39 protein-coding genes and 1 pseudogene are annotated in these 57,481 nt (G+C 70.4%); 22 read left to right on the top strand and 18 right to left on the bottom strand.

The genetic code is table 11. From position 1 onward, the window contains the following. On the bottom strand, window positions 1-1,945 hold a 1,945-nt coding region (locus ABT025_RS26190; RefSeq protein ID WP_350999221.1), incomplete at its 3' end, for a pectate lyase-like domain-containing protein. A 488-nt stretch (window positions 1,946-2,433) separates the two neighbouring features. Between ABT025_RS26190 and ABT025_RS26185 the strand changes: the two genes are divergently transcribed. Next, on the top strand, window positions 2,434-3,852 hold the full coding sequence (locus ABT025_RS26185; RefSeq protein WP_350999218.1) for an NsdA family TPR-like regulatory protein: 1,419 nt from the start codon (window positions 2,434-2,436) through the stop codon (window positions 3,850-3,852). 57 nt (window positions 3,853-3,909) lie between these two features. On the opposite strand, the gene ABT025_RS26180 is transcribed toward ABT025_RS26185, so the two are convergent. Further along, on the bottom strand, window positions 3,910-7,392 hold the full coding sequence (locus tag ABT025_RS26180; RefSeq protein WP_350999230.1) for a M28 family peptidase: 3,483 nt from the start codon (window positions 7,390-7,392) through the stop codon (window positions 3,910-3,912). 545 nt (window positions 7,393-7,937) lie between these two features. Here ABT025_RS26180 and ABT025_RS26175 point away from each other — a divergent pair. Both ABT025_RS26175 and ABT025_RS26170 read left to right on the top strand, forming a co-directional pair. Next, window positions 7,938-8,891 (top strand): aldo/keto reductase, encoded by a 954-nt coding sequence (locus ABT025_RS26175; protein WP_350999215.1) that lies wholly within the window; start codon window positions 7,938-7,940, stop codon window positions 8,889-8,891. Window positions 8,892-8,991: 100 nt separating this feature from the next. Continuing rightward, a complete protein-coding gene (locus ABT025_RS26170) occupies window positions 8,992-9,984 on the top strand; it encodes an aldo/keto reductase (protein WP_350999213.1) in 993 nt (330 codons plus the stop codon). A 10-nt stretch (window positions 9,985-9,994) separates the two neighbouring features. Here ABT025_RS26170 and ABT025_RS26165 read toward each other — a convergent pair whose 3' ends face one another. The 5 genes from ABT025_RS26165 to ABT025_RS26145 all read right to left on the bottom strand — a co-directional run bounded on the left by ABT025_RS26165 (window position 9,995) and on the right by ABT025_RS26145 (window position 14,849). Further along, window positions 9,995-11,182, bottom strand: coding sequence for a serine/threonine-protein kinase (locus tag ABT025_RS26165; RefSeq protein ID WP_502972029.1), 1,188 nt, complete (start codon window positions 11,180-11,182; stop codon window positions 9,995-9,997). 226 nt (window positions 11,183-11,408) lie between these two features. Beyond that, the gene (locus ABT025_RS26160; RefSeq protein WP_350999203.1) at window positions 11,409-12,134 is read right to left on the bottom strand and encodes an HAD family hydrolase; all 726 of its coding nucleotides are present in this window, start codon (window positions 12,132-12,134) and stop codon (window positions 11,409-11,411) included. A gap of 25 nt (window positions 12,135-12,159) precedes the next feature. Then, complete coding sequence (locus ABT025_RS26155; RefSeq protein WP_350999200.1) at window positions 12,160-12,645, bottom strand: Lrp/AsnC family transcriptional regulator; 486 nt, start codon at window positions 12,643-12,645, stop codon at window positions 12,160-12,162. 126 nt (window positions 12,646-12,771) lie between these two features. Further along, window positions 12,772-13,362, bottom strand: a complete 591-nt coding sequence (locus tag ABT025_RS26150) for a lytic polysaccharide monooxygenase auxiliary activity family 9 protein (RefSeq protein ID WP_350999198.1) — start codon at window positions 13,360-13,362, stop codon at window positions 12,772-12,774. Window positions 13,363-13,997: 635 nt separating this feature from the next. Further along, entirely contained in the window at window positions 13,998-14,849 is an 852-nt protein-coding gene (locus ABT025_RS26145) for an alpha/beta fold hydrolase (RefSeq protein WP_350999195.1), read from the bottom strand. A 113-nt stretch (window positions 14,850-14,962) separates the two neighbouring features. Here ABT025_RS26145 and ABT025_RS26140 point away from each other — a divergent pair, with 113 nt between their 5' ends. Then, window positions 14,963-15,361 (top strand): winged helix-turn-helix transcriptional regulator, encoded by a 399-nt coding sequence (locus ABT025_RS26140; RefSeq protein WP_350999192.1) that lies wholly within the window; start codon window positions 14,963-14,965, stop codon window positions 15,359-15,361. Window positions 15,362-15,941: 580 nt separating this feature from the next. Here the strand turns inward: ABT025_RS26140 and ABT025_RS26135 are convergent. From ABT025_RS26135 to ABT025_RS26125, 3 genes are all read right to left on the bottom strand, one after another. Continuing rightward, the gene (locus ABT025_RS26135; protein WP_350999190.1) at window positions 15,942-16,397 is read right to left on the bottom strand and encodes a tellurite resistance TerB family protein; all 456 of its coding nucleotides are present in this window, start codon (window positions 16,395-16,397) and stop codon (window positions 15,942-15,944) included. A gap of 61 nt (window positions 16,398-16,458) precedes the next feature. Further along, on the bottom strand, window positions 16,459-17,040 hold the full coding sequence (locus tag ABT025_RS26130) for a TerD family protein (protein WP_350999187.1): 582 nt from the start codon (window positions 17,038-17,040) through the stop codon (window positions 16,459-16,461). A gap of 45 nt (window positions 17,041-17,085) precedes the next feature. After that, the gene (locus ABT025_RS26125; protein ID WP_350999185.1) at window positions 17,086-17,661 is read right to left on the bottom strand and encodes a TerD family protein; all 576 of its coding nucleotides are present in this window, start codon (window positions 17,659-17,661) and stop codon (window positions 17,086-17,088) included. 214 nt (window positions 17,662-17,875) lie between these two features. Here ABT025_RS26125 and ABT025_RS26120 point away from each other — a divergent pair, with 214 nt between their 5' ends. The 4 genes from ABT025_RS26120 (at window position 17,876) to ABT025_RS26105 (ending at window position 22,374) form a co-directional block, all read left to right on the top strand. Next, a complete protein-coding gene (locus tag ABT025_RS26120; protein WP_350999183.1) occupies window positions 17,876-18,295 on the top strand; it encodes a BlaI/MecI/CopY family transcriptional regulator in 420 nt (139 codons plus the stop codon). Window positions 18,296-18,299: 4 nt separating this feature from the next. Next, complete coding sequence (locus tag ABT025_RS26115; protein ID WP_350999228.1) at window positions 18,300-19,229, top strand: M56 family metallopeptidase; 930 nt, start codon at window positions 18,300-18,302, stop codon at window positions 19,227-19,229. A gap of 246 nt (window positions 19,230-19,475) precedes the next feature. After that, window positions 19,476-20,987 carry an FUSC family protein gene (locus ABT025_RS26110; protein ID WP_350999180.1) on the top strand — a complete coding sequence of 504 codons (1,512 nt, stop codon included), beginning with the start codon at window positions 19,476-19,478 and terminating at the stop codon, window positions 20,985-20,987. A 316-nt stretch (window positions 20,988-21,303) separates the two neighbouring features. After that, window positions 21,304-22,374, top strand: a complete 1,071-nt coding sequence (locus ABT025_RS26105; protein ID WP_350999177.1) for a lactonase family protein — start codon at window positions 21,304-21,306, stop codon at window positions 22,372-22,374. Window positions 22,375-22,496: 122 nt separating this feature from the next. Here the strand turns inward: ABT025_RS26105 and ABT025_RS26100 are convergent, their stop codons facing one another. Next, complete coding sequence (locus ABT025_RS26100; protein ID WP_350999175.1) at window positions 22,497-23,420, bottom strand: sirohydrochlorin chelatase; 924 nt, start codon at window positions 23,418-23,420, stop codon at window positions 22,497-22,499. Window positions 23,421-23,500: 80 nt separating this feature from the next. Continuing rightward, complete coding sequence (locus ABT025_RS26095; RefSeq protein WP_350999172.1) at window positions 23,501-24,562, bottom strand: N-acetylglucosamine kinase; 1,062 nt, start codon at window positions 24,560-24,562, stop codon at window positions 23,501-23,503. Window positions 24,563-24,718: 156 nt separating this feature from the next. Here ABT025_RS26095 and ABT025_RS26090 point away from each other — a divergent pair, with 156 nt between their 5' ends. Next, the gene (locus ABT025_RS26090) at window positions 24,719-25,396 is read left to right on the top strand and encodes a uracil-DNA glycosylase (RefSeq protein WP_350999170.1); all 678 of its coding nucleotides are present in this window, start codon (window positions 24,719-24,721) and stop codon (window positions 25,394-25,396) included. A 126-nt stretch (window positions 25,397-25,522) separates the two neighbouring features. On the opposite strand, the gene ABT025_RS26085 is transcribed toward ABT025_RS26090, so the two are convergent. From ABT025_RS26085 to ABT025_RS26075, 3 genes are all read right to left on the bottom strand, one after another. After that, complete coding sequence (locus ABT025_RS26085) at window positions 25,523-26,611, bottom strand: WD40/YVTN/BNR-like repeat-containing protein (protein WP_350999168.1); 1,089 nt, start codon at window positions 26,609-26,611, stop codon at window positions 25,523-25,525. 158 nt (window positions 26,612-26,769) lie between these two features. Next, the gene (locus ABT025_RS26080) at window positions 26,770-27,285 is read right to left on the bottom strand and encodes a GNAT family N-acetyltransferase (protein WP_350999165.1); all 516 of its coding nucleotides are present in this window, start codon (window positions 27,283-27,285) and stop codon (window positions 26,770-26,772) included. Window positions 27,286-27,331: 46 nt separating this feature from the next. Then, complete coding sequence (locus ABT025_RS26075; RefSeq protein WP_350999162.1) at window positions 27,332-28,396, bottom strand: LacI family DNA-binding transcriptional regulator; 1,065 nt, start codon at window positions 28,394-28,396, stop codon at window positions 27,332-27,334. Between the two features lie 214 nt (window positions 28,397-28,610). Here ABT025_RS26075 and ABT025_RS26070 point away from each other — a divergent pair, with 214 nt between their 5' ends. The 11 genes from ABT025_RS26070 (at window position 28,611) to ABT025_RS26020 (ending at window position 46,969) form a co-directional block, all read left to right on the top strand. Beyond that, a complete protein-coding gene (locus ABT025_RS26070) occupies window positions 28,611-29,861 on the top strand; it encodes an extracellular solute-binding protein (RefSeq protein WP_350999226.1) in 1,251 nt (416 codons plus the stop codon). Window positions 29,862-29,863: 2 nt separating this feature from the next. Beyond that, the gene (locus ABT025_RS26065; RefSeq protein ID WP_350999159.1) at window positions 29,864-30,793 is read left to right on the top strand and encodes a carbohydrate ABC transporter permease; all 930 of its coding nucleotides are present in this window, start codon (window positions 29,864-29,866) and stop codon (window positions 30,791-30,793) included. Window positions 30,794-30,797: 4 nt separating this feature from the next. Continuing rightward, the gene (locus tag ABT025_RS26060; protein WP_350999157.1) at window positions 30,798-31,691 is read left to right on the top strand and encodes a carbohydrate ABC transporter permease; all 894 of its coding nucleotides are present in this window, start codon (window positions 30,798-30,800) and stop codon (window positions 31,689-31,691) included. Between the two features lie 51 nt (window positions 31,692-31,742). After that, entirely contained in the window at window positions 31,743-34,169 is a 2,427-nt protein-coding gene (locus ABT025_RS26055) for a beta-xylosidase/alpha-l-arabinosidase (RefSeq protein WP_350999154.1), read from the top strand. A gap of 173 nt (window positions 34,170-34,342) precedes the next feature. After that, window positions 34,343-35,440 (top strand): endo-1,4-beta-xylanase, encoded by a 1,098-nt coding sequence (locus ABT025_RS26050; RefSeq protein WP_350999151.1) that lies wholly within the window; start codon window positions 34,343-34,345, stop codon window positions 35,438-35,440. 98 nt (window positions 35,441-35,538) lie between these two features. Next, window positions 35,539-38,721, top strand: a complete 3,183-nt coding sequence (locus ABT025_RS26045) for a glycosyl hydrolase 115 family protein (RefSeq protein ID WP_350999149.1) — start codon at window positions 35,539-35,541, stop codon at window positions 38,719-38,721. A gap of 36 nt (window positions 38,722-38,757) precedes the next feature. Continuing rightward, window positions 38,758-39,153: a hypothetical protein gene (locus tag ABT025_RS26040; RefSeq protein ID WP_350999146.1), complete on the top strand. Its 396-nt coding sequence runs from the start codon at window positions 38,758-38,760 to the stop codon at window positions 39,151-39,153. A gap of 103 nt (window positions 39,154-39,256) precedes the next feature. Continuing rightward, entirely contained in the window at window positions 39,257-39,529 is a 273-nt protein-coding gene (locus tag ABT025_RS26035) for a DUF1876 domain-containing protein (RefSeq protein ID WP_350999143.1), read from the top strand. Window positions 39,530-39,652: 123 nt separating this feature from the next. Further along, on the top strand, window positions 39,653-40,750 hold the full coding sequence (locus ABT025_RS26030; RefSeq protein WP_350999140.1) for an NADH:flavin oxidoreductase/NADH oxidase: 1,098 nt from the start codon (window positions 39,653-39,655) through the stop codon (window positions 40,748-40,750). A gap of 268 nt (window positions 40,751-41,018) precedes the next feature. Further along, the gene (locus ABT025_RS26025; protein WP_350999133.1) at window positions 41,019-43,457 is read left to right on the top strand and encodes a GH92 family glycosyl hydrolase; all 2,439 of its coding nucleotides are present in this window, start codon (window positions 41,019-41,021) and stop codon (window positions 43,455-43,457) included. Window positions 43,458-43,675: 218 nt separating this feature from the next. Continuing rightward, window positions 43,676-46,969, top strand: a complete 3,294-nt coding sequence (locus ABT025_RS26020; protein ID WP_350999130.1) for a LamG-like jellyroll fold domain-containing protein — start codon at window positions 43,676-43,678, stop codon at window positions 46,967-46,969. Between the two features lie 338 nt (window positions 46,970-47,307). Here ABT025_RS26020 and ABT025_RS26015 read toward each other — a convergent pair whose 3' ends face one another. After that, entirely contained in the window at window positions 47,308-48,405 is a 1,098-nt protein-coding gene (locus ABT025_RS26015) for a MerR family transcriptional regulator (RefSeq protein ID WP_350999223.1), read from the bottom strand. A gap of 461 nt (window positions 48,406-48,866) precedes the next feature. On the opposite strand from ABT025_RS26015, the gene rph reads away from it, so the two are divergent. Together rph and ABT025_RS26005 are read left to right on the top strand one after the other, a co-directional pair. Then, on the top strand, window positions 48,867-51,473 hold the full coding sequence (rph, locus tag ABT025_RS26010; RefSeq protein WP_350999127.1) for a rifamycin-inactivating phosphotransferase: 2,607 nt from the start codon (window positions 48,867-48,869) through the stop codon (window positions 51,471-51,473). A gap of 152 nt (window positions 51,474-51,625) precedes the next feature. Beyond that, window positions 51,626-52,156 carry a GNAT family N-acetyltransferase gene (locus ABT025_RS26005; RefSeq protein ID WP_350999124.1) on the top strand — a complete coding sequence of 177 codons (531 nt, stop codon included), beginning with the start codon at window positions 51,626-51,628 and terminating at the stop codon, window positions 52,154-52,156. A 67-nt stretch (window positions 52,157-52,223) separates the two neighbouring features. Here the strand turns inward: ABT025_RS26005 and ABT025_RS26000 are convergent. Together ABT025_RS26000 and ABT025_RS25995 are read right to left on the bottom strand one after the other, a co-directional pair. Beyond that, window positions 52,224-54,570 (bottom strand): annotated as a pseudogene (locus ABT025_RS26000) (AbfB domain-containing protein). Between the two features lie 96 nt (window positions 54,571-54,666). Continuing rightward, entirely contained in the window at window positions 54,667-56,973 is a 2,307-nt protein-coding gene (locus tag ABT025_RS25995) for a beta-L-arabinofuranosidase domain-containing protein (protein ID WP_350999121.1), read from the bottom strand. Between the last annotated feature and the right edge of the window lie 508 nt (window positions 56,974-57,481).

Here is a 57,481-nt window from a genome sequence, read left to right as displayed (position 1 = left end):
CGACCTTGTAGGCCGCGTACCCCTTGGTGCTGCCGTTCTGGACGGCGGCCTGGTTGGGGGCGTCGTACGCCTTCTCGTTCTGGAAGAAGATCGTCCTGCCCCTCTCGCCGGACCAGCGCACGTCGTACTTGTTGAAGTGCTCGACGAACAAGCCGGTCGCCAGGACGTCGTCCCCGTTGACCTGGAGGCCGTAGTCGGAGCGGTTGGTCTCCCAGCCCACCCCGTCGCCGTGGTCGGCGCGCCACAGCCAGGTGTGGTCGATGATCGTGTCGTCGTTGTTGATGATCATGCCGGTGGTGGCCTTGCCTGCGCCCGCGCCGCCGACCCGGACGAACACGTCCTGGACGGTGGTCGGGTTCGCCGCGTGGTCGGCCGAGGCACCGTCGGGCCCGACCTGGACCAGCACCTGCGAGTTCTGCTGACCGGCGTCGACGAGCAGGCCGGCGAGCTTCACACCGTCCACGTCACCGACCTTGATGGCGGTGACCCCGTTGTCCGGGATGATCGTCGCGAGACCGAGACCCAGCACGACCGTGTTGGCGCGGTCGATGTTGATCGTCTGGTCCACGTGGTAGATCCCGGGCGTGAACAGCAGGTGCAGGCCCTGCTGCACGGCCGCGTTGATGGTGGCGGCGGAGGCGCCGGGCTTGACCACGTAGAACTGGCTCAGCGGGATGGACTCGCCCTGCGGGGTGCCGTTCCACGAGACACCGCGTGCGTTGGTGCGCTTGGCGGGGACGAAGACCTTGTAGTCGTTGCCGTCCAGGTAGAGGAAGGGCTTCTCGCGGGAGACCGGGGTGTTGTCGAGGGTGGTGTACGGAGGGTTCGGGAAGCTCTGGGCGGGTGCGCCCTCGACGCCGGAGAACGTCATGTTCCAGACGCCGTTGCCCCAGCTGCCGATGGAGCTGTCCCGGGTGTACCACTGCTGCTGCGAGTACGGCGCGACCTGGCCGTCGATCTTGCTGTCGGCGATGTATCCGCCGCTCGCCCAGCCGTAGCCGTTCGGTGCGAGGTTGAGTCCGCCCTTGACGTGCATCCGCCGGAACGGGGCGGCCTGTGAGACGGCCCAGCGGTCGGTGCCGCTGACCGGGTTGAGCGCGAGGTTCTCCGCCGAACGCCAGAAGTTCTGCGTGGCGTTGCCGTTGAACCACCCGGCGTCGACGGTCACGTCACCGTTGAACGTGGTGTCGTCGGGCTTGAGGCCGAGACCGGCGATCGAGGTGTAGAACCCGATCTGCGCGTTGATGTTGTTGTACGTGCCCGGCTTGAACATCAGCGCGTAGCGGCCGGTGCCGAACTGGGCCGACTCCTGCTGCTTGAAGATCTCGTCGACCTTGGCCTGGATGCCCGGTGTCGACGGGTCGAAGACCAGGACGTTCGGGCCGAGGTCGCCACCGCCGGGGATCTGCGGGCCGCCTCCGCCGCCGGTGGTGCCGAACACCTGGAACTCCCAGAGGGAGTAGCCGTACTGGGTGGCTCGGGTGGTGCCGGTCAGCCGGACGTAGCGGGCGGTGCCGGAGACGTTCAGGGTCTCGGTGCCGCCGGGGCCCGTCGTGGTCGAGTAGGCGGTGCTCCAGGTGCTGTCGTCCGTGGAGAACTCGATCCGGTAGCTCTTGGCGTAGGCGGCCTCCCACTTCAGCGCGATCTGGCTGACCGAGGCGGCGGAGCCCAGGTCTACCTTGATCCACTGAGGATCGGAGAACGCGCTCGACCAGCGGGTTCCGTTGTCGCCGTCGACGGCGGCGGTGGCGGGGTTGCCGGCGTTCTCCTGGCTGGAGGTGGTCACGGCCTTGCCCTGGGAGAGCAGCGAGGGCGCCGCGCTCGCGGAGGTGGACGGCATGAAGGCCAGCAGCGAGACGACGAGGCCGGTGACGGCGGCCAGCACGCCGGTCCGTCTTCTTCCGGTCGATGGCGCGTGTCTGTGGAACAAGGGGGGTGCGTACATGGGGACATGTCTCCTGAGTCGCGGTACGGGTGCACGACACGAAGCCGGAGAGCGCTCTCTCCGGCCGATGGGGATACTTCTCCCTTGCGTCCCCACGCGTCAATAGGTGTGCAACACCCGCTTGAAACGGCGTTGTTGAGAACAAGAACTGGCGACTGATATCTCACGATTGACCTCATTGCCTACGCCTTGCTGCCTTCTCTGCCCGGGGCTTGACTGCTCGTCGGTTCAGAGGGTGATGCTCTGGTCAGGGGGTGCGGGGGAGGGGCGGTGTGTCGTTGCCACCGCAACCGGGTCGGCTGCGGAAAGCCTGTGTGAAGGATCGGTGGACGCGTGCACCGGTAACCGCTGCGCCTGTTACCGGACATCTTGTCGACGCGTGGAGGACAGCGGGCGCGGCTGCTCGCTATCCTCCGGGGCATGAGCCGTGAGCATGGTGCGCGTGGCGTCCTTGACCAGGCGCGACGGGGTTCCGGGTGAGCGAGGGCATGGGTCCCGTTCCGGCGGACGCCCGTACCGCCGAGGCGTGGCGGTCGTTCGGTGCCCGGCTGCGTCAGTGGCGCAGACGGGCGGGACTCACCCAGGCCCAGGTGGGCGCCCGGGTCGGCTACGACCACACTGCCATCAGCAAACTGGAGCACGGCAGCCGCAGGACGTCGCTGCCGCTGGCCCGCCGGCTCGACGAACTGCTCTCGGCCGAGGGGGAGTTACTGGCTGCCTGTGAGGCGGCGGAGGAACGTGGGCGAGCGGGCGGCCGGCGCGGCGGTCCTGCCGCCGTACGGCGGGGGCCGTTGCCCGGGGAGCCCGTGGGGGGAGCGCTTCCGGCGATGCTTCCGCCGGGGACCGTCCTTCCTGCGAGCCTGCCCGCCTACGGACTCGCCTGCCCGGTGCACGGCAGGGACGGCTGCTCGGTCCCCGCGCTCACGGATGTCATCGCCCTGCACGCGGCCTTCTGCGCGCCGGGCCCGGAGACGCAGTCCCGCCCTGCCCTGGACAGCGACACGGTGCACGCGCTGACGGCCCTGCTCGCGGTCTGTCTGCGCGCCGACGAGGAACGCGCCTGGCCGGGAGCGACCGCCGTCGTCGAGCGCACCCTGCACGCGATGCTCCGCTGGATGGCGCTTCCCGAGGCGTCGTACCAGCGTCAACTGGCCCCGCTTGCAGCCGAGTACGCGCAGTCGGCCGGATGTCTGCGGCTGCTGTGGGGCCGCAACGGGACCGCGATGGCCTGGCTCGACCGCTCGCTGCTGTGGGCCGCCATGGCCGGTCACGTCGGGACGCAGGTCGCGGCGCTCAGCGACATGAGCACCCTGGCACGGCTGGAGGGCGACGGCCCGTCGGCGCTTGCCTACGGCGGGGCCATCGGGCAGGCCGCAGAGGGCCGGCACTGGGCGGGCGCCCTGAGCGACCTGTACCAGGCACGCGGTCACGCCGTCCGGGGCGACGCCGCCCGGACCCTGAGGCACATCGACCGGGCCCGCTCGCAGATGGACCGGGCCGGCGAACACGACGAGACGGAGGCGCCCTGGCTCTCCGTCGCGTCCGTACGCCTGCGCGTGGAGTCCGGTGCGGCCGGCGCACTGCGCGACCTCGCAGCGGCCACCGGTGACCGTCGTTTCGCGCTCCGCGCCGTCGGGGCGGCCCGCACGGCGCTCGGCCTGCTGCCACCCGGCATGCACTCGGCGCGGATGCTGTTCCTGGCCCGGATGGCCGACGCCCACGCGTGCGCCGGTGACCCGGCGGCGGCGCACGCGGTGGCAGGCCCGGTCCTGGACACCACCGAGGTGAATCCGTCGACGCTGCTCGGCCAGGAACTGCGCGGACTCCACGCCAGGCTGGCGGCCCGCCCCGCCGGCAGTCAGGAGACCGACGACTTCGTCAGCAGACTGGCGGCGGTGGTCCGCTGACACGCGGGGGCGGGGCGTGTGGAACACGCCCCGCCCCCTTGTTCCCCCGACGGTGGATCAGCTCACGTCCAGTGCCACGTCGTCCAGGACGAAGCTGGTCTGCAGGTAGGCGTCCTCCTTGCTGGTGAACCCCAGCGTGACCGTCTGCCCCGCGGCTGAGCCGACGTCGAAGGACTGCTGGACGTAGCCGCTGCTCGCGTCGAGATTCGAGTACGTGGCCAGCGTCCGGGAACCCAGCTTCACGGTGAACGTGTCGTAGGCGGTCGCATCGCCCGCCGACTCGGCGGTGTCGGTGCGCAGGTAGAACGACAGCCGGTACGTCGCGCAGCCCGCCGGAACCGTCACCGACTGTGTGGCGGTGTCGCTGTGGGTGCTGCCCCAGCCGCCGAACCAGGCCTGGTAGGCGCCGCTGTGTGCGGGCTTCTCGGAGGTCCTGTTGTTGATGACCCCGTCCGACTGGGTCCACGGCGTCGTGCCGTTCTCGAAGCCGCCGTTGGCGACGACCTGCCGCGCCTGGCAGATACCGCCGCCCCCGACGACCAGCGAGAACGTGGTGGTGTGGGTGGCGGTGCCCGTCCCGGTCACGGTGAGGGTGTAGGTACCAGCGGTGACCTGCGCCCCGGCGGAGACGGTCATCGTGGACGACGAGCCCGACTGCACGGAGGACGGGGCGAAGGAGACGGTGACCCCGCTCGGCGCACCGGAGGCCGTGAGCCGCACACTCTGCGCGGAACCGCCGGTGGTGGCCGTGGACACGGTCGCCGTGAGGGAGGCGCCCGGCTGGACGCTGCCGGAAACCGGGTTCACCGAGACGGAGAAGTCATCGGCGGGCGCGGTGGTGCCGACGGCCGCCTTCCACACCGTGTAGGCGACCCCGTCCGCGCTGCGGTCGAGCGCGGTCGCGTTGATGTTGGCCGTCGTGTCGCACGACTGGTGGTAGCACGGGTCGTACGAACGGCCCGCGGTGCCACCCCACTTGGCGGCCTGGGCGGAGGACTTGGTGTCACTGGCGCCGGTCGCGTACCCCGAGGTGGCGATGCCGCCCTGCTGGAACGAGTAGTCGTCGGAGCGCCCCTGGCCCTCGACGTTCTCCTCCGGGGCGAGGCCGAGCGAGGTCCAGTACTCCTTCATCGGGGCCGATGCGGCGGAGTTGAGGTTGTTGATGAAGTAGCCGCCGTTGGTGGAGGCGACCATGTCGAAGTTGTAGTACGCGGTGATGGCGGTCCGCTGGGCGGCGGTGAGCTGGCCGACGTAGTACTCGGACCCCTCCAGGCCCTGCTCCTCGCCGTTCCACCAGGCGAAGCGCACATGCTTGGTCATGGTCGGGTTCTGCTGGGCCAGGGCGAGCGCGTTCTCCAGCAGGGTCGCGGAACCGGAGCCGTTGTCGTTGATGCCGGGACCGGCGGCCACTCCGTCCAGGTGGGCGCCGAACATCACGGTCCGGTCGGCCGGGCCGCCCGGCCAGTCCGCGATCAGGTTGTTGCCGCGGTAGGTGCAGGTGGTGCAGGTCTGCTCGCTGACGGTGTAGCCGGCCGCCTGCAGCTTGCCCTTCACATAGGCGAGCGAGGCGGTGTAACCGCTGCTGCCGGCACGCCGGTTGCCGCCGTTCTGCGAGGCGATGGTGTTCAGCTGGGTGAGGTGGGCCTGCACGTTGGCGACACTGATGTCGGGGGGCGTGCCACCGGGACTGCCGCCGCCGTCGGTGAGGGTCAGCGTGTACTGGGCTGTGTGCTCCTGGGCGCCCGCGCCCTTCACCGTGAAGGTGTACGCCCCCGGCGCGGCGGCCGACGTCGTCGACACGGTCATGACCGACGTCGCGCCGGACTGCACCGAGGAGGGGCTGAAGGAGGCGGTCACACCGCTCGGCAGACCACTCGCGGTCAGGTTCACCGTCTGCGCGCTGCCGGAGGAAACGGTCGTCCGGACCGTGGCGGTCACCGAACTGCCGGGCTTCACGGAGCCGGAGGCCGGGTCCAGGGAGATCGAGAAGTCGTTGTTGCCGCTGGGCGCGCAGGTCGGGTCGCCGCTCTGGGCGGGGACACTGACCGCGTCCCAGGCGGACTTCGCCCGGTTGAACAGCACGCAGGTGGCGTCGAGGTTCTTGGCCGCCGTGAGCGTGGCCGTGCGGTAGCGCTTGTACGTCATGCCGCTGGTCTTGAGCAGCATGCCGCCGTAGAAGACCTTGCCGGCGCTCTGGATGCCCACACCGGTGACCGATGAGCTGTTGCAGGTGGGGCTGGAAGGCTTGCCGCCGCCGGGGTTCGAGCCCTCGGCGAGCAGATAGAACCAGTGGTTTAGGGGGCCGGCCGCCGCGTGCTCCTCGGTGCTGGGTATGGAGGAGCTGTAGCAGTTCGGGTCACCGATCTGCCCGGGGTTGTACATGATCCGGATCGGCCCGTTGCCCACCAGGTCGATCTTCTCGCCGACGGTGTAGTCCGGGTCGTCGTACGGGGCGGGTTCGTTGGTGTACGCCTCGGTCAGCGCCCCCATGATGTCGCCGGTCGCCTCCCCGAGACCGGACTCGTTGTTCGCGCCGCCGGGCGTGTACTGGTCGATGCCATGGCCGAACTCATGGCCCACGACGTCCATCGCCGCGATCCACTGGTTGGCGTTGTTGTGGCCGATGGAGACGGTGGAGCCGTCCCAGTACGCGTTCACGTCGTTCAGGCCGACCTTGACCGGCCAGCTGCGTCCGTTGCCGTCGTGCCCGTTGCGCCCCAGCCAGTCGCGCAGCATGTCCCACTCGTGCTGGGCCGCCCACATCACGTCGACGCAGCCGGTCTCCTTGCTGGAGGCGCTGCCGGTGCCCCAGGAGTCGCTCGACTTCGTGAAGACGCTTCCGGTGCTGTAGTCGGCGCAGCTCAGCCCGGGACGGCCCGGGTCACGCAGTGAGTAACTGCCGCTGGAGGAAGTGGTGTTGATGGACAGCGGGGACGGGCCGTTCCACTGGCTGTTGCCGGTGCCGGCCTTGACGTCGTCGTAGCTGTCGAGCACCGCACCGGTGCCCGCGTCTACGAAGACGTGCAGCCGGCTCGGTGCCTTCGCGGTCCGGCCGGTGAGTACGGTCTCCCACGCCAGCCGGGACTTCGTGCCGGTGGCCCGGACGACCAGGCGGTGGCTGTCGACCCGCTCCACCGTGCGGAGCTTCCTGCGCGAGGTGGCCTCCGCTGCCTCGGCGGAGACGGACGCGGTGACCGGCACGTTGATGCGCCGGGAGACGGCCGACTGGGATCCGCGGATGCGGCCCTTGGAGTCGGCCACGACGACGGCGTCACCGCCGACGACCGGAAGGCCGCGGTAGGTGCGTTCGTACGCGACGGAGTAGAGCCCGTTGACCCAGGGGGTCACCATCTGGCGCTCGTACCGCTCCTCGGGCCCCTTGGCCAGGGCGTCGAGACCACTGGCCGCCGCCCGGTCCGCTGCCGACACGGCAGTCGAGAGCGCGGTCGGTGCCGGCGGGGAAGGTTCTGCAGAAGCTGACTGGCCACTGGTGGCGACCAGCATTCCGGCGAGGACGGCCAGGGTTGTCCCGGCCGTCATCGGTCTGCGTTTCATCGAGGCTCCTCGGTTCGTGGGGACCTCGGTCACGGGCAGTGGCACGGGGAGACGGACCGCCCGTGCTGCCGGTGCCGGTCGTCCGCCCAGGTGGTGTCCGTGATCGGGCGACCGAACACTCACACGTGGCCATGACCTCGTCAACGAACTGGGGGCGTGCGCAAGGGATTTGGCAAGTCTGGTCAAGTCGCCATGGTGCGATCGCACAGCCGGCGCACAGGGAGAAGCGGTGGAGGGGGATGTCGCGGTGGCTCGCAGGGCGCCGCCCGAGGCGCCGTGTCCACACCGAAGTCATGCGCGGGGGGTCTCGATCCATCCGTGCGCGGTGCGGGCGCGTGGTCCAGCGGGTCCGTGCGGACGCAGGGGGTTCGTCCGGACTGTCGAGGCGCGAGGACCGGGGGCAGGGCTGGACGGGATGGCGAAGTGGGTCTATCCTGCACTCGCACCAACTGGCGTATGCGACAGACGCGTTGGCGCAAACTTAGCATGAATCGGTGAATCACGCAAGTCGTTTGGTGCATCGTCATGTGATGGTTCCTGAATCACCCCTCACGCGGAAGGCTTCACTCTTGATCTCGGCAACTACAGGCGCAGCGAATGCCGGTACCTGGAATCTCGGCGATCTGACGGTCAACCGGATCGGCTTCGGCGCCATGCGCCTGACTCAGAACGGTGCCGCGTTCGGGGACGACCGCGGCCCCCACGATCGGGACCGGGCGATCGCCGTGCTGCGCCGGGCCGTTGAACTGGGCGTGAACCACATCGACACGGCCGCGTTCTACTTCTCACCACTGCGCTCGGCCAACGAACTGATCAACCGGGCGCTGGGTCCGTACGCGGACGACCTGGTCATCACCACCAAGGTCGGCCCGGGCCGCGGCCCCGGCGGCGACTGGCTCGACTGGGCAGAGCCCGGTCAACTGCGTGGACAGGTCGAGGAGAACATCCGGCAGCTCGGCCGCGACCACCTCGACGTGGTGAACCTGCGGATGAACGGGCCGGCCCCGATCAGCGAGCAGTTCGGCGCGCTGGCCGACCTGCGGAAGGAGGGCCTCATCCGCCACCTGGGCCTGTCCAACGCCTGGCCGGACCAGATCGCCGAGGCCCTGGCCATCGCACCTGTCGTCTGCGTGCAGAACAGATACGGGATCGGCGAAAGGCGCGCCGACTCCGAGGACATCCTGCGCACCTGCGGTGAACTCGGCATTGCCTTCGTGCCGTTCTACGCGATCGCCGCCGGAGGCCGTGAGGCCGGCGCGGACATCACCGCGGAGCACGAGGTGCTGCTCGACATCGCCCGCGCCCACGACGCGTCCCCCGCCCAGATCCGGCTCGCCTGGACGCTCCGGCGGGGCCCGCATGTCCTTGCCATCCCGGGCACGGGCAACCCGGCTCACCTGGAGGCCAACGTGGCGGCCGGGGCCCTGCGGCTCACCGAGGACGAGACGGGGCGGCTCACCGCACTGGGCCACAGCGCCGGCTGACCGCCCCGGCAGGGGGCCGGCCAGGGCGGGGACCGAGACGTCCCGCCCGGAGCGTGCGGTGACCGCGGCGCCCCCGGGCCGGCCGCCCTGCGGACGTAGCATGATCCTCATGGAGCAGCGCGAACTGGGCAGGACCGGACGCGACGTATCGGTCGTCGGGCAGGGCACATGGCAGATCGGCGGTGACTGGGGAGAGGTGCGCGAGGCGGATGCCTTCGACATCCTCGACGCCGCTGTCGGGGCGGGCGTCACCTTCTTCGACACCGCGGACGTGTACGGGGACGGACGCAGCGAGCAGCTCATCGGCCGCTATCTGAAGGAGCGCCCCGACGCGGGCGTCCTCGTGGCGACGAAGACGGGCCGGCGCGCCGACCAGGTGCCGGAGAACTACGTCCTCGACAACTTCCGTACGTGGAACGACCGTTCACGGGCCAATCTCGGCGTGGACACCCTCGACCTTGTGCAGCTGCACTGCCCGCCCACGGCCGTCTACTCCTCGGACGAGGTCTACGACGCCCTCGACACCCTGGTCGCCGAGCAGCGGATCGCCGCTTACGGGGTGAGCGTCGAAACATGTGCCGAGGCGCTGACGGCCATCGCCCGCCCCGGGGTCGCGAGCGTACAGATCATCCTCAACCCGTTCCGCCTCAAGCCGCTGGACGAGGTCCTTCCGGCCGCCCGCGCGGCCGGGGTCGGGATCATCGCACGGGTGCCTCTGGCCTCGGGCCTGCTCTCCGGCAGGTACACCGCGGACACCGTCTTCGCGCCCGAGGACCACCGCACGTACAACCGGCACGGGGAGGCGTTCGACCAGGGCGAGACCTTCTCCGGTGTCGAGTACGGCACCGGGGTGGCCGCGGCTGCCGAGTTCGCCGGAATCGCTCCGGAAGGGCTGACCCCCGCCCAGGCGGCCCTGCGCTGGATCATTCAGCAGGACGGCGTCACCAGTGTGATCCCCGGTGCCCGTTCCGTGGAACAGGCCAGGGCCAACGCGGCCGCGGCGGCGTTGGACCCGCTGCCGCGGAGCACGCTCGACGCGGTGCGCGACCTCTACGACCGCAGGATCCGCGCGGCGGTCCACGACCGCTGGTAACGGGCCCCGGCTACCGGCCGGGTGCGGGGGACGGCGGCCCGCTCGTGGAGGTGCCGCCGTCCGGAGTGGTGGCCGAGCTGGAGTCGGGCGAGAACAGGCTCATCCCCAGATAGACGGCGGCGAGGAAGGCGATCGTGCCCGCGATGGCGCTGGCCACTCTGGGCCGGCGCCTGATCGCCTCGCGGGTGCTGCGCCGCCGGTTGTTCCGGGGCCGGCTCGCCGCACGCCGCCCCCGGCCGTGCGCCTGGGGCAGTCGGTACGTCGTGGGGGCGCCGGAGTCGGCACCGGCATGCTGCCCGGCAGGCGAGGGCGGTGCGGACGCCGGTCTGTAGGCCGCGGCCGGAGCTCGCGGGGGAGTGGGCCGGTGCTGCGGCAGCGGTTCCGCCTGCCCTCGCCAGGCTTCGCTGTGGAACCAGTCGGCGACCTGCTGGGCACTGGGCCGCTCTTCGGGCTGCTTCGCAAGCAGGCCCAGCAGGTACGAGTCGAAGGCCGCCGACATGTCGACCCCTCGCTGCCGCAGCGGCACGGGAGGCGTGTCCACGTGCTGGTACAGGGTCGCGGTCGGGGTGTCCGAGCGGAACGGCGGCTGGCCGAGCAGCAGTTGGTAGATGACACAGCCGAGGGAGTACATGTCCGATGCGGCACCGGCGGTGCGGCCGAGGGCCCGTTCCGGAGCGAGGTAGAGACTCGTGCCGACGATGTGGCCCGTCGTGGTGAGGGCGGCAGAAGGGTCGTCGACGAACTGGGCGATCCCGAAGTCGCCGATCTTGACGGAGCCCTCGGCGTCCAGCATCAGGTTTCCCGGCTTGATGTCCCGGTGGACGATGCCCTGCCGATGGGCGGCGGCCAGTCCGGCCGCCGCCTGGCCGGCGATCCGGGCGACCTGTTCCGGACCCAGCCGCTCCTGCGCCAGGAGCAGGTCGGAGAGGCTCCTGCCCTCGACGAGTTCCATGACCAGGAAGAGCCGGTTCTCCCAGGACCCGAAGTCGAACACGGCCACCAGATGCGGGTGGCTCAGCCGGGCGGCGGTCTGGGCCTCCAGCCGGAACCGCGCGGTCGCCGAGTCGTCGGCGTGCTCGCCCAGCAGCAGCTTCACGGCCACGGCCCTGCCGAGGACCTCGTCGGTGGCCCGCCAGACTTCACCCATCCCGCCACGGCCGATGGCGGATATCAATCGGTACCGACCAGCAACCAGCACCTGTGCACACCCATCTCGAATAGCTCGCGTATCTCGAAAAGTCAGGGCCGAGGACCGCTCCGGCCGCCGCGGCGGTGACCTCGCCCGGAACGAGGGGCGGGGTGAGGGAGCGCGGCAAGATCAGGATATCCGGCGCGCGGACCCGGGGCGACCGGCCGTCACCCCATCCCGGCCGCCCGCACGGTGACGGGTCGGCAGGCCCCGCGCGGCGGCGGTGCCCGCAGGGTCAGGAAGCCGGACCCGGCCGGCCGGGCACCGGTGCGGTTCCGGGGAAAAGCCATGCGTACGCGGCCTGCGCGGTGAATTCGCCCTGCCCGCCAGGGAAGAGCAGCCCCGCCGCGGCGAACACCGGATCGGCGGCGCTTGCCGTCACGTAGGGGACCGCGATGCAGCGCATCCCCGCTGCGTGCGCAGCCCTCACGCCGGGTGCCGCGTCCTCCACCGCCACACAGTCGGCAGGTGCGGCACCCAGGCGCCGGGCGGCCTCCAGGAACACATCCGGTTCGGGCTTCCCGTGCCCGACCTCGTCGGCGGAGACGTACGCGGTGAAGAAGGCGTCCAGGCCTGTGCTCGTGAGTACGGCCTCGATCCCGGCCAGGGACGAGCCCGACGCCACGGCCATGGCGATGCCCCGGCCGTGCAGGAGCCCGACGAACTCCCGCATGCGGGGGAAGACTTCGGTCGACTTCCTCGCCAGGTCCAGATAGAGCGCGTCCTGATCCGCCACCAGTTCGTCGACGGAGGCGGCGATGCCGTACTCGGCGCGCAGGACGGTCAGCGCCTCGGGGTTGCTGATCCCGATGAAGCGGGCGTTCTGTTGCCAGGTGAAGTCGGGCACGCCGTACCGTTCGAGCAGCAGCCGAACCGATTCGTAGGCGTTCGGTTCGCTGTCCACGAGGGTGCCGTCCAGGTCGAAGACGACCGAAAGGGCCCCTGCAGGTGATGAGTTCATGGCAGCAATGATGCCAACGGGGTGATCATTGCCGGCCGGATGGAGCGGTCCGGCCCACCGACTCCACCAGCGGCAGCAGCCGGTGCGGAACCCGTTCGCGCAGCGCCACCTCGGTCCGGGTCCTGACCACGCCCGGAAGCTGGATCAGCCGCTGGATCACGTCCTCCAGATGCCCGTTGTCCCGTGCCACCACCCGGGTCAGCAGATCGCCGCCTCCCGTGGTGGAGAACGCCTCGACGATCTCCGGCACCGCGGCGAGCGCCTCACCCACGTCGTCGAGATGCCCCTGCGTCACCTCCAGGTGCACGAAGGCGAGCACCGGGTGGCCGAGGGCGGCGGGGGAGACGAACGGGCCGCTGCCGGTGATCACACCGTCCCGTTCGAGGCGGTCGATCCGGGCCTGGAGGGTGCCCCGGGCGATGGACAGGATCCGCGCGTACTCGCGCACGCTCGTCTGTGGCTGCTCGATGAGCAGTCGCAGGATCCGGGTGTCGAGTTCGTCCACCGCCATGGTCCGTCGGCCTCTCCGTGGTATGTCCGTCGGGGCAGCGACTGTACCAATGGCCCACCGCCGGGCCGGCCGGGTCGACGTGGCCCCTGCACCAGCCTGTGCTGGTGCAGGGGTGAAGGATCGACGTCAGAACTGCACGTCGGAGCAGGCGTAGAACGCGTTGCCCGTGTCGGAGATCGTCCAGACGCCGAGGATCAGGTGCTTGCCGGACTTCTGCGGCAGCACGCCCGAGTGGGACACGGTGGAGCCGGGCAGCCGGCCGCCGAAGGGCACGGTGAGGAACGGCTGCGGTTCCAGGTCGGCCCGGGTGAGCGGCTTGGCCGGGTCGTAGCCGTCCCTGGTGATGTAGTAGCGGAAGTCGGTCGTCGCGTGCCGGGCCTCGATCCGCCAGTTGAACGTGTAGTTCTGCCCTGCGCTGACGTGCGTCGCGGGCCAGGTACCGCCCCGCGGGTCGTCGAGTTCGGAGAAGCGCCCGATTCCGCCCGAGCAGATGTGGCCGTCGGCCGGTCCGCGGCTGGGGAAGCCCTTGGGACCCTCGACGCTCGGCGGCTCCCACTGGATCTGGCCGCATTGCTTGACGGTGCCGATGCCGCAGAGCTGCTGGCGGCTGATGGGCGAGTCGGTGTAACCGTGGCTCTGCGCACTGCCGGAGGTGGCGAACAGCGCCACGCCGGCCAGGCCGAGCCCGGCCAGTAAGGAAGTGATCTTTCTGCGCATACGTCGCTCCTGGAGATGTGGGGTGATGTCCGGAGAGTTCTGCGGTCTAGACCAAGGGTGAGCGTAGTGATGTCAACCTGGTGTGTCCATACCGTCGGGAGCGGATGGCGCCGGGGTCTTGCCGGGGCTCTCCGTGAGGGTGGAGCCTCCGGCTCGGCGGGCCCGGCGCGCCCCGGAATTGTCGTCCGGTGATCCGCTGGCCGACTGCCGGCGCCCTGTTCCGGTGATCGAATGACCCATTGGCCCAGCATCTGGAGGCCCGTTCGAGCCAACAGTCATGCGGGTGCTGTGATGTGCCTGTCGATGGTGCTACGGATCCCGTGGCGCCTCTTTCGTGCCGGTACGCGGAACCGGTGGGCGACGGCGGGGGACGGCGGCGCTGAAGAGAGCGTTGGCTGCCTTGGACCCGGGCGGGCTGCGGCTGCGCTTCGCCGGCCGGGCCGTGCTCGGCACGGGGTTCGCGGTGGCGGTGTGCGGCCGGTCGGGCAGTCGCTCGTCGCGGCCATCACCGGCGGGCCGGCCGCGCTGCCCGGTTGTTCAAGGTGACCGATCCCGGCGTCCGCCGGCAGGGCGTATCTCGCACCCCGTGGCGAACCCTTCTGAAGTACGTATCGAATTTCGGCGGCTGCGCCGGGTCATGCCGCAATCGTGTCGTCACCGGTCAGGAACGGATTCAGCAGCATGAGCAGGGCGTTCGGTCGGTGCAGGGGGATGATGTGGCCGCAGTCCTCGATGACGTGTCCGGTGAGGTCATCGGTGACGGGGCGGAGTTGGTGTTCCAGTGCAGGGCCGACAGGCTGGGCGCCCACCGCCATCGTCGGCATCGTCAGGCGGGCGGTGGTGACGGCCTGCGAGATCTGCAGTGCGCTTTCGGGCAGGGCCCGGTAGTACGAGAACGCGCGGCTCAACGCGTGGCTGCCCGCGTATGCGTGGGCGAAGGCGTCCCGGATGGCGGGGGGCACACCGTCGCCGAGCGTGCCCGCGTGCAGGAACCAGTCGATGTAGGCGGCTTCGTGGCCTTCCAGCACGGTCTCGGCGAGGCCGTGCGCGGCGGTATGGAAGCCGAACCACCACGGCGGCCCGTCGGCAAGGAAACCCTCGGCTCCGGGCAGCCCGCCCAGCACGGACTCCATGACGACCAGGCGTCGGACGAGGCCGGGATGGCGCAGGGCGAGGAGGAAGGCCGGCGGGGTACCCGCGTCGACGGCGACCACCGCGGCAGAAGTCACGCCGAGCTCGGTGAGAAGCGCTGCGGCGTCCTCGGCCAGGGTGCCGGCGTCGTACCCGGAGGCGGCCGGGCTGCTCGCGCCGAATCCGCGCAGGTCCGGCGCGATGACGAGGTAGCGGTCGGACAGGCCGGCCATGATGTCCGTCCACAGCTCCCAGGTGTGGGGAAAGCCGTGCAGCAGCAGGACGGCCGGGCCGGATCCGGCAAGGGCGACGTTGAGTTCGACTCCGTTGACAGCGACGCGTCGCAGTTCGGGCATGGAAGGACTCCAGGGACGGTGAGGAATGGTGACAAGGTCACGCTAGGGAACTAGCCTGGTCCTTCCAAGACGGCACTTTCCCATCAGGTGGTGAGCCCCAGGTGACCACGTCCATGCCCGGCGGATCCGGTCGGCGGTCCGGTGAACGCGGTGATCTGCTGGACCCCAACTGCCCGACCCGCCGGTTGCTCGACCGTATCGGCACCAAGTGGACGTCAATGGTGGTCAAGGTGTTGGCCGAGGCGGATTCCGGCGAGGTCCGGTTCGCGGAACTTCGGCGTGGCATTCCGGGCATCTCGCAGAAGATGCTGTCTGTCACGCTGCAGAGTCTGGTCCGTGACGGCCTGGTCGCGCGCCGTGTGGAACCCACAGTGCCGCCCGCCGTCCACTATCGACTCACCGAACTCGGCCTGTCCCTCGAAAGGCCGCTCTCCGCCCTGCGGGTCTGGGCCGAGACGCACATGCCGGAGATCGACCGCAATATCCGGCTCGCCGAGGCCGGACAGGCTTGATGGAAAGGGCGGTGGTCGCAGCCACCCGTTGACGGTGCGGCGAGAAGAGACCGACCGCAGCGGACAGTACGCCGATTCCGAAGGTGGCCCACCCGGCTTTGGTCGGCGCGTCGGCCACGGAAGTGCGGCCGCCGGTGAGGCGCATCCCGTAACCGATGGGCAGGAAAGTGACCGCGGCGAGGACGGGGACGAGGACCGCCGGAGCGGCGAGTGGGCATACCCGTGTTGTTCCTGATCTCCGGGACCGGAACGGGTGTTGCCCTGGTCTGCCGGGGTGGCGTCACGCGTCCGCTGACGCAAGGGCAGACAGGTTCGGCATTCGGTACCGGCGGCGGCCGTGATCCGTGGTCCGGCACCGATACCGCGGACGCGTAGCGGCCCGGAGTGATGGACGACTGTTCCGGCAGTGCCCGTATCCCGGTGGTCCGGATGGCTCCGTCCAGCACCAGCGCATGGTCGCGTCCGTCTTCGTCCCGAAGCCTGTATGTCGCGACCGACACCATCCGCCGACTCCGTTCAGGAGTTCGGAGTTGGGCGGTGCGTGCCACGTGTTCACGGCACGCACCGCGCCTCTGCGGTCCTACAGATCGAATTCGTTCGGCGAGATCCCGACCGCGAAACAGGCGTCTCGGACCACGGCGCGCTCGGTGTTGTCGAAGTGACCGTCGGCGCCACCGATGACGATGCCGATCTGGATGACCGCACGGGCTTCGGTGGGCTTCTTGGCGACCTTGCCGATGGTCTGCAGCATGCCGACCTTCCCGAACTCGAAGTCGTTGGTCAGCTGCTGGCAGTAGTCGTTGAACCGGCGCTGCAGATCGTCAGCGGGGAAGTTCTGCAGTACGTCATTTCCTGCGATCAGTGAGGCGACCCTCTGCCGCTCGGCGGGATCGATGGAACCGTCGGCGGCGGCGACCAAGGCGCACATGGCCATGCTCGCATCGCGGAAGCCACCGCTTTTGAGGTCGTTCTTCTTGGCGTTGAGTTGCGTCTGCATCGTCGACGCCGATTCCTTGATGCGGTCCCACAGTGCCATGCGAATGCTCCAGGGTCGGTCGAAGTGGTGAGTGCTGTGAGGGATGTTGCAAGACGCAGGTCTAGAGGTGCATCGTGACGGCCGGCATCAGGTCCTGGAAGGTGCGCCCGTCGGCCGGGGTGCCGATGGCTGTCATCTGCCATCCCGTGCCGGACCGGTGAACCTTGGCCATGATCTGCGCGGTATGGCGCCCACCGCCGGTCAGCGTGTAGCGGGCCAGTTCCTGCCCCGTCGTTTCGTCGACGAGGCGGCAGAAGGCGTTGTCCACCTCTTCGAAGGTCTGGCCGGTGAACGAGTTCACGGTGAAGACGATCTGGTCGACGTGGGCGGGGACGCGCCGCAGATCGACGACGATCGACTCGTCGTCACCGCCCTGGCCTGAGCCGCCCACCCGGTTGTCGCCGGTGTGCTGGACCGAGCCGTCGTCGCTGGACAGGTGCTGGAAGAAGACGACGTCCAGCGGGGATCCGCCGGCGAAGAGCAGGGCAGAGGCGTCGAGGTCGATCTCGCGGGCGGTCAGGCGGGCGAGGAACCCTCGGCGAGGCGCCGACTTCCATCCCAGTCCCATGCGTACGACAGTCAGTTCACCGCCCCCGGACTTGGCGAGGCTGATCTGCTGGCCTTTGGTGAGATTGACGGTCATGGTTTCACTCTCGGTCGGGTGCGGTCTGAGGTGATCCGGGTCCCGTCAGAGGCTGATGCCGAAGTCAGCGATGATGCCGCTGAGTCCGGATGCGTAGCCTTGGCCGACAGCGCGGAACTTCCAGTCGGCCCCGTTGCGGTACAGCTCGCCGAAGACCATGGCGGTCTCGGTGGAGGCGTCCTCGCTGAGGTCGTAGCGGGCGATCTCGGCCCCGCCTGCCTGGTTGACGACGCGGATGTACGCGTTGCGGACCTGTCCGAAGCTCTGGCCCCGTCCCTCCGCGTCGTGGATGGAGACCGGGAACACGATCTTGTCGACGTCGGCCGGTACGGCGGCGAGGTCGACCTTGACGATCTCGTCGTCGCCCTCGCCCTCTCCCGTGAGGTTGTCGCCGGTGTGCTCGACCGAACCGTCGGGGCTCTTCAGGTTGTTGTAGAAGACGAAGTTCTCGTTGGACAGCGCCTTCCCGGCCGCGTCGCACAGCAGTGCACTGGCGTCCAGGTCGTAGTCCGTACCGGTCGTCGTACGGACATCCCAGCCCAGGCCCACCAGGACCGCAGTCAGTCCGGGCGCCTCCTTGGTCAGCGAGACATTTCCGCCCTTGGAGAGGCTCACGCCCATGGTCAAATCTCCCTCTACTCATCTGTTGTGCCCGCGCGTGTCCGTGCGGGCACCGAGCGACAGCAGTGAAATCTACAGCACTGTAGAGTTGGCGTGCGGAAGTGGGACCGACCGGTTCGCCGGGTCCATGAGCTGCCCCTGCGGCTCGGTACTATGCCCCGGCGTCCGGTGGTGGAAGAAGAGAGCCGGGCCGTCGTGCGAGAGGGGTCGTGTCGTGGGTGCGGAGGAGGACGGCCGTCGGGGGCAGCCGCGCCCGCGTCGACGTGGGCAGGGTGAGCTGGAGGCCCAGGTGCTGTCCGTGCTGGGAGAGGCGACTGAACCCGTCACCGCAGCCTGGGTTCAGGAGCATCTCGACGCCGGGCTGTCGTACAGCACCGTGATCACGATCCTCACCCGCCTGCTCGACAAGAAGGCGGTCACGCGTTCCGGTTCGGGGCGTCCGGTCCTGTGGCAGTCGACGGCGAGCGGTGCGGGGCTCACTGCGTTCCGTATGCGGCGGCTCCTCGACCAGCGGGACGACCGTGACGCCGTGCTGTCCAGCTTCGTCTCCGCGCTGTCGCCGCACGACGAGGACCTGCTGCGGTCGCTGCTCGGCGAGACCGGTCCAGGGTCCACGGATGAAGCGGAGCGTTGAACCGATGGGCGTCTTCGTCTATCTGCCTCTCGTTCTGCCGCTCACCGCCCTGCCCGTCGCGCGCCTGGCCGAGCAGCACCTGCACCCGCGAACCGCGGCCCGACTCCTGACCGGAACCGCTGTCATTCTCGCGTCGTGCAGCACTCTCTGTCTCGCCCTTCTGGTCGTGGTCGGAACAGCGCAACTGCCCGGCAACCCGTTGCCCGACGGGTGGTCCGACGACGAGGTCCGGGAGGCTGTTCCGCACGACAGGATCGCCGGGAAGGCGTCGATCGTCGTTCTCGCGCTCGTGGCGATGGCCTGTGCGTCCACGGTGCTACGGCACTACCGCTTCCGATTCCGTGCGCACAGGGCGCTTGCGGAGCTGCCCACGGAGTCCGACGTGGCTGTTCTGCCGGACAGTGTCCCGTATGCCTACGCGTTACCCGGCTCGCCGGGAAGGATCATGGTTACTTCGGCCATGCTCGACTGTCTGACGACGGCTGAGCAGCGTGCGCTCCTCGCGCACGAGCGGGCCCACCTGGCCGGCCGGCATCACCGCTTGCTGCTCGCCGCCCGGTTGGCCGGCTGCGCCAACCCGCTCCTGAGGCCGCTGCGCTCGGCCATCACCTACAGCACGGAGCGCTGGGCGGACGAGGAAGCCGCCACCGACACCGGGGACCGGCGTCTCACGGCCCGTGCTGTCGGCAGAGCGGCCCTGATCTCGCACCGGGCAGCCGCGCCTGCCGTCCCGGCCTTCGCGGCCGGGCCTGTCCCCCGCCGAGTGGCTGCACTGCTGGGTCCGGTCCCGCCGGAACAGGGCTGGCCGCCGGTTCTCACCTCCACGGGGATCGCGGCGTTCATCGCCGCGGCCGGCACGGCAGTGTCCACTCTGTCCTCGCTGAACGCGGCCTTCGCCCTGTTCGTCGTACTGGAAGCGGCGACGCCGCTGTAGTCGTGGCACCGGTCGCGGAACCCGGCGGAGGCCCGCAGCACGTGCGAGGTTGGTCCGTTGGTCCTGCCGCGGCCGGGTGAGGTGAGGGGTTCTGTGCCATTGGTCCAGAGAACGGGGGCCGAGTTGAACCATCCGCCCGCCAGATGCTCAGATGGGTCCATCAATGGCGCTGCGGGTCCCTCAGGGGCCTATGCGGCGCTTTTCTCATGTCTGGGCTGGTCCAGGTGCGGAAAGGGGCGGGGCAACTTGCTGAAGGGGGCGTTCGTCGCACAGGATCCGGGTCGGATCCGGCTGCGGTTCGCGTGCAGGGCCGTACTCGGCATCGGGCTCGCCGTCGCGCTGTGCGGGGCGGTGGGGCACTCGCTGGTGGCGGCCATCACCGGTGGCCTGGCTGCGCTGCTCGCACTCTTCACGGTGACCGATCCGACGGTGCGCGGGCAGGCCACCACGACCGCGCTTCTCCCCGTCGTGGGTCTGCCGGTGCTCACGCTCGCCGCTGTGCTTCACGATCTGCCCGTCGCGCGTGACCTGGCGTTCCTCGCTGTCGTGGGGGCGGGTGTGTACGCGCGGCGGTGGGGGCCTCGCGGGCACTCGCTGGGCGTGTTCGGCTTCATGTCCTACTTCTCGGCCCAGTTCCTGCACACCGTGCCCGGCCGGCTGCCCGAGCTGTACGCGGCCGTGCTGCTGTCGCTTGTCGCGTCGTCGGTGGTGCGGTTCGGGGTGTGGTGCTACGAGCGGCGGCTGGTGGCGCCCGTGACCGTCGCGCCTCCTGCCGGGGCGGCAGGGCTCGGGCGGGTCACGACGCGGCAGGCGGTGCAAGCGACGTTGGGGGCGGGCTTCGCGCTCGGGGTGGGGCAGTTGCTCTCCGATCAGCGTTGGTACTGGGCGGTCGGGGCCACCTGGTGGGTATTCGTGGCCACGACCTCGCGAGGCGAGACCGTCGTGCGCGGGTTCCGACGATTCCTGGGGACGGTCCTCGGGATCGGCTTGGGCTTTGCCGTGGCTGTGCCGCTGCACCACGAGCCCGTCGTGGCCGCGCTGGTCGTGGCGCTGAGCGTGTTCGGCATCTTCTACACCGCCGCTGTCTCGTACACCTGGATGATGCTGGCCGTGACCGTGATGGCGAGCATGCTGTACGGGCTGCTCGGCGTACTCGACGCGGGTCTGCTCGTGCTGCGGGTCACCGAGACGACGGCGGGGGCGGTCGGTGCGGTACTGGCGGTGCTCTTTGTGCTGCCGGTAACCACGCACTCGGTGACCGAGGCGTGGGTGGAGCGGGCCTTGCGGTGCGTGCACACGTGCACGGCGGAGGCCGCCGCCAGGCTTTCGGGGAACGAGGACGCCGATCCGCACCGGCGCGTTGCCGAGCTGGAGGCGATCCTCGGCCGGGTGCGCCTGTCACTTGCGCCGCTGGTGCATCCGCTCAACCCGATGAGGGCGCGCAAGCGGCGGGCGCGACACGTGCTGGCGCTGCTCGACGACTGCGCACGCGAAGTACGCGGTCTGGCCTCCGTCGCCGCCGACCCGGAGGCCTCGCACGACATACGGCTCGCCGCAGCCTGCTGGCGTGTGGAGGCGGCCGTCGAGGCCCTCACCGATGCGCCGGTGGACGGGCAGGACCTCCTGATCGAGGACACGACGGCGGCGGAGCCGGCAGGCGCCGAACAGATGCTCGCCCACCTTCACGCGCTGGAGCGGGCTCTGCTCGAACTCGCCGTCCCTCTGCGGAGGTCCATTCGGATTCCGGCGCGCGCCTGAGCCGTCGGGGGCGAAGGGCCGTCGCGTGACGGTCTGCGTCACCCAGCTCCTGCGCGTCTGCCGGCGTCCGGTTCACTACGTGTTCACCTGTACCGCGCTGCCGACGTCGTCGACGGGCCACGGTCTCGTCCACTGCACGGCCTGGAGCGCGCACTCGCCGAACCGGCCGCGCCTCTGCGCACCCCGCCCCGCGCACCCCTCGTCCCGGCCTGACCCGCACCCCTGGTCCAGACCACGCACGAGCACTGCTACGGTCGCCGCGGAAGATCACGGCGGCCGCCGCCGTCGCGATCAGTCGGCGGAGAGAGGCAGTGCGGTGGACAGCAACAACGGTGCCGGGCGGGCATTCATCGGGTCGTTCACCTCGGCGGGCGGGCGTGGCATCACCGTCGCCGCCGTGGACGGGGAGACCGGGGCGCTCACCGTCCTCGGTACGACGGACGCCGTACCCGATCCCTCCTACCTCGCGCTCGGCCGGGGCACCGGCCCAGGCGGCGCGGTTCTCTACGCGGTCAGCGAGACCGAGAAGGGCGCGGCAGCGGCCCTCGACATCAGCCACGACGTCCCGCGGCCCCTGGGGGAGACCCGGCAGGTCGGCGGCAACGGCCCCACCCATCTCGCACTCGCGGGGGGCCATGTGGTCACGGCCAACTACGGATCCGGCAGCCTCACCGTCCTGCCCGTGCTTGCGGACGGCTCACTCGGCGGGGCCCGCTGTGTCCTCGAGCACGAGGGCAGCGGTCCGGTCGTCGAACGCCAGGAGGGACCGCACGCCCACCAGGTCCTCCCCGACCCGTCGGGGAACTGGGTGCTGAGCGTCGACCTCGGCACCGATTCCGTACGGATCTGCGCGCTCGACCCGGACACCGGGGAGCTGCGCCCGCACGGTGAGACGGCGCTGCGGCCCGGCACCGGACCACGGCATCTCGCGTTCCACCCCGCGGGCGGCCACGCCTATGTGCTGAACGAGCTGGAGCCCACAGTCACGGTGTGCCGGTGGGACGCAGCCGCCGGGGTCCTGGAGGCCGTCGGTGAGACGCCCGTGCTGCCCGCGGAGGCGCACGGCGCCGCCGTCCCGGCGAGCTATCCGTCCGAGGTCGTCGTCGCGCACGACGGCCGGTTCCTCTGGGCGGCCAACCGCGGGCACGACAGCATCTCCGTGCTCGCCCTCGACGCCACGGGAGAGCAGGCGTCCCTGGTCACGACCGTGAGCTGTGGCGGGCACTGGCCGCGCGACCTCGCCCTCGACCCCACCGGCCGGCGGCTGTACGCCGCCAACGAGCGGTCGGGGAACGTCACCTGGTTCGCCGTGGACCCGGAGACCGGTGTTCCGGTGCCGAAGGGGTCCCTGGAGGTCCCAGCGGCCTCCTGCGTGATCTTCGCCTGAGGCACGGCAGACGCCCCGGGGCCCGCGAACGGGCCCCGGGGCGTACGTGCGTCACGGGCCGAGCAGGGTACGTCGGCCGTCCCGCTCCCGCGACGGCGGCGCACCCGGGCCTGTGGCGCGGCTCAGTGGACCTGAGCCCCCTGGGCCACCGCCGGAGCGATGCCCAGCGTGGTCATGTACATCGACAGCACCAGCTTGCCGATCGCCGGGTAGGCGCCGAGCGGCTCGGCGCTCGCGCAGCCGGCCTCCTTCACCGCGGCGTCCAGCAGGCCGTCGGCCACCTCGGGACCCACCAGGTAGGGCGCCACGGCCAGCTGCAGCGAGCCGGAGCCCCTCAGCTGCTCGGCGATCGAGGCGACCGAGCCCTCGACGTCGAGCGCGGCGGCCATCACGGGCACCGCGAGCCGCGCGGCCAGCAGCATGCCGGTGATCCCCGCAGCCTGCACGGCCTCCTCGCCGCCCACGGTGGCCAGCACGATGCCGTCCGCGGCCGTGGCCACGGTGAACAGCCTGGCGCGGTCCGCGCGGGCGAGACCGGCCTCGGAGAGTCGCACGTGCAGTGCCTCGGCGAGCAGCGGGTGCGGGCCGAGCACATCGGTCAGCTCGGCCGGAGCAGGGCTGTCCTCGATCGCACGGCGTATCCGCTGCACCCGCGTGCTGTCGGGTCCCGCGAGCAGCGGCACCACGACGGCGGCCGGGCCTTCGGGCTCGGCGACCTCGCGGCCGACGGCCTTGGCCTGCTCGAAGCGCGCGACGCGCTCGGTGGCGGCGTGCGCGAGAACGGAGGCAAGAGTGGGGTACTCGGCGTCGTCACCGTCGAGGTAGCCGATCAGGGCGTTCAGACCGGGGAGCTCGGAGCGGGCGATGCTGATCACCTCTTCGGCCAGACTGCGGCTGGCCGAGGAGGGGGTACCGGGAACGGCAAGAACGAGCGCGGCAGCGCCCTCAGGTGCGACCACGGGCTCCGGGCGGCGGTGCCGTCCGGACTGGCGAGGTCGCGGCATTCGTACAGGCAGGCCGGAAGCGGGCCCAGTGGGGGTGCTCATGGCGCCGCATGCTACTGGTTTTGGGTACCCCGCTGCTCAGGGAGGGGCCGGTCGAGCGTTGTCTGTCCGTATTTATCCGATCAGTGGCTTACCGGTCGACTGCCCCGCTCTGTAGCCCCCTGGGAGGTACCGGTTTCCTGCCCTGACACGGTGACCCGGAGCAGCGTGGGATGGAGCGGCAGCCGAAGACCTCCCGTGGCCAGCGCCTGCGCGATGCGCAGCGCACCGGCCAGCGGGTCACCCGAACCGGGGACGGCCCGTGCGTGCGGCAGCTGCCGCTTCAGTTCCTCGCGCAGCGGTACGAGCAGCGGCTCGCCCATCAGGAACAGGCCACCCGTGAGTGCGACTTCGCATTCCTCGTCGTCCGCCCCGACCTTCGGGCACACGGCGGCGGCCGCTGCGGCAATGTGTTCGGCGGCGTCACGGAGGATTCCCTCGGCGACCGGATCGTGGGCCGCGCACGCGGCCACCTCGGGAGCGAACGAGGCCAGGACCGCGGGCCGGTCAGTACGCGGATAGAGCAGGCCGGGCAGTTCGACCGCCGGGCCGAACATGGCCTCCAGCCGGGCCAGCAGGGCCTGGGAGCCGCCGCGCCGCCCGTCATGGGCGCGCATCGCCGCGTCGAGCCCGGCCCGCCCGATCCAGGCGCCGCCGCCGCTGTCGCCCAGCAGATGACCCCAGCCGTCGGCCCTGCGCCACTGCGTGAGATCCGTGCCCAGGGCGATCAGGCCGGTGCCGCCCGCCACGACCGCGCCGGGCCGCTGTCCGACCGCCCCGGCGTACGCAGTCACCGCGTCGGCGGCGAGCGCCAGCTGCCGAATCCCGAGCGCGTCCGCCAGGGCCGTGGGCAGTTCGGCGCGCAGCTGTTCGCCGAGTGTGGCCATGCCCGCCGCCCCGATGGCCGCGGTGGCGATCAGGTCGCCGCCGCCGTGGCGGGCGAGCAGCAGTCTGGCTGCGGGCAGCAACTGATCCAGGAGGTGGGCGGCGTCGATGCCGGAGGGCCCGGTCCGTACGGGTTCGGCACACACCACGGTGTCCAGGGGGGCGTCCCCGCCCACCGTGCCCAGCGCCACCCTCAGCCCGGAACCGCCCGAGTCGACCCCGAGCACGTACTCCCCGGGCGCATGCCGGTGTGACTCCATGGAGCGGCTCCCGTAAGCAGAGGAATGACGGCGGCAGCCTATCCCCAGGCGCTTCGCGAAGAGCCCGGGGTGTCGCGACGGCCTGTCCGGCCTGCGGGTTCACCGGTAACGGGGGACTCGCGAGGCACCTGCCGTTACGCCGGTAGGGTGAGTCCTGTGACAGCGCGACCTTTGAACGAAGTTGTGGAGCCCGGCTGGGCTCAGGCCCTGGCCCCCGTGGCGGGACGCATCGCCGAGATGGGGGACTTCCTGCGTGCGGAGGTCGCGGCAGGCCGCACCTATCTGCCCTCGGGGGCGAATGTGCTGCGCGCGTTCCAGCAGCCCTTCGACGAGGTGCGCGTGCTGATCGTCGGTCAGGATCCGTACCCCACACCGGGTATGGCCATCGGGCTGAGCTTCGCGGTCGCGCCCGAGGTTCGCCGGCTTCCTGGCAGCCTGGAGAACATCTACCGCGAGCTGAACACGGACCTGGGACTGCCCCGCCCGTCGAACGGCGATCTGACCCCGTGGACGCGGCAGGGCGTGCTGCTGCTGAACAGGGCGCTGACGACCGCACCCCGCAAGCCCGCCGCCCACAGGGGCAAGGGCTGGGAAGAGGTCACCGAGCAGGCCATCCGGGCGCTGGTCGCCCGGGGCACCCCGCTGGTGTCCATCCTGTGGGGCCGCGACGCACGGAATCTGCTGCCGTCACTGGGGGACTTCCCGGCGGTCGAGTCCGCCCACCCGTCGCCCATGTCGGCGGACCGCGGCTTCTTCGGGTCGCGCCCCTTCAGCAAGGCCAACGAACTCCTGACCCGCCAGGGGGCGCAGCCGGTGGACTGGCGCCTGCCCTAGCGGGGACGCGTCACCGCACCGGCCGGCCGGACCCGGGGACCCGTCAGCGCAACGCTCTGTCAGGGGTGGGGGTCGTCCGCCCAACGCCGGAACGACGCCCGGTCGCTGGCGGGGCGAGTCCCTCGGTCACCCGTCGACGACGGCCGCCCGGACGCACAGGACGTCGGGAAGATGCGAGGCGAGCTGCTGCCAGCTGTCCCCGTCGTCCGCGCTCGCGTACACCTCGCCGTTGCGGTTGCCGAAGTACACGCCGGCCGGATCGGCGTCGTCCGTACAGAGCGCGTCGCGCAGCACCGTGCCGTAATGCGCGCCGTCCGGCAGTCCCGACGACAGGGGTTCCCAGCTGCTGCCCGCGTCGGTGGTCCGGAAGACCCGGCAGCGGTGCTCGGCCGGCACCCGGTCGGCGTCGGCGTTGATCGGGAAGAGGTACGCCGTGTCCGCGCGGTGCGGGTGAGCCGCCACCGCGAAGCCGAAGTCGGAGGGCAGGCCCGTGCCGATGTCCGTCCAGTGGTCCCCGGCGTCGTCGCTGCGGAACACGCCCCAGTGGTTCTGGAGGTAGAGCCGGTCGGGGTCGACGGCGTCCCGGCTGACCTTGTGGACGCACTGACCGAACTCCGGGTCCGGATCGGGCAGGAAGACCGCCGACACCCCCCTGTTGGCCGGGACCCAGCTCTCGCCGCCGTCCGCCGTCCTGAAGACACCGGCCGTGGAGACGGCGACCGTGACCGACCGAGGGTTCCGCTCGTCCGTCAATACCGTGTGCAGTCCCTCGCCGCCCCCGCCCGGTACCCATTCGGAGCGCGTCGGATGCTCCCAGAGCGGGCGTACCAGCTCGAAGGACTCGCCCCTGTCCCGCGAACGGAACAGGGCGGCCGGCTCGGTGCCCGCGTACACGACGTCGGGCGCCTCGGGGCCCGCCGGGTGCAGCTGCCAGACCCGCTCCAGTGACGTCCCGGTGAACTCCGGGAACTTCACAGCCGGTTGCTTCGGCTCGACCCAGCTCGCACCCAGATCGTCGGAGTGGAAGACGGAGGGCCCCCAGTGCGCGCTGTCGCCGCCGACCAGCAGCCGGGGGACGTCCCCGCGCTTGTCGATTCCGATCGAGTAGATCGCCTGCGCATTGAAATGCGGGTCGTCGAACTTCCATTCCGCGCCGCGCCTGCGGCCGATGAAGAGCCCTTTGCGGGTGCCGACGGTGAGCAGAACATCGGTCATGACCGAACCTCCCGAAACGCCGTTGTGCCGGATACGGGCCAGTCTGCACCCGGCCACTGACAGCGGCGCGCAGGACGGCTCCGGACACCGCCGCTTCCGTCGTGGGCGGCGGTCCGCGCCCGGGAATCACGGGCGGGGGACCCGGCGTCCAGGTCCGCTCAGGGCACCTTCGGGCGGGTCAGGAGGCGGGTCGTCGCCCCGTCGTCCTCGGTGATGTCACGGACGTGGCGGAAGCCGATCCGGTTCAGCAGGGCGAGCGACGCCTCGTTGGAGGCGTCCACGGTCGCGTGCACCTCGGCCAGGCCCAGAGTGCCGAAGCCATGGGCGACCAGCGTCTCGGCGATCTCGGTGCCCAGCCCCTGCCCCCACGCCGCGGGTGCGAGGGCGTAGACGATCTCGTGGCCGTCCACGCCGGGGGTGGGGGACGGCTTGATCTCCGCGTGCCCGATCGCGAGCCCGCCGCGTCGCACCAGCCACACGTCGAACAGGTCCTGCGCGTACACCTTCGTGAGGAGTCGCCCGAACAGTGCCCGGTCCTCGGCCTCCGGGGACGGGCCGTCGCCCATCCAGCGCGCCACCCGGGCGTCCTGGAAGAGCGCCACGAACTCTTCCTCGTCGGCGGGCGTGTACGGCTCCAGCAGCAATCGCCGCGTGCGCAGGACAGGAGTGCTCATGCCGGGCGACGGTACGTACGTACGCCCGCCGTCGCAACGGGAATGTTCAGTGGCCGCCGCCGGGTGCGGCCGTGCTGCTGCGCACCACCAGGCTGGTGGCCAGATCGACCCGGGTGGTCGCGGGCTGCCGGCCCCGGCCGAGGTCGAGGACCAGCCGGGCCGCGGTCTCGGCCATCTCTATGAGCGGCTGGCGCACCGTGGTCAGCGGCGGCCCGATCCACCGGGTCAGCGGCAGGTCGTCGAAGCCGACCACGCTGAGGTCCTCGGGGATGCGCAGTCCCAGTTCGCGCGCGGCCTCGTACACGCCGAGCGCCTGGAGGTCGTTCCCGGCGAAGATGGCGGTCGGCCGGTCGGCCATGCGCAGCAGCTCCATGCCCGTGGCGTAGCCCGCCTCGTGCTGGAACTCGCCCTCGCGGACCAGGTCGGGGTCGATCGGCAGGCCCGCGGTCTCCAGGGCGGCGCGGTAGCCGTCCACCCGGGCGCGGCTGCACATCATGCGCGAGGGCCCGCTGATGACCCCGATCCTGCGGTGTCCGAGCCCCGTGAGATGACGGGTGGCAGCGAGCCCGCCCTGCCAGTTCGTCGTCCCGACCGACGGGACGTCGTCGCCGGGATCGCCGGCCGGGTCGACCACCGCGTACGGGATGCTGCGGCTGGTCAGCTGGGCGCGCTGGGCAGCGGTGAGGTCCGACAGGACCAGGATCACCCCGACCGGCCTGCGGGCCAGTACGCCGTCCACCCAGGTCTGCCCGGGAGTGAGGCGGCCCGCGCTCTCCGAGAGCACCAGGCTCAGGCCTTCCTCGCGCGCGACGTTCTCGACGCCGCGCACGACCTCCATCGCCCACGCGCTGTCCAGCTCGTGGAAGACCAGATCGATCAGCTGCGACTGGGTCGTGGAGCCGCGTCTGCGGCGGTAGCCGTGCAGCAGCAGCAGCTCCTCCACCTTGGTGCGCGTGCCGGGGGCGACGTCGGCACGCCCGTTCAGCACTTTCGAAACTGTCGGAGCCGAGACTCCGGCCGCTCGGGCGATTTCCGCCAGGGTGGCGGTGCCGTCCGACGACTCGCCGGCAGGCGCCTTCTCCTGATGTGACTGGACGTTTGCGGGGCTCATACAGGGAATCGTAACTGCCCCGTGCCGGGAGGGAGGAGTGGGTCCCGGAGGAAAACTCTCCGCGCCTGACCCCTTGACTGGTCCGAAACACGACCGTACGGTTCCGGCAACATTCGCAAGCAACGCCGAAACATTCGACAGAGGTGCGGTCATGCGGTCGGGAATTTTCACTCAGAGTACGCGTGCGGCGAGATGGACCGCGGCCGGTGCGGCCATGGTCATGGCAGGCGTGCTGGCGGGCTGTGGATCGGGCGGCGACAGCGGAGGTGACGGCGGCGGCACCCTCACCGCGTACGTCTACGGTGACGACGCCGTCAAGATCCAGGAGGCGGCGGTCAAGGAGTTCAACAAGACCTCGAAGGTCAAGGTCAAGCTGATCCCCGTACCGGGCACCGAGTACGTCAACAAGCTGCGCAGTGCCATGGGCTCGCCCAGCGCCCCGGACATCTTCTACAACTGGGGCAGCGGCTCCATCAAGCCCTACCGCGACGCCGGCCAGCTGGTCGACCTGACCTCTACCGTCAAGAACGACGCCACCCTCAAGGACGGCTTCCTCCCGTCCATCATCGAGGCGGGCAGCCTCGACGGAAAGATCTACGGGGTGCCGATGCGCGGCATGCAGCCCGTGATGCTCTTCTACAGCAAGAAGCTCTTCGCCGAGAACAAGCTGGAGGCCCCCAAGACCTGGGAGGAGCTCCAGCACGCCATCACCACGTTCAAGGACAAGGGCATCACTCCCTTCGCGCTCGGCGGCCAGGAGAAGTGGCCCGAGCTGATGTGGCTGGAGTACCTCCTCGACCGGATCGGCGGCCCCGAGGTCTTCAACAAGATCCAGAACGGCGACTCCTCCGCCTGGGGCGACCCCGCGGTCCTCAAGTCCGCCCAGACCGTCAAGGAACTGGTCGACGACGGAGCCTTCGGCAAGAACTTCAACTCCGTCGACTACGGCAGCGGCGCCGCCCCCACCCTGCTCAGCAAGGGCAAGGCGGCCATGCACCTGATGGGCTCGTGGGAGTACTCGACCCAACTCGGCAAGGCACCGGAGTTCGCCAAGAACGACCTCGGATGGGCCAACTTCCCGACCGTGGCCGGCGGTGTCGGCGACCCGGCCAACGTGGTCGGCAACCCCACCAACTACTGGTCGATCAACTCCCGCACCAAGCACAAGGACGAGGCCATAGCCTTCCTCAAGACCATGGCCTCCAAGTCCTACGCCCAGGCCCTCGTTGACAACGGTGACGTACCGACCACGTCCAACGCCACCTCCATGCTGAGCGGATCGCCCAACCCGCAGTTCGCGAAGGACCAGTACGACATGGTCCAGAAGGCACCGAGCTTCACCCTCTCGTGGGACCAGGCGCTGGAGTCCGGTGTCGCCACCCCGATGCTCACCGAGATCAGCAAGCTGTTCGCGGGCAAGTCCACGCCCGAGCAGTTCGTCGCCGCGATGAAGGCCGTCAAGTAACAATGTCCCACGTCTCTTCGTACAAAAAGGTGCGGGGAGGAAGGAAGGCGGCCGCCGGCAACGTCGGCCGCCCCTCGGTCGCCTGGGCCCTGCCCGGCATCCTCTTCTTCACCCTCTTCGCGATCGTCCCGCTGGCGATCGCCGTCTATCTCTCCTTCTGCCACTGGGACGGGCTGAACTCCCCGACCCCCATCGGCATGGACAACTGGACCCGGCTGTTCAAGGACCCGGAGTTCCGCCAGGCCGCCTGGCTCAGCCTGCTGCTCACCTCGGTCAGCTGGGCGTTCCAGACCCCGGTGGCCCTGCTGCTCGGCGTCTGGGCGGCGGGCAAGCAGCGCAGCAGGGCCGTGCTCTCCGCGGTCTTCTTCATTCCGCTGCTGCTCTCCACCACGGCCATCGCGATGCTCTTCCACGCGCTGCTCGACCCCAACTTCGGCGTGATCAAGAAGATCGGGCCCTGGGTCGGCATCGACCCCAACGTCATGGGCTCGTCCACCGGGGCGCTGCTCACCGTGGCGTTCGTCGGCGGCTGGCAGTTCATGCCCTTCCACACCCTGATCTACCAGGGCGGCACCCGGCAGATCCCGCAGGTCCTCTACCAGGCGGCGGAGATCGACGGGGCCGGCATGTTCCGGCAGTTCTTCCACATCACCCTGCCGCAGCTGCGTCACACCATCACGACCTCCTCGGTCCTGATGATCGTCGGCTCGCTGACCTACTTCGACACCGTACTGATCATGACCAGGGGCGGCCCCGGCACGGACACCACCGTGCTGCCGTACCTGATGTACCGGACCGGTTTCCAGACCTACGACCTCGGCTATGCCGCGGCGATCGCGACGGCCCTGGTCGTCGTTGCCACCGCCCTGTCGCTGATCCTCGTGCGCTTCAGCGGTTTCGGGAACATGCGGTCCACCCGGGAAGGTATGTGACGAGATGTCGATCGACACCCGCCCCATGGCGCGCCCCACGTCGCCCGCGACCCGAAGCCGGCAGGCCGCCGCCCGGCGCCGCAGGAAGTGGGGCAACCCACTGGCCGGCCTGGGCTCGTTGGTCTGGCTCGTGCTTGTGCTCGTCCCGCTCTACACGCTGATCTCCTCGTCGCTCATGCACCAGGACGAGGCGCTCAACGGCGATCCGCTGGCCGTCCCGACCAGCCCCACACTCGACAACTACCGCACCGTGCTGGACAGCGGCTTCTCCACGATGCTCACCAACACCGCGATCGTCGCGGTGTCCACCGTGGCCATCGTGCTCGTGCTCGCGGTGCCCGTCGCCTATGTCGCGGTAAGGACCCGGAGCCGGCTCTCCTCGCTCGCCTTCCGGACCTTCCTGCTCGGTGTCGCGATCCCCGCGCAGGCGGTGATCGTGCCGCTCTACCTGCTGATCAGCAAGATGGGCCTGTACGACAGCCTGCCGGCGATCATCCTGCCGACCGCGGCGTTCGCGATGCCGGTCGCGGTGCTGATCCTCAGCGGCACCATGCGCGACGTCTCCGAGGAGATGTACGAGGCGATGGCGCTCGACGGTGCCACGCCGCTGCGGATGCTGTGGCAGCTGGCGATCCCGATGTCCAAGGGGGGCATCAGCACCGTGGCCATCTACACGGCCCTCCAGGCGTGGAACGGCTTCCTGTTCCCGCTGATCCTGACCCAGTCGGAGGAGAACCGCGTGCTGACGCTGGGTCTCTTCAACTTCATGTCCCAGTTCGGGATGAACATCCCTGCCGTGCTGGCCGCGATCGTGCTCTCCGTCGTGCCCATCTTCGCTGTGTACCTCGTGGCACGGAAGGCACTGGTCAACGGACTGATGGGGGTGGGCGGCAAGTAGCGCCTCCATGCCGCCCGTACCACCGCACTCTTGAGAGGAACCCCTGCCGCCATGGCAATCCCCCCTGTCCCGCACGCCCGCAGGACCGAAGCGGCACCGGCCGTCGACGGCCCCTGGCGCGATCCCTCCCTCACCCCGGAGGAGCGGGTGGCCGACCTGGTCCCCCGGATGACCCTGGAGGAGAAGGCCGCTCAGCTGTACGGAATCTGGGTGGGCGCCGACGCCGACGGCGACGGGGTCGCCCCGCACCAGAACGACATGGTCGACCCGGTGGACTGGGACGACCTGACGACCCGTGGCCTCGGTCAGCTCACCCGGCCGTTCGGCACCGCCCCCGTCGATCCCGGCGTCGGCGCCCTCGCCCTGGCCCGCGCCCAGGCCCGGATCGCCGAGGCCGGCCGCTTCGGCATCCCGGCTCTCGCCCACGAGGAGTGCCTGGCCGGCTTCACCGCCTGGGGTGCCACCGCCTACCCCGTACCCCTGTCGTGGGGCGCGGCCTGGAACCCGGAGCTGGTCACCGGGATGGCCCACCGGATCGGCGCCGACATGCGCGCCGTCGGCGTCCACCAGGGGCTGGCGCCCGTCCTGGACGTGGTGCGCGACCTGCGCTGGGGCCGGGTCGAGGAGACCATCGGCGAGGACCCCTATCTGGTGGCCACCATCGGCACCGCGTACGTCCGTGGACTGGAGTCCGCCGGGATCATCTCCACGCTCAAGCACTTCGCGGGTTACGCGGCCTCGGCCGGCGCCCGCAATCTCTCGCCGGTGCGGGCCGGGGCCCGTGAGATGGCGGACGTGATCCTGCCGCCCTTCGAGATGGCCCTGCTGGAGGGCGGGGCGCGTTCGGTGATGCACTCGTACGCCGAGATCGACGGCGTGCCCGCGGCCGCCGACCCGGCCCTGCTCACCGGCCTCCTCAGGGACACCTGGGGGTTCACCGGGACCGTCGTCGCCGACTACTTCGGCATCGGCTTCCTGGAGACCCTGCACAAGGTCGCCGCCGACCGTGCGGACGCCGCCCGGCTCGCCCTCGGAGCCGGCGTCGACGTGGAACTGCCCACCGTCCGCAGTTACGGCGACGTCCTCGTCGCCGCCGTGCGGGACGGGGCGGTGGACGAGGCGCTCGTCGACCGCGCCCTGCACCGCGTCCTGCTCCAGAAGTGCGAACTCGGACTGCTCGACCCGGACTGGTCGCCGCTGCCCACCGCGCTGAAGGGGGCCGACCCGGAGGAGGCCCGCGACACCGTCGACCTCGACCCGCCGGAGAACCGGGCCCTGGCCCGGGAGCTCGCCGAGCAGGCCTGTGTGCTGCTCGCCAACCCCGGCGGCACCCTGCCGCTGAGGGACACCGGGCGGATCGCCGTGGTCGGGCCCCGTGCGGACGACGCGCTGGCCATGCTCGGCTGCTACTCCTTCCCCAGCCACGTCGGCGTCTCGCACCCCGAGTTCGACATGGGGATCGACGTGCCGACGGTGCTGGAGTCGCTGCGCGGGGAGTTCCCCGGCTCCGGCGTCGACTTCGCCGCCGGCTGCGAGGTGGACGGCACGGACACCTCCGGGATCGCGGATGCCGTCCGCCTGGCCGGGGACGCCGATGTCTGCGTCGCCGTGCTCGGTGACCGGGCCGGTCTCTTCGGCCGCGGCACGTCCGGCGAGGGCTGCGACGCGGCCGATCTGTCGCTGCCCGGTGTACAGGGCGAGCTTCTCGACGCCCTGCTGGCCACCGGTACCCCGGTGGTCCTGGTGCTGCTGACGGGCCGCCCGTACGGGCTGGGACGCTGGGCGGACCGGGCGGCAGCCGTCGTGCAGGCCTTCTTCCCGGGTGAGGAGGGCGGTCCGGCGCTGGCCGGGGTGCTCTCCGGCCGGGTCAACCCCTCCGGCCGGCTGCCGGTGTGCGTGCCCCGGGGGCCGGGCGGTCAGCCATGGACGTATCTGCAGCCGCCGCTGGGGCTGGTGAGCGGGGTCAGCAACCTGGACCCGACACCGCTCTACCCCTTCGGGCACGGCCTGTCGTACACGACCTTCGACTGGGAGCAGGGCGATCCCGACCCGGCCGGAATTCCGACCGACGGCTCCACCGACATCGAGGTCACGGTCCGCAACACCGGGGAGCGGGAGGGCGCCGAAGTGGTGCAGCTCTACCTCCACGACCCGGTTGCCCAGACCACCAGGCCGCAGGCACGGCTGATCGGCTACGCCAAGGTCCCGCTCGCCGCCGGCGCGGCCGCCCGGGTCCGGTTCCGCTTCCACGCGGATCTGGCGTCCTTCACCGGCATCGGCGGCCGTCGCGTCGTCGAGCCCGGCGAGCTCGAACTGCGGCTCGCCGCCTCCAGCGACGCAGCCGGGATCCGCCGGACCCTGCGGCTCCGGCTCACCGGCCCCGAGCGCATCGTCGACCACCGGCGACGGCTGGTCTGCGGCACCTCGGTCGAGCCCGTACCCGTACCCGTACCCGTACCGGTGCCTGCCGCGCGCTGACCGGCACCGCCCGCACAGCCGCACCATCCCCTTCGTGAACCTCCCCGCTGCCCGAGCGGCTTCCCCGCCGGATGCGGGGAGGTTCACGAAACTTTCGAAGCATCTTCATCGAACGCGCGTCGATCCCGGCACCCGGTTCCGCGGAAGCCGCGCACATCAGCAAGGGATATGTCATGCGCAAGACAATTCAGGCTGTCGTGATCGGCACCTCCGCCGCGGCCCTGCTCGTCACCTCCTTCACCCTCAGTGCCTCGGCCGCGCCGGAACACCCCGGCTCCCACGGGAAGCCCCGGCCCCCCGTCGCAGACACCCTGGGCAGCCTCGGCGAGCGGGCCGGCGTGCGCATCGGAACGGCGGTCGACATGGCGGCTCTGGCCGCCGACGCGCCCTACCGGGCGAAGGCGGCGAACGAGTTCACCTCCGTCACCCCCGAGAACGTCATGAAGTGGGAGGCCGTCGAGAAGGAGCGGGGCACCTACGACTGGGCCGCCGCGGACGAACTGGTCGACTTCGCCCGAGCCAACGGGCAGCTGGTGCGCGGCCACACCCTGCTCTGGCACAACCAGCTGCCGGCCTGGCTCACCGAGGGCGACTTCAGCGCCGACGAGCTGCGCGCCATCCTGCGCAAGCACGTCACCGACGAGGCCGGCCACTTCAAGGGCCGGATCTGGCAGTGGGACGTCGTCAACGAGGCCTTCAACGACGACGGCACCCTGCGCGACAGCATCTGGCTGCGGAAGCTCGGCCCCGGCTACATAGCGGACGCCTTCCGCTGGGCCCACCGGGCGGACCCCAAGGCCAAGCTGTTCATCAACGACTACAACATCGAAGGCGTCAACGCGAAGAGCACCGCGCTCCACGACCTGGTCGTGGAGCTGCGCAAGCAGCGCGTGCCGATCGACGGCGTCGGCATCCAGGGACACCTCTCCGTCCAGTACGACGCCCCGCACGACATCGCCGACAACATGAAGCGGTTCGACGACCTCGGTCTGGAGACCGCGATCACCGAGGCCGACGTCCGCATCCCGATGCCCTCCGACAGCACCGAGCGGGAGGCCCAGGCCGAGGGCTACGACGTGCTGCTGCGGGGCTGCCTGCTCACCCGGCACTGCACCGACTTCACCGTGTGGGGCTTCACCGACAAGTACTCCTGGGTGCCCTCCACCTTCGAGGGTGAGGGCGCGGCCAACCTCTTCGACGAGAACTACGCGGCCAAGCCCGCGTACAAGGCCCTGACCCAGGACCTGAAGCTCGCCGCGGGCCGGAACTGACGAGGAAACGACGACCGCGGGTACGTCCCGCCCCGGAGGGCTGTTCCGGGCAGCCATCCGTCCAATTTGTCATGAGCGTGAGCAAATAGGAGAGCAGCATGGACGACAACGTCCCGCAACACACCGGCCGCAGAGCGGTGCTGGGGCTCGGACTGGGCCTCACCGCACTCACCGCGACACCCCTCGGCTCCCTCCTCGGCCTGTCCGCCGGGGCATCCGCGACCGGGGGCGGCCTCGCGCTGCGGCCGACGGACCCCGGTGCGTACATCTCGTTCACGTCCCGGCGCGGCGGCTTCGCACTGGTCAGGAACGGGCGTGCGGCCCCGATCCTGGTCAGCGACCGCGACTGGGCCGGTGTCGTCCGCGTGGCGGGGGACCTGCGGAGCGACATCGAACGGGTCACCGGCGTCCGTCCCGCGCTCTCGCGCGGCGCGGCGCCCAAGGGGCGCGAGATCACCATCATCGGGACCGTGGGACGCAGCCCGCTGATCGACGGACTCGTCGCCCGGGGCAAGCTCGACGTCTCCACGATCCGGGGCAAGTGGGAGACCAGCCTCCAGACCGTCGTCGACGAGCCGCTGCCCGGGGTGGACCGCGCATTCGTGATCGCGGGCAGCGACCAGCGGGGCACGATCTTCGGTACCTACGACGTCTCGCGCGGGATCGGTGTCTCGCCCTGGTACTGGTGGGACGACGTGGTTCCCGTGCAACGGGACGAGATCCATGTGCTGCCCGGCCGGCACACCCAGGGCACCCCGGCGGTGAAGTACCGCGGCTTCTTCGTCAACGACGAGAACCCGGCGCTCGGCACCTGGGCTCCCGCCTACTTCGGCCCAGGCAAGGCGCCGGGTTTCGAGGGCGGGTTCAACGCCGACTTCTACGCCAGGATCTTCGAGGTCATGCTCCGGCTCAAGGCCAACTACCTGTGGCCTGCCGTCTGGGGGCGCGCGTTCGCCGAGGACGACCCGCTCAACCACGCCACCGCCAAGGCGTACGGCGTCGTCATGGGCACCTCGCACGAGGCCCCCATGATGCGCGGCATCGAGGAGTGGAACCGCCACGCGGTCGCGGCTGTGCGCGACAGCTCGGGCACCGTCACCACCCCCGGCCACGACCCCTACGGCGGTACCGGCGAGTGGTCCTTCCGCCGCAACGCCGAGGCGATCAAGGCCTACTGGGCCGACGGCATCCGGCGGATGAAGGACGAGGACTTCGAGGGCGTCGTCACCCTCGGCATGCGCGGCAACGGCGACGTCGGCCTCCCCGACGGCGACGGCATCGAGCTGATGACCGAGATCATCGCCACCCAGCGGCAGATCCTGGCCGAGGTCTCCGGCAGGGACGTCACCACCATTCCGCAGGTCTGGACGCTCTACAAGGAGGTCCAGCGCTACTGGGACCGCGGGCTGCGGGTCCCCGACGACGTCACGGTGGTGCTCACCGACGACAACTGGGCCAACATCCGCAAGCTCCCCGACCTGGAGAACGACGCCCGCGAGGGCGGTTACGGCATGTACTACCACTTCGACTACGTCGGGGTCGGCCGCAACTACAAGTGGGTGGACACCGCCTCCCTGCCCAACATGTGGGACCAGCTCCACCAGTCCGTCGCCTACGGGAACCACGGACTGTGGATCACCAACGTCGGCGACCTCAAGGGCAACGAACTGCCCACGCAGTTCTTCCTCGAGTACGCCTGGAACCCCGGGCGCTGGACCCTGGACCGGCTGCCCGAGTGGGAGGAGGGGTACGCCCGGCAGAACTTCGGGGAGAAGCAGGCGGCCGACGTGGCCGCCGTACTGCGCGCGTACGCCCGGCTCCAGTCGCGGCGCAAGCCCGAGCTCCTGAACCGGAAGATCACCGTCGACGCGGCGAAGGACCCGGCCACGGACAGCTCGGCGATCGTCCACGACGACCGGGCGACGCCGTTCAGCATCGTCGACTACCGCGAACTGGAGCGGGTCACCGAGGAATGGCGGGTGCTCGGGGCCCAGGCCGAACGGGTCGGGCGCCGGCTTCCGGCCTCCGCCCAGGACGCCTGGTACGAGCTGGTCGGCTACGAGGTGCAGGCGACCGCCAATCTGTACGCGCTGCGCGAGGCCGAGTTCACCAACCTGCACTACGCCGCACAGGGCCGGGCCCGCACCAACGTCCTCGCGGCCGCCGCCGAGGCCCGGCTCGCCGATGACCTGGCCCTGGCCGACCGCTTCAACAGCCGGGTCGCGGGCGGCAAGTGGCAGGGCTTCCAGACCCAGCCGCACATCGACTACGGCGACGTGGCCCGCTACGGCCCGAACGCCCCCTGGCAGCAGCCCGAGATCAACAACGTCGCGCTCAAGGACGTGCTCTTCCCGGCGGTCAAGCGCATCGACCTGCCGGCCGGCGCCGAGATGGGCGTGGCCGTGGACGGCTCGGCCGCATGGTGGCCGAACGAGCAGAGCCCGGCCGTGCTGCCGGTCTTCAGCCCGTACCAGAGCCAGCCCGCCCAGTACATCGAGGTGTTCAACCGGGGCGGTGCCCCGTTCGACTACCGCGTGCACACAGGTGTCTCCTGGCTGACCGCCGACCGCGTCCGGGGCCGGGTCGACCAGCAGGACCGGATCACCCTGCGCGTCGACTGGGCCGGGGCTCCGAAGGGGGTCACCGAGGTCCCGGTCACCGTCAGCGGGCCGGACGGGGCGGAGGTGGTCGTCAAGGCGGTCGTCGACCGGCCGGCGCTGTCCCGCTCGCGCCTCGACGGCTTCGTCGAGGCCAACGGGTACGTCTCCGTCGAGGCCGACCACTACAGCCGGGCCGTCGACGGCGGCGGCATCAGCTGGCAGCGCATCCCGGACATCGGCCGGACCGGTGCGGGGATGGAACCCTTCCCGGTCACCGCCGCCCGGCAGACGCCGGGCGGCAACAGCCCGCGGCTGGAGTACCGGGTCAGCCTGTTCACGACCGGCCCGGTCACCGTCCACGCGTATCTGTCGCCCCGCAACAATCCGCTGCCGACCGACGGACTGACGTACGCGGTCTCCTTCGACGACGCCGCACCGCAGCCGGTGAACGTCACCAGGGTGACGGGCGCCGACGACGGCACGATGAACGCGCAGTGGGCCCGCAACACCTCCGACAACGTCAACATCACCAGTACGGTGCACCACATCACGGGCGCCGGTGTGCATGTGCTGAAATTCTGGATGGTCGACCCCACGGTGGTGCTGCAGAACCTGGTGGTCGACACCGGCGGCCTCAAGCCCAGCTACCTGGGCCCGCCGGAGAGCCTCAGGCTGCACTGAGAAGCCCGGGGCCCGGGCAAGGGGAGAGCAGAGCGAATGAAGAGCGGCAACGACGACACCGGTGCGCCGGCCGACCGCCTGGAGATCACCCCCGTCGGTGCGCAGGTCGAGATCAGGGCCGGCACCCCGACGGGAGAGCTCTCGCTGATCTGCACCCCTGCCCGGGCCCGGGAACTGGCCACCGCTCTCGTCCTCGCGGCGGAGGAGGCCGAGTGCGCGCGGTCGGCGGACCCGGTCACGGTCAGGGCGGACGAGCTGCGCCGCGGGGACGTGCGCGACGGCGACCGCGCCATGACCGTGGACGCCGTCCGGACCGACGGTGCCACCACCCACATCACCTGGAAGTCGGGCGCCGGTCGCAGCTGGAACCAGCTCTACGACGCCGACGCCCTCATCACGCTGCGCCGCCGCGGCCGCCGGCCCGGGGCCTGAGCCCGGGGGCCGCCCGCGTTACCGTCCGGGTGCCGCCCCGTCCCGTCGCGCGCCTCCAAGGTGTCGGGCGCACCCTGGAGGGGAGGCTCCGGAGGTGAGCGCCATGACACAGACGGCTGTCGGATGGCACATCGAGCTGGAATTCGAGGAGGACACCCACCGCACCCGCGCGGCCGCGCTCGTGCGGCTCTCCGACGGGAGCGAGGTCCGTGCCCACGGCTATGCCAGCCGCCACCCCTCGGACTCCGAACAGCCCAGGGTGGGCGAGGAGATCGCAGGGGCCCGTGCACTCAACGAACTTGCGATGAAGCTGCTGACCAAGGCCCACGACGAGATCGACGAAGCGTCCGGCCGTACGTCGTACCCGCTGGCCTGAGGGGCGTGGTTCCGAGGCTCCGTTCCGTCTTCTTGTACGAGAGGCGTCGTAATTTGACGGACGTCGTAGTACGGGATGTATCGTACTAGCGATCCTTCCGTACCCGGCGAAACGGAGTCAGTCGTGAGTGCCCTTTTCGAGCCCTTCACCCTGAGGTCGCTTGTCGTGCCCAACCGGGTATGGATGGCACCCATGTGCCAGTACAGCGCCGCTGCGGAGGGGCCCGACGTGGGTGTCCCCACCGACTGGCACTTCGCGCATCTGGCCGCGCGCGCCACCGGCGGCACCGGTCTGATCCTCACCGAGGCGACGGCCGTCAGCCCCGAGGGGCGCATCAGCCCGGCCGACCTCGGCATCTGGAACGACACCCAGGTCGCGGCGTTCCGCCGGATCACGGACTTCGTCCGGGCCCAGGGCGCGGCCGTCGGAATCCAGCTGGCGCACGCCGGCCGTAAGGCGTCCACCGCGGCCCCCTGGACCGGTGGCGGACCCGTCGGCCCCGACGCGCACGGCTGGACGCCGGTCGGCCCCAGCCCGCTGCCCTTCGACACCGGATACCCGGTGCCGCACGAGCTGACCGTCGACGAGATCCAGGCAGTCGTCGCCGACTTCCGCGAGGCCGCGCGCCGCGCGCTCGAAGCGGGCTTCCAGGTCGCCGAGGTGCACGGAGCGCACGGCTATCTCGTCGGTCAGTTCCTCTCGCCGCACAGCAATCACCGCACCGACGAGTACGGCGGCAGCTACGGGAACCGGGTCCGCTTCGCTCTCCAGGTCGTCGATGCCGTACGGGAGGTATGGCCCGATGACCTGCCCGTCTTCTTCCGGATCTCCGCCACGGACTGGCTCACCGAGAACGCCGAGGACGAGCGCGAGGGCTGGACCGCGGACGAGACCGTGCGCCTGGCCGGCGAACTCCGGGCACACGGAGTCGACCTGCTGGACGTCTCCACCGGCGGCAACGCCCCCCGCGCCCGCATCGCGACCGGTCCGGGCTACCAGGTCCCGTTCGCCGAGCGTGTGAAGCGGGAGACCTCGCTTCCCGTCGCGGCCGTCGGCCTCATCACCGACCCGCAGCACGCCGAGAAGATCCTCGCCGAGGGCAGCGCGGACGCCGTGCTCCTCGGGCGCGAACTGCTGCGCAGCCCGTCGTGGGCGCGGGACGCGGCCCGCGAGCTGAGCGGTACCGTGCACGCCCCCGAGCAGTACGGCTACGCGATCTGACCGAACATCCGGAACGCTCCTCCGCCCTTCTCGCCGCTCCCGGCCGGCCGTCCCCCGACGGCCGGTCCGGAGCGCGCGGGGAGGGCGGTTGGGCGCGTGCCGTCCGGATCGCGGCATCCATTCACCGTGCGTTCACCCGGGATGGCGGCTGAGGCATTCCCTCCTGCGCCGCGGGGACCTACGCTCGGCCGCGAATCGATCACTGTTGCCACCGGCCGGACCCCGGCTGGTGACAACGTTGTCCGAACTCCCCGGAAGGTACCGCGACATGCCCCCAAGACCGCTGACCGCGACTCGGCGCCTCGCCGCGCGAACAGCCGCCGTGGTCGTCACAGGCACGCTGGCCGCCGCAGTGCTGCCCCCCGCCGCCGAGGCCGCGGCGCCCGTCATCCGCCCCACCGCCTACGTGGACCCGCTGATCGGCAGCGCCAACGGCGGCAACACCTTTCCCGGTGCCACCCTCCCGTACGGGATGATCGCCTGGTCGCCGACGAGCACCACGGGCGACCAGACCAGCACCGGAGCCGCGAACGGTTACGAGTACGGCGCCACCCGGCTGCGCGGACTGAGTCTCACCCATGTCAACGGCGCCGGATGCAACCCCGGCGCGGCCGGTGACATCCCGGTCATGCCGTTCGTCGGGGACGTCACCTCGTCGCCGTCCGCCGACACCAAGGACGCCGTCTACGCCTCGAACTTCTCGCACGACAACGAGCGCGCCGTCCCGGGCCGTTACACCCTCGGTCTCGACTCCGGTGCCACCGCCGACCTCGCGGTGAGCCGGCGCGCCGGTGTGGCCGACTTCGCCTTCCCGGCCGGCAAACCCGCCAACCTCCTCTTCCGGGTCTCCAACTCGCTCAACGGCAGCGAGGACGCCCAGGTCCTGATCGACACCGCGCACCGCAAGGTCACCGGCTCGGTGCTCACCGGCGCCTTCTGCGGCCGGCGCGCCAACGGCGGTACCAACAACCGCAAGAGCTACTACCGTCTCTACTTCAGCGCCTCCTTCGACCGGGCCTTCTCCTCCACCGGCACGTGGAAGGACGGCACGCTCGCCCCCGGCTCGACCACCGGCAGCGGCGGCGAGGGCTACGCCACCGGAGCGGACCGGGCGGGCCGCGGATCGGGCGGCTGGGTCGGCTTCGACACCACGTCCGACAACGACGTCCACATGCGGATCGGCATCTCCTACGTCAGCCGGGCGGGCGCCGAAGCCAACCTGAAGGCGGAGATCGCCCCGCGTGCGGGGGTGGACGACGTCGCGGCCGCCGCGAGCCGCACCTGGGACCGGGAACTGAACTCCGTACGCACGGGCGGCGGCACCGAGGCCCAGCGCACCACGTTCTACACCGCGCTGTACCACTCCCTGATGCAGCCCAACCTGGTCAGCGACACCGACGGCCGCTACCCGGGCATGGACGGGCGGCCGCACCGGATCGAGCGCGGACAGGGGGCGCAGTACAGCAACTTCTCCGGCTGGGACCAGTACCGGGCCCAGATACAACTGCTCGCCCTCCTCAGACCGGAGATCGCCGGGGACTTCGCCCAGTCGCTGTACAACTTCGCCCGCCAGAACGGCGGCGTGTGGGACCGCTGGGTCCACATCAACGGCGCCACTCATGTCATGACCGGCGATCCCACGGCGGCCACCCTCGCCACGTTCTACGCCATGGGGGTGCGGAACTTCGACTACGAGGGGGCGTACGAGTCGCTGGCGCGTCAGGCGACCGTCCCCGTCGACGACGGGCTCTCGGACGCCGGCTGCCCGGGACAGTGCACCGGGCAGCGGCCCAATCTGGCCCAGTACCTGGAGTCCCACTACGCGCCGCAGGACGTCTGCCACTGCTGGGGCGGCGCAGCCGAGACCCTGGAGGACGCGATCGCCGACGCCGCGCTCGGCCGCTGGGCGCACCTGCTCGGGCGTGACGCGGAGGCCAAGGCGTTCGAGGAGCGCGGTGGCTGGTGGCGCAACGTGTACAACCCCGCAGCCACGGACGGGGCCGGCACCGACGGCTACATCCAGGCCCGCAACCTCGACGGCTCCTGGGTCACGCCGTTCGGCCCGGGCAGTGACCGCGGCTTCGCGCAGGGCACCAGCGCCACGTACACCTGGATGGTCCCGCAGGACGTACAGGGTCTCGCCGAGGCGATGGGCGGCCGGGACGTCGCGGCGCGTCGCCTGGACGGCTTCTTCCACAAGGCGGACGGCTCCTGGTCGGTGAAGGGCGGCGACGCGCTGCGCTACGACCCGACGAACGAGCCCGGCATCCACGCCCCTTGGCTCTACAACGCTCTCGGGCAGCCGTGGAAGACCCAGGAGACCGTACGCGAGATCCTGAACACGGTCTACGGCACGGGACCGCGCGGTCTGCCGGGCAATGACGACCTGGGCACCATGTCCGCCTGGTACGTCTTCTCCGCGCTGGGCCTGTACCCGCAGACGCCGGGCGGTGGCGAACTGCTGCTGGGCGCGCCGCTGTTCCCGAAGGCGGTGATCGACCGGCCGCACGGCCGGGACATCACGATCACCGCCCCGGCGGCCGACGCGGCGCATCCGTACGTCGACGCGGTGACGGTCGACGGGCGTGACCACGACCGGTCGTGGACGGACGCGAGCCTGTTGGCCAGGGGCGGGAGGTTGGCTTTCCGGCTTTCCGGGACGGCCGATACCTCGTGGGCCACGGCCCCTGCGGGACTGCCGCAGTAGTCGCACGGTACCTCTGTGCCGGATCCCCGCCCCCGGGCGCGTGGATCCGGCACAGGCTTGGAAGGGGTCCGTCCCGGCTAATTTATATCGTTGAAAATTTCCTGTGCACGACTGTTGTTTTGCGTTTGGTGCTGTGGCTCAATGTTCGATTGTGTGCTGCGCCTCACAGGTTCGAGGCGCTTCAGCTCTCTCGACAGGACGACGCCTTGAGACGACAAATGCCCCGATCCCGTGCCGTGTTCAGGACGGTGGCCTGCGCCGCCGCGCTTCTGATACCCGTCGGCGCCACCCTGGTCCCGGCCGCCGCGGCCACCCCGGCCACAGCTGCCACCACCGCCTCGGCGACCACGTCCGCGTTCGCGGCCGCCGATCCGGCCACCACCGTCCACGGGCTGAAGGGCGAGTACTACAGCATGTCCGCGCCCGGAGCGCGGGACTTCGACAAGCTCGGCGGAGTCGCCCTCGACCCGCAGATCAACTTCCCCGGCCTCACCGGCACGTTCGAGTCCACCACCGGCCGTACCGAGAACACCACCGCCCGCTGGACCGGCAGCATCACTGCCCCCGAGGACGGCGACTACACGTTCGCGGCGAGTGGCGACAACGGCTTCCGGCTCTTCATCGACGGCCAGGTGGTCATCGACCACTGGGAGCCGGACTGGGACAACGAGCAGACCAGCAAGCCGGTCGCGCTCAAGGCCGGTGAGCCGCACACGTTCAAGCTGGAGATGTTCCAGGACACCGGCGGCGCGAACATGTTCCTGCGCTGGTCCAGCCCGACGCTCGCCAGGCAGATCGTGCCCGAGTCGGCCTTCACCCCGCCGGCCGACTTCGAGGTCTACCCCGTCGGACTGAGCGTCGCGGACGACGGTGTGAAGCTCCAGGCGGTCTTCGAGGACGAGGTCAGTGACTTCGCGGCGCTGGGGGACCACCTCACCGTCGAGGCCGACACCTCGCCGATCCCGGTGAAGTCCGTCGCCCGCGTGCCCGGCAACGCCAAGGCGCTGAACGTCACCCTGACCGGGCCCGTGCAGAAGGGCCAGCAGGTCCGGGTCGGGTACGACGGCGAAGCCGGTCTCCGGGTGGGCGGCGAGGCCGTCCCGCAGATCAGCCGCACCGCCACGAACCTGTCCACGCACCGGCTGACCACCACCTGGGGCGACAAGCTCGACCGCAACCACCCGCTGCCCGAGTACCCCCGGCCGCAGCAGGTGCGCGATGCGTGGAAGAACCTCAATGGCCCGTGGGAGTTCGCCGGAGCCGCGGCGGGCGAGCAGCCCGTCTTCGGGAAGACCCTCGGTGAGCGCATCACCGTCCCGTTCCCCGTCGAGTCGCAGCTCTCGGGACTCGAGCGCCACGAAGACCACATGTTCTACCGCAAGCTCGTCACCGTCCCGAAGAACTGGTCCGTAAAGGGCGACAAGGGCGACAAGAGCGGCAAGGCCAACCGGCTGAAGCTCAACTTCGGCGCCGTCGACTACCAGGCCCGTGTCTGGGTCAACGGCAAGCAGGTCGCCGAGCACACCGGCGGCTACACCGCTTTCAGCGCGGACATCACCGACGCCGTCAAGGGCAGCGGCCCGCAGGAGATCGTTGTCGCGGTCACCGACACCACCGGACCCGACCAGCCCACGGGCAAGCAGTCGGCCAGCCCCGGCGGAATCTTCTACACCGCCTCCTCCGGCATCTGGCAGACCGTCTGGATGGAGCCCGTCGCCCCGGCCGCCGTCGACTCCCTGAAGACCACTCCGGACATCGACAAGGGCCGGCTCGCCCTGACCGTCAACTCCTCGGACGCCTCGGACTCCGCCCGGATCACCGCCGTCGCCCGCGACAAGAAGGGCAAGGTCGTCGGCAGGGTCACCGGCCCGGCCAACCGTGAGCTGAGCCTTCCGGTCGCGAAGCAGCATCTGTGGACGCCCGACGACCCGTACCTCTACGACCTGGAGGTCACGCTCAAGGACGGCCGCTCCAAGGACACCGTCGACAGCTACTTCGGTATGCGGTCCTTCGGTGTCGCCGAGGTCGGCGGCTATCAGAAGCTGGTCCTCAACGGGAAGCCGTTCTTCTCCCTCGCCCAGCTCGACCAGGGCTTCTACCCCGACGGCCTGAACACGGCGCCCAGCGACTCCGCCCTGCTCTTCGACCTGAAGACGCAGAAGGACCTGGGCTTCAACTCAGTCCGCAAGCACATCAAGGTCGAGCCCGCGCGCTGGTACTACCACGCCGACCAGCTGGGTCTGCTGGTGTGGCAGGACTTCGTCTCCGGCAACCTCACCGGCGAGAAGGGCCACAAGGCCTTCCTCGACCAGGGCGCCGAGATGATGGAGCAGCTGCACAACTACCCCTCGATCGGTGCCTGGATCGTCTTCAACGAGGGCTGGGGCGAGTGGGACCGCACCGAGACCGGAAAGATCACCGAGGAGGTCCAGGCCGCCGACCCCTCCCGTGTCGTCAACGCCCACAGCGGTGTCAACTGCTGCAACTCCAAGGGTGATTCGGGCAAGGGCGACATCATCGACCACCACGACTACAACAACACCGACCCGGCGTTCCCGGATGACAACCGTGCTGCGATGGACGGTGAGCACGGCGGCTTCACCCTGCGGATGCCCGGCCACATGTGGCCTGGCGCGCCCACCGCGATCTACAGCGGTGTCGCGGACAAGGACGCCCTGACCGCCAAGTACGTGGAGAACACCCGCACCCACTACCTGGAGGCGGCCGGCGCCGAACTCTCCGGCTCCATCTACACCCAGGTGACCGACCTGGAGAACGAGCTCAACGGCCTCTGGACGTACGACCGCCGCGAGATCAAGGTCGATCCGGCCCAGGTCCGCAAGATCAACCGGGAGGTCATCGCCGCCGGTGCGGCCGCCGGCGAGCGGGACGAGATCAAGGGCGGCGGCGTCTGGTCCCTGGACGAGAACGAGGGTGCCAAGGCGGCCGACAGCGGGCCGAACCACAAGGACCTCACCCTCTCCGAGGGAACGTCCTGGGCGCCCGGCGTGCGGGGCTCCGCGCTGAAGTTCAACGGCGAGGGACAGTTCGCGCAGACCGACGGCCCGGTCGTCGACACCACCGGTGACTACACCGTGTCGGCCTGGGCGTCGCTGGACGCCCTTCCCGGCAACTACGCGACCGTCGTCAGCCAGGACGGGCGGCGTCAGGAGAACCCGTTCTACCTTCAGTACGGTCAGGGCGGGTTCGCGTTCTCCACCCCGGGCGCCCACCGTGCCCGGCTGGAGATGAAGCCCGAGCTCGGCCAGTGGTACCACGTGGTCGGCGTACGCAGCGGTGACGAGATCAAGCTGTACGTCGACGGCAGGCTCGCGGCGACCGCGGCAGCCGGGACCGCCGATGTCAGCACCGGTGCGCTGTCCGTGGGCCGCGCCAAGTGGTCCGGTGGGAACACCGACTTCTGGAACGGCTCCGTCGACCAGGTCGCCGTGTACGACCGGGCGCTGACCGGCGACGAGGTGAGCGCGCTGCACGACACCGAGCAGCCGTAGCCACCTGCTGTTCGCGAAGTGGCGAAGAGCTGAATACCCAGCCGCTGCCCGTTGTCGCGCCGTGCGACAACGGGCAGCGGCACCGGTGGAATCGGCAGGCTCCAGCCGGTTCAGCGGGCCGGGCGACGAGGCCGGTCTGCCGGCCCGGACGCGGTTTCCCGTGCTCGCGTCGGCCTGTTCCGCGTCGGCCTGTTCCGCGTCGGCCTGCGCCGTGCCGGAGCGAAGCAACGGCACCCGGGGTGACCGGCGGGTGGTCCAGGAGCAGCCACGAGACCGACGCTGCGACGCGGTCCGGGCTGCTTCAGGCTGCGCGGCGCGTTCAAGCGCTGCCATGCGGTTCAGGCGATGAGCAGGCGGAGGCCGAGATCTGCCGCGTCGAGGTCGGCGAGGCCGCTGTTGCGCTCGTCCCACCGGCCGGAGTCGAGGTCGTCGCGGAGGCTTCGCACCGCCCGCTGCTCGGCCTCCGGCCCGACCCTCGTCCACACCGACATCGCACGGCGTACGTGATCCTCCAGATACGCCCCCGGACGGCGCCAGTACGCCTCGAACAGGCCGTCGGCGCAGTCCCACGGGACGGGCACCGGCTCAGCGCGGGCGCCGATCGCGTCGGCCATCCCGCCGAGCGAGGGAAATTCCGCGAGGACGGCGGCGAACTCGGGCAGGTAGTCGCGGGTGAGCCAGAACCGGTCCTGCCATCCGGGCTCGTCGGTGTCGAACGTGAGCACCACCACGCGGCGGGCCACACGCCTCATCTCGCGCAGCCCCACGATCGGGTCCCCCCAGTGGTGAACCGTGGAGACGGCCATCGCGACGTCGAAGGAACGGTCCTCGAACGGCAGGCCCTCCGCGGCGGCGGCCACGCACGGCGCCGAGCCGGCAGGCCGCTGTCCCCGCATGACCGCCGATGGCTCCACCGCGGTGACGTCGCGGTCGACAGGCTCGTAGGAGCCGGTGCCGGCCCCGACGTTCAGCACCGTCCGCGCGTCCCCGAGCGCGTCCCGGATCTGCGCGGCGATCCGTGGCTCGGTACGCCGTGTCGCCGTGTAGGCGCCGCCGATCGCGTCGTACAGCCGTGCACCGAGCATCCCCAGTTGCTCCTCCGGTGTCACCTTCAGTCCCTTCGCCCGTGCCTCGAGTTCCCTGTCGATGGCCGCCACCACGGCGTCGGCGCGATCGCGCCGCTCCAACTGCAGCCCACGCATCCGACGCAGGTGCGCGATCGTGTCGGTGGAAGGGGCGCCGACCAGTTCCGCGACCTCCCGCAGCGCGAAGCCCAGCCGTCGGTAGGCCAGTACCTCCCGCAGCCGCTCCACGTCGCCCGCCGAATAGGCCCGGTACCCGGCCGGGGTCCGCGCCGACGGCCGCACGAGCTTGATCTCGTCATAGTGATGCAGCGTGCGGACGCTCACGCCTGCCAGCTCGGCCACGCGTCCCACGGTCCAGTGATCATCCACGGCACCGACTATGCAGCCTGACGCCGCGTGAGGGTCAAGAGCCTCAGGGACAGCCCTTAGGGGTGCCGGACATGGCGAAGGCAAGGAGAGAACTCTCTCCTTGCCACTCTCAACATATAGCGCGCCGGGGGGCTTGCCGCAAGGCCCGGGCCATGGCGCAGAATCGTCGGCCGGTGCCACAACCTGCGGAAATCGGAGCGCGACGTGTGTGTGTTGTTGTCGACGTACGGGGGACGCGGTGACGTCGAATCAGTGCGGGGACCGGCAGTGCGGTCGCGCGTGCAAGGGTCGGTGGTCCGGGAACGCGTGCCGCCCGACTTGTCGGAGGTATGGCGACCGGGGACGAGGACGTGCTCGGCAAGAGGCTCGACGGAGTGGGAGGTGCCGGTGATTCGACCGGCCACCGCAGTACGACGGAGCACGGCTGTTTCGGAGGTATCGCAATGACTGAGCAGTACGTGCGGGATCTGGAGGAGGCCGACGAGACGCAGGTCGCGGTCGTCGGCGGCAAGGGCGCGCACCTGGGCGCGCTGTCGCGGATCGACGGCATCCGTGTGCCGGCCGGCTTCTGTGTGACGACGGACGCCTTCCGCCGGATCATTGCGGAAGCGCCGCAGATCGACGACCTGCTGGAGCGGCTGTCGCACGTGGACCCGGACGACCGGGAGGCCATTCGCACGCTCGGCGCGCGGATCCGCCGGACCATCGAGGGGATCACCGTCCCGGACGATCTCGTGGCGGCGATCACCCGTGCGCTGGCCGGACTCGGCGAGCAGGCCGCATATGCCGTCCGGTCCAGCGCCACGGCGGAGGACCTGCCGACGGCCTCCTTCGCCGGCCAGCAGGACACGTACCTGAACGTCGTGGGGCCGGCGGCGATCGTCCAGCACGTCAGCCGGTGCTGGGCCTCTCTGTTCACCGAGCGGGCCGTGACCTACCGCCGGCGCAACGGCATCGACCACCGCACGGTCCACATGGCCGTGGTCGTGCAGCGGATGGTCTTCCCGCAGGCGGCCGGCATCCTGTTCACGGCCGACCCGGTCACGGGCAACCGGACGGTCGCCACCGTGGACGCCGGCTTCGGCCTCGGCGAGGCACTGGTCTCCGGCGTGGTGAACCCGGACGTCTTCAAGGTGCGGCACGGCGAAGTCGTCGCCAGGACGATCGCCGTCAAACAGCGTGCCGTTCACGCCCTGCCGGCCGGCGGCACGCAGGAGGTGGCGATCGACGCGCGGCAGCAGGGGCAGCCGGCGCTGACCGACGCGCAGGTCGTGCGGCTCGTACAGCTCGGAAGGCAGATCGAAGCGCACTTCGGCCGCCCCCAGGACATCGAATGGTGCCTCGCCGACGACGAGTTCCGGATCGTTCAGAGCCGGCCGATCACGACGCTGTTCCCCGTCCCCGAGGCCGGTGACCAGGACAACCACGTCTACGTCTCCGTCGGTCACGGGCAGATGATGACCGACCCCATGAAGCCGCTTGGGTCCTCCATGTGGCAGCTGACGGCCATGGTGGCGATGCACGAGGCCGGCGGGAGGCTGTTCGTCGACGTCACCCGGCGCCTGGCCTCGCCCGCGAGCCGCGCCGGTCTCCTGGACGCCATGGGGAAAGGCGATCCGCTGATCAGGGACGCCCTGGAGACCGTCCTGGACCGCGACGACTTCGTCCCGTCGCTTCCGGACGCGGGGCCCGGCGGGCCGCCTGCCGGCGGTGCGCCCGCCCCGGTCGAGACCGATCCGGCCGTCGTCACCGAGCTGATCGAGCGCAGCCGGGAGTCCGTCGCGGCCCTGGAACGGGACATCCGGACGAGGACCGGACCGGCGCTGTTCGACTTCCTGCTGGAGGCCTTCGACGAGCACAAGCGCGTCCTCGGCGACCCGCTGAGCATGCAAGTGATCATGGCGGGGATGGAGGCCACCTGGTGGCTCAACGACAAGCTGCGGGAGTGGCTGGGCGAGAAGAACGCGGCTGACACGCTCACGCTGTCCGCACCCGACAACATCACCTCGGAGATGGGACTGGCGCTGCTCGATGTCGCGGACGTGATCCGTCCGTATCCGGAAGTGGTTGCGTTCCTCCGGGGCGTCGAGCACGACGGGGACGAAGCCTTCCTGGGCGGACTTGCGAAGTTCGCGGGCGGGACCGGAGCACGCGACGCCATCGAGGCCTATCTCGACCGGTACGGCATGCGCTGCGTCGGCGAGATCGACATCACGAGGCCGCGGTGGCGCGAGCGCCCCGCGACGCTCGTGCCCGTGATCCTCGACAACGTCAGGAACTTCGAGCCGGGCGCCGCCGGGCGGCGCTTCGAGCAGGGGCGGCAGAAGGCACAGGAGAAGGAACAGGACGTGCTGTCACGCTTGAGGGCCCTGCCGGACGGGGACCGGAAAGCGGACGAGACCAAGCGGATGATCGACCGGGTCCGCACCTTCATCGGGTATCGGGAGTACCCGAAGTACGGCATCATCAGCCGCTATTTCCTCTACAAGGAGGCCCTGCTGGCGGAGGCCGACCGCCTCGTGCGGGCCGATGTGCTTCCTGAGAGGGAGGACATCTTCTTCCTCACGTTCCAGGAACTCCATGACGTCGTGCGCTCGAACCGGGCGGACCACCGGCTCATCCAGCAGCGCAAGGACGCGTTCCGTTCGTACCACGCGCTCACCCCGCCCCGGGTGCTCACCTCGGACGGTGAAGCCGTCACCGGGGCGTACCGGCGCGACGACGTGCCGGCCGGCGCCCTGGTCGGTCTGCCGGTTTCCGCCGGGACCGTCGAGGGGCGGGCCCGCGTCATCCTTGACATGGCGGAGGCCGATCTCGAAGCAGGCGACATCCTGGTCACGGCCTTCACGGACCCCAGTTGGTCGCCGCTGTTCGTCGGCATCGCGGGGCTGGTGACGGAGGTCGGCGGCCTGATGACCCATGGTGCGGTGATCGCCCGGGAGTACGGCCTGCCCGCTGTCGTGGGCGTGGAGCAGGCCACCCGGCTGATCCGGGACGGGCAGCGGATCCGTGTGCACGGAACCGACGGATACATCGAGATCCTGCCGTGAGCGACCACATCGGGAGGCCCGTCCGTGGGTCCGGTCACCGGGCAGCGCCGAGAGATCATGACCACCCTCACGACCGCCACCGGCGAGGCGCGCACGACCCGGATTCGCAGCCGGTGCACCCGCATGGCGACCGGGGGCACCGGGACGGCACGGTGTGTGAGGATCGAGGAAGGGGAGGGACGGAGATCCGTCGCCGTGGTGAGGACGACCTGGTCGCATGCGTCGAGGCGCTGGCGACCGTGCACGAGGCGGACCGCTACCCGGCCGAGTGGCCGGCGGATCCGGGACGCTGGCTGACGCCCGACGGCATGCTGGACGCCTGGGTGGTCACGGCCGGCCCGGACGTCCTGGGGCATGTGGCACTGACCCGTACCGACCACGTCCTGGCGGTGCAGGCGGGACTTCCGCCGGAGGAACTGGCCTCGGTGGGCCGGCTGTTCGCCACGGCGTCGGCCCGCCGCCGAGGCGTGGCGCGTGTGCTGCTCGGCACCGCGACGGCGGCTGCGGCAGCCGAGGGCCTGCGACCGGTCCTGGAGGTGGAGGACGGCGGCAGGGCTGCGATCGCCCTCTACGAACGCATGGGCTGGCGCCGTGTCGGCAGCCGCCCGGGCGACTGGACGACGGCCGACGGCCGGACGGCGCTGCTGCACACGTACGTGGCCCCGGCCGGAGCGACGCGGTAGAGCCACGGCCCGGATACGACGCGGGAGCGTCGGGTCCGGGCCGTGGCCGGGGGCAGGTGGCGTCAGGTCACGGCGCCCAGGGTGCCTCCACCGCCCAGGTGGTGTCCTCGGCGAAGGTGGCCGCGTTGTCCCAGGCTTGCGTACCGCCCGCCGTGGCCAGCCACACCTCCGAATCGATGTGGCGCAGATAGCTGCCCGGCAGGTTGGCGCTGGACAGCCGCACCCCTCCCGTGCCGGCGACCGCACACCAGGTGGCGTCGGCCTTGAAGAGCGCCGAGCCGTCGTCGGCGTCGCGCCTGACGCGGAAGTCCCGGTGCCGGAGGTACTCCCCGGGATAGTTGCGGGACTCCAGCGAGTAGCAGCTGCTGTTGGCCAGCCCGGTGACGATCTTCCAGGTGGCGTCGCTCTTCAGCAGCGCACTGCCGGCTCCGTCGACGACCGCGGTGAAGGCGAGTGCGTCCCGGTGGCGCAGGTACTTGTCGGTGTACCCGGGGGTCGTGACCCGGAGGGACTTGTACTGCCCGGTGGGCAGGGTCACCGGTGGGGCGGGGTTCCGAGAGGCGTTGATGAGGGCCTGGTTCGCGGCTCGCACCCGTGTCGTGTCCACCTTGACCACCTGGCGGTCGTAGGTCAGCAGGCCGTTCGCCTCGTTCTCGACGTCGGTGATCTCCGTGTAGACGGAGGCGGAGAGCCCTGCGGGCAGCTGTCCGACACGGATGCTGTCGAGCAGTCCGACGAACCGGTTGTTCAGTGCGGAGACGCTTGCCTGGTCCTCGTAGCTGAAGCCGCCGCCGGGGAACCACTCGTGGCCGGGAACCTTGTGGCCGAGTCCGCCGAACTCGCCGAGGACGGCCGCCCGGGTCGCGGTCGGCGCGGTGTTGCCGGGGCCGACGTAGATGTGGTTGTCGACCACGTCCCCGTTGCCGCCGTCCACCGAGCCGCAGCAGTTGACCCCGCTCATGTTGTTCACCAGCCGCGACGGGTCGTACGTCTTCACCTCGCTGGCGATCCGTGCCTGGTCGTACTGCCCCCAGCCCTCGTTCTGGTCGACCCACATCACCAGCGAGGGCGAGCTGCGGTGCTGGTCGACGACCGCGTGGAACTCGGCCTCCCACTGTGTGCGGGCCGCCGCGTCGGGGCTCTTGCCGGTGTCCATGGCGGGCATGTCCTGCCAGACCAGCAGGCCGAGCTTGTCCGCCCAGTAGAACCAGCGCTGCGGTTCGACCTTGATGTGCTTGCGGACCATGTTGAAGCCGAGGTCCTTGTGCGCCTGGAGATCGGACTTCAGGGCGGCGTCGGTCGGCGCGGTGTAGATGCCGTCCGGCCAGTAGCCCTGGTCCAGGGTGCCGGTCTGGAAGACGAACTTCCCGTTCAGCACCGGGCGCAGGACGTTGTCGACCTTCGCCACGGCGATCGACCGCATGCCCGCGTAACTGCTGGCCGAGTCGGTGACCGTCGACCCGTCGAGCAGCTCCGCCTTCACGTCGTACAGGAACGGGTCGTCCGGGCTCCACAGATGCGCGTTCGGGACCGGAACGGAGATCTCGGATCCGACGGTCCCGGTGGCGGTCCCGACCACGTTGCCGCCGCTGGAGAGGGTTACCCGGGCACCGCGACCGGCCGCGGAGGCGCCCTGCACCTTCACACGCAGGGTGCTGCTGCCGAGGTTCGGTGTCATGTCCAGGCGGGTGATGTGGGCCGCCGCGACCGGTTCGAGCCAGACCGTCTGCCAGATGCCGGAGGCCGCCGTGTAGAAGATGCCGCCGCCGCTGTGCGGCTGGACGTCGTTGATGCGCTGTTTGCCGACGGCCTGGCCGCCGGTCTGCGTCGGGTCGTACACGGAGACCACGACGGTGTTCGACCCGCCGTTGAGCTGCGGGGTGATGTCGTACGCGAACGAGTCGTAGCCCCCCTTGTGCATCCCGGCCTGGGCGCCGTTGACCCACACGGTGGTCTGCCAGTCGGATGCGCCGAAATTGAGGACGACCCGGCGCCCGCTCCAGTCGGCGGGCACGGTGAAGGTGCGCTTGTACCAGAGCTTGTCGTTCTCGGTGATCTTGCGCTGGATGCCGGAGAGGGCGGACTCGGCGACGAACGGCACCCGGATCTGATCGGAGAACGAAGCCGGCTGCCCGGCGTCACGGCCGGTCACCGCGAAGTCCCAGATACCGTTGAGGTTGGCCCAGTCGGGGCGCGTCAGCTGGGGGGCGCGGGTATTCGGGCAGCGGCTTGTCGACGGGGACCTGGCTGGTCCACGGCGTCGTCATGGGAGAGGGCTTGGGGGCCCAGGACGCGGCGCCGGCCTGCGTCGACCCGGCCCCGACCAGCGCGGTGGACACCAGCGCCAGCAGTCCGGTCGTGGCGATCGCGCGTCTCCACCAGGGCCCTCGGCCGGGCGTACGTAAACGGCTCATCGGTCGTCTCCTTCGTTCGGTCGGCCCCCGCATGGGGGAACTCCCCGCGCCGGGCGGTGCGGGGAGCGGTGCGGGATTGCGTGGAACAGTCAGGGGTCAGACGAGTTGCCAGAGGTGGTCGTCGGTGCCGTTGTCGTCGAACTGGACGACGTGGGCGCTGTCGGCGGTGGACATGTTGTCGACGCCGAGGACCTTGCCGGAGTGGCGGTTGCGGATCCGGTACCAGCCGTCGCCCTCGGGGACGAGCTGCCAGTCGTGGTCGTCGGTGCCGTTGTCGTCGAACTGGACGACGTGGGCGCTGTTGGCGGTGGACATGTTGTCGACGCCGAGGACCTTGCCGGAATGGCGGTTGCGGATCCGGTACCAGCGGTCGGAGAGCCAGGGTTCCGCGGCCGGATCGGCCGTGGGGAAGGACGTGATGCGCAGCCGTGCCGCACCCATGGGGACGAGAGTGATCTCCTCCACGGGCTCGGTGCTGCGGGCCGGACCGTCCTGGAGCGGGGCGACGACATGCTCGGCGTCCGCGGTCCATTCCGGGATCCGGCGGGCCTTCGCGGTCATGGTCAGCGGGGTGCCGTCGAGCGTGAAGGGGTTGGCGTCCCTGATATGGCGGACCGTGTGGTGGCGCAGCGAGGAGGCCGGCTTCCGGTCGTCGAGGACGAGCCCGTAGTTCCACGGACTCGTGGCGTGCACCGCGTACTCCGGGAACCGGTCGGTGCCGCCGATGCGCTGGTACTCCTCACCGATCCGCAAGGAGTACGTGAGCGGACCGCGGTCCACGCTCACGGCACCGTGGTTCTGCTCCCAGGTGCGGACCGTGGTCCTCTGCGGGAAGCGGAGGGTCACCTTGTCGCCGTCGGCCCAGGTGCGGTCGACCCGGGTGAAGGCGGGTCCGGCGGGGGCGTCGACCGGAGTCCCGTTGACCGCGATCTCCGGGCTGTCGCACCAGGCGGGAACGCGCATCACCAGCGGGAACCGCAGGCGCTTCGGTGACTTCAGGGTCAGGGTGACCGTGTCCGTGAAGGGGTAGCCGGTCTCCTCCGTGACGGTGACCTCGGTACCGTCCGCGACCTTCGCCGTGACCTCGCAGCTCGCGTACATCGCGGCGGCGAGACCGCCGTCGGGGGTGGCTAGCCACAACTCCTCGACGAAGTAGGGCCAGCCCATGCCGTAGTTGTGCGGACAGCAGCGGTACTGGTCGACGCCGGGCAGGAACGCCTGCATGGCGAAGCCGTTCTGGAACTGCCGGCCGCTCTTGGGCACGTTGTCGAGATCGACGCTGTTGGCGCTGGTGACGTAGTGGACCGCCCTGCCCGACGGGTCGAGCGAGGCGGGCAGCGAGTTGAACGCCAGTTCCTCGCAGCAGTCGGCCCAGAGCGGGTCGCCGGTGATCCGGGTGAGCAGCTGATGGCTGGCCATGAACTCGACGATTCCGCACGTCTCGAAGCCCTGCCGGGGATCGCCGTGCCCGGGGCGCGCGTTCTCGTCCCCGGCGAAGCCGCCGCCGGGGAACTGGCCGTACTGGTCCATGGCCTTGCCGTACGTCCCGTACGTGTTGCGGGTGTCGGCGGCCGAACCGCTGCGCAGCGCGTACTGGGCGGGCTCGCGGAAGCCCTGCGCGATGTTCACGTTGTGCAGGTTGACCAGGTTGTCGCCCCAGTCGGCGCCGTTCGCGTGGATCTTGTCGGCGAGGTCCAGGAGGAAGGCGTCGCCGGTGCGGTTGAAGAGCCAGAAGACGCTGTCCAGGCCGTCGCCCCAGCGCAGCGCGATCCAGCTCGTGTTGAAGGCGCCGGGTCCCTGCGCGTTCATGTACCGGAAGAACCGGCTGAGGAAGGGGATGACACGGGTGTCGCCGGAGTACTCCTGCCAGGAGCGCAGGGCCTGTACCAGCGGCAGGAAGGGCCAGAAGTCCGGGCCGCCGTTCAGGGACGTACGCAGCGGCTTCGGTCCGAAGAAGCCGTCGGACTGCTGGGTGGCGAGAATCGCGTCGAACCAACGGCGCACGGCGGCCAGGGCCTTGGCGTCACCGGTCACGATGGCGAGGTCGGTGTATCCGCGCAGCCAGTACGGGACCTCCTCCCAGCCGCCGAGCTCGGGGCGGACCCACCCGGTCGCGGTGAAGTCCAGGAAGTGCGAGAACTCCTCGTAGCGGCCGCACAATCCGTCCAGCTGGAGCTTCAGCTGTCCGGCCAGCCAGCCGCGCGCGGTGACGCGGCCGGGCGGGAGTCTGAGGAACGCGGTCGGGTGCAGGGGTGCGGCATTGGGGGAGTAGTGGCCGCCGGCGGCCGGTTTCGCCCGGTGCTCGGCCGCGGTCGCCGTGGTGGCCCAGCGGCCGTACGCGGCGGTGGTGGCGGCGACGGTGGCCAGCGCACCGGCCATGAGTTGTCTGCGGTTCAGGGGCATGGAGGGCTCCTGCTCTCGGCCGGCCGTCCGGGGCTCCGGCTCGGGGTCGGCACATGACATGTGCGGGGCTGCCATGACGCCCATCGGCCCCCGGGGCGGATTCCGGACGCGCGCATGGCAAGGCGCGCCGTCGCGACCGGAGGAGTGGCGCGCGACACCGTGCTTGCAACGTTGGAAAAATGGGTACCGGCGGTATGACAGCACGTCGTCAGGCGACTGTCCAGGGGTGCGGCGGCAGCTGGTGGGGCGGGAGCCGGACACGGCGCCGCGTGACTCCGACACATTTTGGAAACGCACCGACAACGCTCTTGCCGCCTGTGCCGCGCCGCCTATATAACGTTGTAAACCGAGCCGCCGAGAGGCCGCGCAGACTCTCACGACCGCAGTTCGTCCAGCTAAGGGCTGTCCCGTAGTCCCTGGCGGGCGCGCGACGACAGCTACGGCACCTCGCCGCGTTGTCGGAACGTCCGAATACATCCAGTATGCGGACGCTCCTCCGCCTTGCGAT

The organism is Streptomyces sp. NPDC002809, from assembly GCF_040295435.1.
Classification (GTDB): domain Bacteria; phylum Actinomycetota; class Actinomycetes; order Streptomycetales; family Streptomycetaceae; genus Streptomyces.
The sequence above is the reverse complement of the archived record's forward strand: the minus strand, read 5'-3'. Positions and strand labels throughout refer to the sequence as shown.

Bases quoted from the DNA above. Each gene is read 5' to 3' on its own strand.
- ABT025_RS26130 (WP_350999187.1), bottom strand. From the start codon at position 17,040: ATGACCGTCAATCTCACCAAAGGCCAGCAGATCAGCCTCGCCAAGTCC.
- ABT025_RS26075 (WP_350999162.1), bottom strand. From the start codon at position 28,396: ATGAGCCCCGCAAACGTCCAGTCACATCAGGAGAAGGCGCCTGCCGGC.
- ABT025_RS26035 (WP_350999143.1), top strand. From the start codon at position 39,257: ATGACACAGACGGCTGTCGGATGGCACATCGAGCTGGAATTCGAGGAG.
- ABT025_RS26100 (WP_350999175.1), bottom strand. From the start codon at position 23,420: ATGAGCACCCCCACTGGGCCCGCTTCCGGCCTGCCTGTACGAATGCCG.
- ABT025_RS26145 (WP_350999195.1), bottom strand. From the start codon at position 14,849: ATGCCCGAACTGCGACGCGTCGCTGTCAACGGAGTCGAACTCAACGTC.
- ABT025_RS26185 (WP_350999218.1), top strand. From the start codon at position 2,434: ATGGGTCCCGTTCCGGCGGACGCCCGTACCGCCGAGGCGTGGCGGTCG.
- ABT025_RS26080 (WP_350999165.1), bottom strand. From the start codon at position 27,285: ATGAGCACTCCTGTCCTGCGCACGCGGCGATTGCTGCTGGAGCCGTAC.
- ABT025_RS26180 (WP_350999230.1), bottom strand. From the start codon at position 7,392: ATGACGGCCGGGACAACCCTGGCCGTCCTCGCCGGAATGCTGGTCGCC.
- ABT025_RS26085 (WP_350999168.1), bottom strand. From the start codon at position 26,611: ATGACCGATGTTCTGCTCACCGTCGGCACCCGCAAAGGGCTCTTCATC.
- ABT025_RS26140 (WP_350999192.1), top strand. From the start codon at position 14,963: ATGCCCGGCGGATCCGGTCGGCGGTCCGGTGAACGCGGTGATCTGCTG.
- ABT025_RS26055 (WP_350999154.1), top strand. From the start codon at position 31,743: ATGGCAATCCCCCCTGTCCCGCACGCCCGCAGGACCGAAGCGGCACCG.
- ABT025_RS26045 (WP_350999149.1), top strand. From the start codon at position 35,539: ATGGACGACAACGTCCCGCAACACACCGGCCGCAGAGCGGTGCTGGGG.
- ABT025_RS26060 (WP_350999157.1), top strand. From the start codon at position 30,798: ATGTCGATCGACACCCGCCCCATGGCGCGCCCCACGTCGCCCGCGACC.
- ABT025_RS26155 (WP_350999200.1), bottom strand. From the start codon at position 12,645: ATGGCGGTGGACGAACTCGACACCCGGATCCTGCGACTGCTCATCGAG.
- ABT025_RS26135 (WP_350999190.1), bottom strand. From the start codon at position 16,397: ATGGCACTGTGGGACCGCATCAAGGAATCGGCGTCGACGATGCAGACG.
- ABT025_RS26115 (WP_350999228.1), top strand. From the start codon at position 18,300: ATGGGCGTCTTCGTCTATCTGCCTCTCGTTCTGCCGCTCACCGCCCTG.
- ABT025_RS26160 (WP_350999203.1), bottom strand. From the start codon at position 12,134: ATGAACTCATCACCTGCAGGGGCCCTTTCGGTCGTCTTCGACCTGGAC.
- ABT025_RS26025 (WP_350999133.1), top strand. From the start codon at position 41,019: ATGCCCCCAAGACCGCTGACCGCGACTCGGCGCCTCGCCGCGCGAACA.
- ABT025_RS26065 (WP_350999159.1), top strand. From the start codon at position 29,864: ATGTCCCACGTCTCTTCGTACAAAAAGGTGCGGGGAGGAAGGAAGGCG.
- ABT025_RS26175 (WP_350999215.1), top strand. From the start codon at position 7,938: ATGGTTCCTGAATCACCCCTCACGCGGAAGGCTTCACTCTTGATCTCG.
- ABT025_RS26070 (WP_350999226.1), top strand. From the start codon at position 28,611: ATGGTCATGGCAGGCGTGCTGGCGGGCTGTGGATCGGGCGGCGACAGC.
- rph (WP_350999127.1), top strand. From the start codon at position 48,867: ATGACTGAGCAGTACGTGCGGGATCTGGAGGAGGCCGACGAGACGCAG.
- ABT025_RS26020 (WP_350999130.1), top strand. From the start codon at position 43,676: ATGCCCCGATCCCGTGCCGTGTTCAGGACGGTGGCCTGCGCCGCCGCG.
- ABT025_RS26125 (WP_350999185.1), bottom strand. From the start codon at position 17,661: ATGGGCGTGAGCCTCTCCAAGGGCGGAAATGTCTCGCTGACCAAGGAG.
- ABT025_RS26040 (WP_350999146.1), top strand. From the start codon at position 38,758: ATGAAGAGCGGCAACGACGACACCGGTGCGCCGGCCGACCGCCTGGAG.
- ABT025_RS26050 (WP_350999151.1), top strand. From the start codon at position 34,343: ATGCGCAAGACAATTCAGGCTGTCGTGATCGGCACCTCCGCCGCGGCC.
- ABT025_RS25995 (WP_350999121.1), bottom strand. From the start codon at position 56,973: ATGCCCCTGAACCGCAGACAACTCATGGCCGGTGCGCTGGCCACCGTC.
- ABT025_RS26150 (WP_350999198.1), bottom strand. From the start codon at position 13,362: ATGCGCAGAAAGATCACTTCCTTACTGGCCGGGCTCGGCCTGGCCGGC.
- ABT025_RS26170 (WP_350999213.1), top strand. From the start codon at position 8,992: ATGATCCTCATGGAGCAGCGCGAACTGGGCAGGACCGGACGCGACGTA.
- ABT025_RS26095 (WP_350999172.1), bottom strand. From the start codon at position 24,562: ATGGAGTCACACCGGCATGCGCCCGGGGAGTACGTGCTCGGGGTCGAC.